The following is a 57,157-nucleotide window of genomic DNA, read 5'->3' on the forward strand; positions in this document are numbered from 1 at the left end:
AACGCGGACGGCTCGTCGCAGCTCGGCAATCTGCCGGCGCTGGACCCGGGCCAGTCGGCGACCCTCACCATCCCCGAGCACGAGGGCGCGGGGCACTGGCGCGGACGGTTCTTCGCCCGTGAGGGCTGCACCGGGCAGAGCGGCAGCACCTTCCACTGCGCGGTGGGGGACTGCGGGCCCTACGCCGACCACTGCAGCACCGGTGAACAGCCGGACAGTCTGGCCGAGTTCAACTTCGACCCCGGCGACGGCGGGGCGCCCTGGTACGACGTCAGCTATGTCGACGCCGCCTCGATGCCCGTCACCATCACCCCCGACGACGCGGCACCGCCGCAGAGCGGCCAGTGCGGGGCCGCGGGCTGTGCCGTGGACCTCCTCTCCTCGTGCCCGGCCCAGAACCTGGTCCGGGACCAGGGCACGGGCCAGCCGCTGGTCTGCGTCAACCCGAACCGGGACGCGCAGACCGCGTACAGCGACGCGATCACCAAGCAGTGCCCCAAGGCGTACGCCTGGTCCAAGCAGGACGCCGTGCCGGGGAACCAGGTGATGGCGGACTGCACCGAGTGCAAGGGCCTGACCGTCTCCTTCGGGACCGGCAGCCCGAGTTCGCCGCAGCCGGCGCCCACCGGCGCCGACTCCCCGTCGCCGTCGCCGACGCCGAGTCCGGCCGCGCCGCCGTCCCCGAGCTCCAGCCCGGCGGCGTCCGGGTCCTCGCCCCAGCGGGGCGTCGCCCTCAACGACGACCCCAACGCCTCCCAGGACCTGGCCGACTCCAAGGCCTCCTGGTACTACAACTGGACGTCCTCGGCCGGCTCGGTGGCCACCCCGCCCGGGGTGGACTACGTCCCCATGATCTGGGGGCCGGGCTCGGTCACCGACGCCGAGTTGGGCGCCGCGGCCAAATCCGGAAAGGAGCTGCTGGGCTTCCAGGAGCCCGATTCGCCGACCCAGGCGAACATGACGCCCGAGCAGGCCCTCGACCTGTGGCCCAGGCTGCAGCAGACGGGCCTGCGGCTGGGCGCCCCCGCGGTCGCCTCGGGCGCGGACCAGCCCGGGGGGTGGCTGGACCGCTTCATGACCGGAGCGGCCCAGCGCGGCCTGCGGGTGGACTTCATCCCGCTGCACTGGTTCGGCGGCGACTTCGGCCCGAACGCCGCCAACGAGCTGCGCGACTACCTCCAGGCCGTCTACAACCGCTACCACAAGCCGATCTGGCTGACCCAGTACGCCCTCATCGACTACTCCCACGGGACGCCCCGCTATCCGACCCCGCAGCAGCAGGCGGACTTCATCAAGTCCTCGACGCAGATGCTCGACGGTCTCGGCTTCGTGGAGCGCTATGCGTGGTTCGCGCTGACCACGCAGACCAGTCCGACCGGTCTCTACGACGGTACGACCGCGAACTCCAGCGGCCTCGCCTACGACGGTCGCTGACGATCCATTCGCACTCCCGGCTTCCCCCGCCTCCGCCCGATCCGGGCGCGGGCGGGGGATTCCCGCGTTCCCGGGCCCCCTCCGACCAGGCCGAAAGGCGATGTCACCGTAGCTGTACGGCGTTGTCACCGGGCTGTCACGAAGCTATCGCATTCCGCTGCGGTGCGTGTATCAGTATGTATGACTCTTGATCGTGAGGTGTGGAAGAGCTCGGTGCAGCGCAGCTGAGGGGATAGGCGATGGATGTACCTCCGCCCGAGCAGGGGCACGGGAGCGGGGAGCAGCCCAAGGCGATGCTCCTGGTGGCCGGCATCGTGGCGGCGTTCGCGCTGGTGGCGGGTGGCGTCGTGGTGTTCGGGGTGGTGCGTACGCAGTTAGGGCCGGACTCGATCGTGCGGGCCTCCGCCACGTCCACGTCGCCGCCCTCCGCGTCCTCCTCCGCCTCGCCGTCCGCCTCGGCCCCCGCCTCCACCGCACCGTCCAAGCGCATTGCGCCCCCCTCCGCGACCCCGGGCGCGGTGCACTCGGCCACCACCGTCGCCGTCGTACCGTCCTCCGCGGCGGCCACCGCGTCCGCGCGCAGGGGCGGCACGGGCGGATCCGGCGGGAACGTCGGCCAGATCACCGGCCCCGGCTTGACCCACCAGTGCCTCGACGTACGGACCAACACCCCGGTCGACGGCAACGCCGTGGAGCTGTGGTCCTGCAACGGGGTGCCCGGGCAGCGCTGGACCATGAGGGCCGACCACACCATCCGCGCCTTCGGGAAGTGCCTGGACGTGGTCGGCGACGGCACCGTCGACTTCACCGAGGTGCAGCTGTGGACCTGTGACGGGGCGCCCGGCGAGCAGTGGGTGTTCGCCACCCACGGCGCTCTGCTCAACCCCCACTCCGGGCGCTGCCTGGACGATCCGATGGGCGACACCAGCAACGGAACGCAGTTGCAGATCTATCAGTGCAACCATCTCTCGACCCAGGCGTGGTCCACGCCCGCCCTGCCCTGAACCAGGACTGCTCCTGCTCCTAGGAGGCGAGGCGCTGCTCGTCCCGGCTCAGCAGGCGGGCCATCCGCTGCTCGATCCGGCGCGGCAGCCGCGCGTCGGCCGCGGCCGGATGCTCCGCCGCCAGCCGGGACCACAGCTCGGTGAGCTCCCGGCCCAGGGCGATGGCCGTCTCCGGATCGTCGATCGACCGCCAGGCGGCCGTCGCCCGGACGAGCTCCTCGCCGGCCCGGGGATCGCCCTGCCGCTGCCGCAGCCGGGCCAGCCGCAGGCTGATCCCGACCGACTGCCGGCAGTCGCCGCCCAGATAGGCCAGGTACGCGACCAGCGCCTGGAGTTCGAGACTGTAGGGGTGCTCGGCGCCATGGCGCCGCATGGTGGTCCCCTGCGCGCGGCAGGCGAGCGCCATGGCGTACTCCAGCCTCCCCGCGGCGACCTCCTGGTGGACCCCGGCCGCGAGCCCGGCCAGCTCCTCCGGGACGGTGGGCGCGGTAGGCGCGGTCGGGACCTCGGCCACCGCCGGCGGCGTCTCTGCGACCTCCGGGCCGTCTTCCGGAATCGGGGCCTGGGGCCGCTGCGGCCGCGGGTCCGGGTGGGGATCAGGCTGGGGGGCCGGCTGGGGGTCCGGCTGGGGTGGTGCGACCGCCTGGCTTGAGCCGTCCGGGAGGACGCGGAGGTGGACGGTGTACTGCTGGCCCAGGTCGGTCACCGTCGCCTCGACGGGACCGCCGGCGGCCTGTGCGTGGGCCTGAAGGGCGTTGAGCGCCGCGTCGCGGATCGACTCCCGGTCGGTCCGGGGGATCGGCCGGCCGTCGAGGGCGGCCGTGCCGTCGGCGGCGATGACCACCTCGTGGCGGGCCCCCGCGCCGGCCGCCACCTCGGGAGCGGGCGCCTGACGTCGGATTCGTCGGGACAGCATGGGATGCTCAGCCTCCGTTCTTCGTCATGAGGCGGTCGGGAGCGCGGACACGGACGGCAGGGTGGTGCCGATCCCCTGGCCCTCGAAGAGGGAGAAGTAGACCCGCACGCCGAGGACGTAGCCCTGACCGTCGTTGGTGTTGGGCACCCCCTTCGCCTGTTTGACCGCGTCCAGCCCCACGCCGTAGGCCGCCAGCGTCATGGAGAGGACGTCCCCCTGGGCCTGTCCGCTGGACACCAGCTGCTGCACGTCGCCGTAGAGGGAGCAGAGGTAGCGGCCCTGAGCCATGATCGAGTCGGTCGCGTCCAGCGGCGTCACGTTGTTGTTCTTGTCGTCGTCCTGGCTGAACTGCTTGAACTTGTCCGGGGGGAGCTGGGAGACGCCCTTCTTGCCGTCCGGGCCGTCCATGGTGGTGTTGAAGCCGGACACGTACTGGATCTGCGCCGCGATGACCACCGGCCCGATGCCGTCGCAGAGCTTGCCGGCCTTCTCGATGGGCGACCGCAGGTCCGCCGGGACGCTGCCCGGTGCCAGGTCGCCCTTGCCGTCCCCCTGGAGTGCGGTGATCGCATCGCTCGGGTTGGTGTCCACCGCCGTCGGCATGGCCGTGCCGCCCGCCCCGCCGCAGCCCCCGTGGTGCGGGGTCGGGGCCACCGGCATGACCTGGGCACTGATCACCTCGGACGACGGGCAGCCGTGACTCCCGCCGCCGCCCCCGCCGTGGAACAGCAGATAGAGGATCACCAGCGGCAGGAGGAGGACCCCGAGCCCGCAGAAGATGATGATCAGGACCGCCCCGCAGCCGATCTCGAGCGGGAAGGCCAGAGCTCCCAGGCCGGCCGCGGCCAGGGCTGCCTTGATCCCCGCGGAGACGCCTCCCCCGCCGGAGGACCCGGGCCCCGTCTGCTCCCCCTCGCCCATCGAGCACCCCACCCCTCTCGTCCCCGTTTTTTCGCCTCGCGGCGCGATTCGCCGAAAACTCCTTGAACCCGTGACGGCCGGAACACCGTTGTGGCTCACTGACGGCCGGCGAACGCGCTCGTAGGTCCAAACGGACCCGCGGGCCATCCGGTTCGACCGGGAGATGTGGATACAGGCGAGTACTAGCCAGGGGAAGGGGAGCCGCCGATGCCTGTCGATTCGGGGATTCCCATGGGAGCGCGGGCGTGGGTCCGGGGGCCGAGCGCAGCGGAGCCGGCCGAGCCGGTCGGCCCGGTCGCCGACCGGATCGCAGCGCCCATCGTGGACGCGCCGCCCGCGCGCCGGCCGGCGCCCGAGGCGCCACCGCCGTCGCCACCGGAACCGCCATCACCACCCGCATCGGTGACGCCGCCACTGCCGCGACCGGCGCCGGCACCGCAACCGCCACTGCCGCAACCGCCGGCGCCGCAGCCGCCGGCCTCGTTCGTGGACTACGGCGTCCCCGGCGGTGCCGCGACCGGCTGGGTCGGCGCCCACGGCGGTGCCGGGACCAGCACCCTCGCCGCGGCGGTCGGTGGCATCGACCTGGGCTGCGGCTGGCCCGACCCGGCCCAGGGCGCCCCCACCGGATCCTGCTGGTCGCCCGCACCCACGCGGCGGGCCTCGGCGCGGCCTCCCGCAGGCTCGACGCACTGCGCAAGGGCGAGGCGCCGGCCGGGCTGGAGCTGCTGGCCGTGGTACTCGTCGCCGACGCTCCGGGGCGGCTGCCGCTCAAGCTGGCCCGGCGCATCCGGGTACTGCGCTCGGCGGTGCGGACGCAGACCTTCCCCTGGGTGCCGTCCTGGCGGCTGGGGGAACAGCCGGCGCGTCCCCCCAGGGAACTGTCGGTCCTCGCGGACCTGGCCGGACAGCCGCACCGATCCGCGAGGGGAATGCGATGAACACCGCGACCGCGCTGGCCCGGACACTGGCCGTGGCCTCCACCCCGCCGCCGTACAACCCGGGCGCCGCCGGCGGCGACGAGTTGCTCGGCTACCTCCTCTGGTGCGCCTCGGCGGCGGGGGTGGCCGGGGTCATCGTGGTGGGCACACTGCTGGCGGTGCAGCTGCACCGGGGCGAACCGGGCGAGGGCGGCGGATATCTGAGGCAGCTCATCATCGTCCTGGGCGCGTGCGTCCTCGCGGCCTCCGCAGCGCCCATCGTGAACTTCCTGGGCCCACTGACCCTCTGACGTCATGACATCACCACAGGAGAAGAAGCCATGAGTATGCGCTCCATCGCCGTCCGCCTTCTCGCGGACGGAGTGCCCGATCCGCAGATGCACGCGCCCGGCCAGCTCGAGAGCAAGGTGAACGTGGTCCTCGGCATAGCCGCCTGGGCCGGGACCGCGGCCGGAGTCGCCGGTGTGCTGGTGACCGGTTCGATGATGGCCATCTCGTTCAAGCGGGGTGAGCACTCGGAGCATATGGGCCGCCTCGGCATGGTGCTGTGCGGGTGCGTCCTGGTGGCCACCGCAGGGCCGCTGATCTCGTTCGTCTTCCAGTAGGCCGGCCCGGGGACAGGAGAACGCCGATGCAGAGCAGGGAGAGCGGCTATGCCGACGAAACGCCCTTCTACCGGCAGCGCAGTTGGGTGGTCTCGGCCGTGTTCCTCGCCGTCGCCCTCGTCTGCGCCGTGCTGTCCTACGCCCTGGGCGGCGGAGCCGGCGCCGGGAGCGGGGACCGGAGCGCCGTCCGGGTCGGCGACGCGGGGCCGCTGGCCGCTGCCGCCGACGACAGCGCCGCCGGCAGCGGCTCCGGCGGCCGGCCGGCCGGCTGCCGCACCGACGACAGCGACCAGTCCCGGCCGGTGACCGCGCCGACGGACGTGACCTGGAAGCGGGTGGGAAGCGCCAAGGTGCCGGTGTCCCGCTCGGCCGGACCGATGTTCAGCACCGGGGCGGCGTGGTGGTGCTTCGCCCACACCCCGATGGGCGCGGCGATGGCCGCACAGGTCATCCCCGCACACCTGGGCACCGCCGACTGGCGGACCGTGGCACAGCTGCAGATCCTGCCCGGGCACAACCGGGACGACTACGAGGTGATCCGGTCCACGATCCCGCAGTCGGACCTGGACAGCGAGGTCTCCGGCAGCTACCAGGGCTTCGCGCTGGCGTCCTACTCGCCGAAGGCGGCGACCGTCCGGGTGCTGATCAGGGGCGCGGACGGCACCGACGGCACCGCGTCGGTCTCCCTCGCCTGGAGCGGCGGGGACTGGAAGCTGGTGGCCGGGTCGGACGGCTCGCTGCACAGCGACCTGACCAGCGTCCTCGGTTCCGGCACCGCCGGCTTCGTCACGTGGGGGGTGTGAGCGATGGAGCTGGCCTCCGCCTGCGACTCCGGGGACAGTCTGATCAGTGCCCTGGCCGGGTTCTTCCAGTTCCTCGGCGACCCGATCGGCACCATCGTGTCGATGATCGCCAAGGTCGTCCTGGCGGCGGCGATGGCCGTCTTCGGCGATCTCGTCACCAGCGTCCCGACCTACGACAAGGACACCGCGCAGGGCGTCAGCGGGCAGACCCAGTGGATCGTGGTCTACCTGGCGATCGGCTCCCTGATCTTCGCCGCCATCCGGATGGCGCTGGACCGGCGCGGCGAGGCCGGCCAGGTCGCCCTCAAGGGGCTCATCCGGGTCATCGTGGTCGCGGGCGCCGCGACCGCGATCGCCGACCCCCTGGCCAGGGTGACCGACCGCTACTCCAGCTACCTCTTCCAGGGGGCGGTGGAGCAGCAGTTGGAGAGCGTGGGCTGCGGGGACATGAGCGGGGTCGAGTCCTTCCTGATGCTGGTGCTGGCCTTCCTGCTGCTGATCGCCGCCATCATCCAGGTGATCCTGATGTACGTCCGGCTCGGCGTGGTCACCCTCATGCTGGGCACCCTTCCGCTGGCCGCCACCGCCTCCATGACCAACTGGGGCGGGACCTGGTGGCGCAAGCACATCGGCTGGCTGATCGCCTGGCTCCTCTACAAACCGGCCGCCGCACTGGTCATGTACGCCGGTGCCAAGATGCTCAACTCCGGTGGTGACGACGTGCAGCAGCACATCGCGGCGATCGGCCTGCTGATCCTCTCCTCCCTCGCGCTGCCGGCGCTGCTGAAGCTCATCGTTCCGGCCACTGCCGCGCTCGGCGGCGGCGGATCGCTGTCCGGCAGCGGTCTGGGCGGCGCGGTCGCCTCCGGGGCGAGGGTGCTCGGCGGCTCGGGCGGCGGGGACTCCGAGAGCGGGGGCGGGGGCGGGGCGAGCGGCGCCCCCGGTCCACGCGGGGCGTCCGGTGCGAACGGGAGCTCGGCGGGTCAGGAGCCCGCCCGATCGGGCGGTTCCGGAGGCGATTCCGGAAGCTCCGGGAGCGCCGGCGGTCGCGGGAGCGGCGGCGGCAGCGGCGGGATCGGCAGCGGGATCGGCGGTGGCGGGATCGGTGGTGGCGGGAGCGGCGGCAGGGCCGCGCCTGGCGGCGGCGGTGCGGCAGCGGCCGGTCCGGCGGCCGCGGGGGCGGCCGCCGAGGCCGTCCACCAGGTCGCCCGGACGGCCGGCCGGATGGTGACCGGAGCGGTGCAGGGCGCCGGCGAGGAACCCGACCACTGACGCCGGCGGCCCGGACGGCCGGGACGGCTCGGACAGCCCGGGCGGTCCTGGCGGCCCGGCCAGTCCTGGCGGCCCGGGCAGCCCTGCCGGCTCGACAGCTTGCGAAGCACGAGAAAGGGAGAGAGACCCCACCATGTCCACCACTACCGCAGCCGTGACCCACCCCACCTACGGCAACTGGCGCCGACCGCGCCGGGCCGGGCTCGGCCGGTTCGGGCTGGTCGGCACCATCGGCGTGTTCGGCGGGCTGGTGCTGACCCTGCTGGCCTCCCTGATCTCGCTGGTGGCGGCGGCCTTCGTACTGGTCCCGTTCGCGGTGCTGCTGCTGCCGCTGCTGATCAGGACCCAGGACGGGCGCAACCTCTACCAGTTGGTGATGCTGCGCGTCGGCTGGCTGCGCCGGAAGTCCCGGGGCTCGCTGAGCTATGTGTCCGGCCCGCTCTCCCAGCGCCCCGGCGGGCGGTTCCGGCCGCCAGGGCTGCTCAGCCGGGTCAGCCTGGCCGAGGGCCGGGACGCCTACGACCGGCCGTTCGGCGTCCTCCACCACCGCGGCCGCAACCTCTACTCCATCGTTCTGGGGTGCGAGCCGGACGGCGGCTCGCTGGTCGACCCCGACCAGGCGGACGTCTGGGTGGCCTCCTGGGGCGAGTGGCTGGCCCGGCTCTCCCACGAGCCGGCGCTGCGCGGGGCGAGCGTGGTCGTCGAGACCGCGCCCGATCCCGGCACCCGGCTGGCCAACGAGGTGCTGCCGCGGATCCGCCCGGACGCCCCGCCGGCCGCCCGCGCGGTGATGGAGGAGGTCGTCGAGCGGTATCCGGACGCCTCCTCCGAGATGCACACCTACATCACCCTCACCTACGGGCTGCCGCAGGGGCGCAAGCGCGATCTGGAGGAGGTCCTCACCGATCTCGCGATCCGCATCCCCGGACTCCTCAGCGGCCTGGTGGGGGCCGGCGGCGGGTCGGCCGTCCCGCTCTCCGCGGAGCGGATCGCCGAGGTCGTCCGGGTGGCGTACGACCCGGCCGTCGCGGGTGAGGTGCTCAACGTCCGGGCGCAGTACGGCTCCAGCGGCCTGGAGTGGGAGGACGCGGGACCCGCCGCCTGCGTCGAGTCGGTCCGCGCGTACCAGCACGACTCCGGGGTCTCCCGGACCTGGCTGCTGAGCCTGGCCCCGCGCGGAACCGTGCGGTCCAACGTGCTGCGCGGGCTGCTGGAGGCCGCGCCCGGCACCCGCCGCAAGCGGGTCGCCCTCCTCTACCGCCCGATCGACCCCGCCACCTCGGCCCGGATCGTGGAGTCCGACCGGCGCGCCGCGCAGTTCATGGCCACCTCCGGAAAGGGCATGGTCCAGGCGCGGGCCGCGTCCGAGACCCGCGCGGCCGAGCAGACCGCGGCGGAGGAGGCGGCGGGCGCAGGCCTGGTGGAGTTCTCGCTGATGGTCACCATGACCGTGGACTCCACCGAGCAGCTGCCGGACGCCGCCGTGATCATGCGCAACCTCCAGGCGGGGGCCAGGATCTCGATGCGCCCGGCGGACCGGATGCAGGCGGCCGCCTTCGCCTGCACCCTGCCGGCCGGGATCCTGCCCTGGGAACACGTACTGATCCCGCACGAACTCCAGGAGGCGCTGTGAGCAGGAGCGCACGGCCGTGGGACGGCCAGGACGAGGACTACCAGGACAGCTTCGGCCCCCCGAACGGACCGGCCGCCTCGAAGAAGCCGAAGAAGTCGAAGTCGAACTCGAAGAGGCCGAAGAACGGCGGGAGACCGGGCACGCAGGGCGTGCCGGCGCGGGCCGGCCGCGCTGACGACGCCCCGGGCGGCGGCGCACCCAGCCGGGAGCCGCTGCCGCCCCCGCGCGGCTGGCCCGGCCCGGCCGGCGGGCAGATCGGCCACCTGGACCCGCCCACGATGTGGCGGGCCACCACCGTGCAGGCCTGCGGCCTCTGGCCGTTCGCCGCCGGCTCCGGCGCGCCGATGACCGGGGTGCCGCTCGGGCAGCACCTCTACACCGGGGCGACGGTCTGCGGCGACCCGCTCTCCTGGTTCACCCGCGCCCGCTACATCTCCAACCCCTCCCTGTTCATGCTCGGGATGCCCGGCCTCGGCAAGTCCACGCTGGTCAACCGGATGCTGATCGGCCTGGCCGCGACCGGGGTGGTGCCGCTGGTCCTCGGCGACCTCAAGCCCGACTACGCGGACACCGTGCGCGCCCTCGGCGGCCAGGTGATCTCCATCGGGCGCGGGGTCGGCGGCATCAACGTCCTCGACCCCGGGGCGATGGCCGAGGCCGCCGCCAAGGTCGGGGGAGACGCGGGCCGGGCACTGGCGGCCGAGGCGCACGGCCGGGTGCTCAACATGGTCGCGGCACTGGTCAGCGTCGTCCGCGGGCGGCCGATGGACGACCACGAGCAGTCCGTCCTCTCCGCCGCCCTCCACCACCTGCGGGAGCGGACGGCGCCGGGGCGGGCGCCGATCCTCCCCGACCTGCTGGCGGTGCTCCAGGAGGGCCCCGAGCGGGTCCGCTCGGTGACCCTCGACCGGGGCGAGGACGCCCGCTACCGCACGGCGGTCGACCCACTGCACCGCTCACTGCTCGGCATCCTGGACGGACCACTGGGGGGTACCTTCGCCGCGGCGACGTCCACCAGGATCGACGCCGCCGCCCCGGCGGTGTGCGTGGACATCTCCCGTATCGGGGAGGCGGACACCCAGCTGACGGCGGCGGCGATGCTGGCCGCCTGGTCCGACGGCCTGGGCTCGGTGGCCGCCGCCCACGCCCTCGCGGACGCCGGGCTCGCGCCCCGGCGCTGGTTCTTCACCGTCCTCGACGAGCTGTGGCGGCCGCTGCGCGCGGCCAGCGGCATCGTCGACCGGATCGACGCGCTCACCCGGCTCAACCGCACCCTCGGCCTGGGCGACGCCAAGATCACCCACACCCTCAAGGACGCCGAGGCACTGGGCAGCGAGTCGGACCGGGCCAAGGCCCGCGGTTTCGTCGAACGCGCCGGCATGGTCGCCTGCGCGGGCCTGCCCCGCAACGAGATGGAGGAGCTCGGCCGGGTGGTGGGCCTGTCCGAACGGGAGATCTCCCTGGTCTCCTCCTGGTCCTCGCCGCCGGGGTGGGGCGCGGGCGGCGGGGAGCACGAGGAGCCGCCGGGGCGCGGCCGCTTCCTGATCAAGGTCGGCGGCCGCCCCGGAATCCCGATCAAGGTCGCGATCACCGACGCCGAACGCGCCCTCCACGACACCAACCAGCGCTGGACCCCCAACGCCCAGGTCCCGGCGACGGCGACGGCCGTCTGAATGCGGTCGTCTGAACCCGGTCGTCTGACGGCGGTCGTCTGAACCGGACGCCGAACGGAGGAGAAGATGAGCTCGACCGAGATGCTGCCGTGGGCGATCGTGGTCGTCGCCCTGGTCTGGCTGCTGCTCTTCAGCGGGGTGTGGCTGGGCGGAACGCTGGGCGCGGGACTGTCCGGAGGGGGCTGGCATCCACCGCCGTTCGCCCTCCACAGCTTCGGGGAACTCCTCGGCCGCGGGCCGTCCGCGCTGTGGCCGGGGGCCTCGCCGACCGCCGTGATCGCCGGGATCGTGGTGGTGTTCTGCCTCCTCACGCTGGCCGTCGTGGCCGTGGTGCGGGCCGTGCGGCGCCTGGTCGGCGGCGGGGCGTCCGCCAAGGGGCTCGCCGGGCGCCGCGAGCTGGCCGGACTCTGCCCGCCGGGCATCGCGCGACGGGCCCGCGAACTGCGGCCCTCCCTGGCGGGGACGGATCCACTGCCCCCCGACGAGACCGGCAACCTCCTCGGCGATCTCGCGCCGCGCGGACCAGAGCTCCGCTCCTCCTTCGAGGACGTGGAGCTGGATCTGATGGCTCCCCGGGCGGGCAAGTCCACCGGGATCGCCATCCCGCGCGTCCTGCGGGCGCGCGGAGCGGTGCTCCTCACCTCCAACAAGTCCGATGTGTACGCCGTCACCCGGGCGGAGCGGGCCCGGGTCGGCAGGGTGTGGACCTTCGATCCGCAGGGCATCGCGCACGCGCCGCGTGAGATGTGCTGGGACATGCTCGCCGAGTGCGTCACCATCGAAGGCGCCCGGCGGCTGGCCGGTCACTTCGTGGCCTCGGTCAACGACGACTCGGCGAAGAAGGACTTCTGGATCTCCGCCGCGCAGAACACCCTGACCGCCCTCTTCCACGCCGCGGCCAGGGGCGGCGCCTCCGTCCTCGACCTGCTGGCCTGGCTCGCCGATCCCGCCGACCGCACCCCGGTCGACCTCCTCCACGACGCCGGACTGCCCGCCTTCGCCGAGCAGTTGCGCGGCACCGTGCTGGGCGCGGTCGAGACCCGGGACGGCATCTACGAGACCGCCCGGCAGTGCGTGGCCTGCCTGCTGGACCCGGAGGTGGCGGCCTGGGTGATGCCCGATCCGGACCTCCCGGAGTTCGACCCGCACCAGCACGTCCTCGGCAACGACACCCTGTACCTCCTCTCCAAGGACGGCGGCGGGTCGGCGGCGGGCGTCATCGCCGGCCTGGCCGACGCCACCATGCGGGCCGGGGTGGTCGCCGCCGAGCGGATGGGCGGCCGGCTCGACCCGCCCATGACGGCAGTGCTCGACGAGGCCGCCAACGTGTGCCGGATCTCCGACCTGCCCGACCTCTACAGCCATCTCGGCTCGCGCGGCATCAACGTGGTGACCCTGCTGCAGAGCTACCGGCAGGGCAGCCGGGTGTGGGGCGAGGCGGGGATGGACGCGCTGTGGAGCGCGGCCACCATCAAACTCCTCGGCGCGGGCCTGGACGACGCCGACTTCGTCGACAAGATCTCCAAACTGGTCGGCCAGCGCGAGGTCCGTACGCCCAGCGTCTCCAAGGGCCGCGAGGGCACCTCCCGCTCCTACTCCTACCGCCTGGACCCGGTCCTCCCGCCGGACCGCATCCGCGCCCTCCCCAAGGGCACCGCGTTGCTGCTGGCCACCGGCGTCCGCCCGGCCCTCATCCGCCTGCGCCCCTGGTACAAGGAGCCGGGCGCGGACCGCATCTCGGCGGCGGCGAAGGCGGAGACGGCGGAGATCACCCGCCGGGCGGCGGAACGCTGGCAGGCGGCGGCCGCCCCGGCGGAACTGGCCGCCCTGGAGGGCCCCGAGCCGGAGGACGCCCGCCCGGTACCGGAGGCGCCGCCGATCGAGGACGCGCGCCCGCCGGGCTACGCCGCCCGTTAGGCGGTCGCCCGCGCGCCGAAGAACCCTGGGTGGGCGATGAACCGGGTGATGCTGAATTCCGTGGTTATGTCATAGAGCATCCCGCTCTGTCGAATACACAGCAGAAGGAATGGGGCCCACATGCCCGAGTACAACCCGCCCAGCCACGACTACACGAGCTACAGCCAGCAGACCGGACCCGGCTCCTCGACCACGGCCAGCGCCGCCGGCCAGACCTCCCAGTACGGTTCGGCTCCCAGCTACCAGGACTCCCGGTACGACCGGCCGGTCACGGAGTACCGGCCCACCTCGAGGCAGTCGGACCCGGGGCAGGCGCCCGCCTACACGAGCTCGACGGCCCGCTCGCGCTCCAAGTAGGCGGCAAAGGGGGGACTGCCGCCCTCGCCGGTCGCCGGACGTGGGCGGCACTCCCCTCAAGGAGTTCCACGCAGAAGAAGGAAGGAAGCAATGTCCCGTAGGAGCAGCAGTTCTGGTAGTTCGGGCGGTTCAAGCGGTTCGAGCCGGTACGTGGACACGGTCGAGATCCAGCCGCGTTCGCACGGCGGAAGCAGCAGGAGCAGCAGGAGCAGCAGCGGGGACACCCGGCGCGACTCGGGTGAGCGGTCGTACGTCGTGAGGGAGCCCGTCAGGAGCAGGGAGTACTCCCCGGCGCCCTCGTCCCGCTCGCGGGAGGCGGAGGCCTCCGAGCGGCGTACGCGCTACGCGAACGCGGCGATGACGGCGGCTCCGCTGGCCGGCCAGGGGGCCGCGATGATCGGTGCGGGTGCCACGGGCAACTCGGACTCCTCCCTCCGCGGCTACGGCGCCTCGGTCGCCGCGACCGGGGTCGTCTCCGGGTACGAGGCGGCTCAGCAGGTGCGGTATGCCTACAACGTCCGCCAGAACCCGCAGACGACGCAGCCCGACTTCACCCCCGCCAGGTTCGTGGGTGCCACCGCCGGAGCCGTCGGGGGCATGGTCTACGGGGCTACGCGGCCACCGGCAACTCGTACGGCCAGGGAGCCGGCGCCTTTGTGCAGGCCGCGGGCGTGGCGCTGAGCACGGCGACGCCCCAGCGCATGCACTACCCGAGCAGCGGCACCGAGCTGCCCAGGTGGAACCAGGACGTCTCCTCGGCGGCTCGGTCCAGCGGGTCGTACTACACGGCGTCGGTCAACCCCGTGCAGAGCCGGCGGGAGTCGACGGCCAGCAGTGGCGTGAGCATCGTCACGCGTGAGCCGCGCAGCCGGGTGAGCGGAACCAGCACCAGCACCAGCAGCACCAGCAGCCGCAACACTCGCCGCACCAGGTGACGCAGGTGGCCGCACGGCGGAGCTCTGCCGCCGTGCGGCCATCCCGGCCGGCGTCGGGGCGGCCATCCCGCCACTCAGGCGGTGAGGGGTGGCGGCTCCGGTGGCGGGCCGAAGGGGTCGAGGGCCTCGACGGCCGGGGGCCGCTTGTCGCGGTGGGTGCCGGGCTTGCAGCCGGCGAAGGGACCGGCCGGGTCGCGGAGTGAGCCCATCACCGGACCGAGGTAGTCCCGATGCCAGTTCGCGGGGCCGAGGGGATCGCTCCCCGCGCCGGTGAGTGCCTGCCACGCCAGCCACAGCGCGTGCAGCTGGGCGACCGCCTCCGGATGCTCCCACCACACCGGGCACCAGGGGGCGGAGGAGGTGACCTCGCGCCCGTAGATCGGCAGCAGGAGCTGGTGGGTCCACAGCGTCAGGGCCCGCAGCTCGTCGAGGTACTCCGGCCCCTGCCGGTAGAGGATGAACGGTGGCGGTGGCGGGGGCTCGGCCGCCTCGTAGTCGTCGGGGAGGACCTCGTCGGCCCGCGTCGGGCCCTCCATGCGGTTCTCCATGCGGTTCTCCTTCCACTGCTTCCACTGCGCCCACTGCGTCGCTGAGAGGCAACAACGCAGGCGATGCGGGCGGCGGTTCACGGTCGGTGAACACGGGCGTTCCCGATCTCCGGCCCGCAGGCTAGAATCGCGAGCCGCCGGTGAAGAGGCCGTCACCGCTCACCCGTGGTCGGCACGCCCGCTTCTCGAATCCGAGGTATTCCGACACACCGTGACCAGAGCCAGCCCCGCCGCGCGGTCCGCCCCGGCCAAGCCCCCCACCCTGCAGCAGGGCGCTCTGGCCCTGGAGTGCCTGGGCTTCGCGGGCGCGGTCGCGGCGGACGTCTCCTGGGTGTTCGGCCGGGCGCCGGCGCACGGTCTGCCCGGCCTGCTGGGGACGCTGGAGCTCGCGGTCGGCCCGGGCGCCGCCTCCGTGGCCATCCTCCGTCGGCTGCTGCCGGACCGGCTGGAGGTGATCGGCTGGCTCACCGTGTTCGTCTCCTTCGCCACCTCCGTGGCGGCCGCGGCGGTACGCGGCGCGGGCCGGTCCGTCCCGCCCCAGCTGTTCCTCTCCGAACTGCTGGCCCTCGCCGTCCTGATGGGCGCCGCCTGCCGGCGGCTGGAGCGGTGGCAGGAGGGGATCTTCCCGGTGTGCGGGGGAGTGGCCATGCTGGGCGTGCCGCTGCTCCGCGACGCCGGGTCGGCCTGGGCGCTGCTGGCGGCGCCGGCCGCCCAGTTGTGGGGGCTGGCGATCGGCGCCGGCCTGCTGCTGCGGGACGTGGACCGCAGGATCGCGGCGCAGCTCGCCGGCGCCCGCGTCGCGGAGCGGTTCGCCCTCGCCCGGGACCTCCACGACACGGTCATCCACTACGTCACCGGCATCGTGGTGCGGACCCAGGCGGCCCGGGTGGTCGGCTCGATGGCCCCGGACGGCATCCCCGAGGACCAGGCCACCTACTACGACGAGATCGAGGAGGCCGGGGCGAACGCGGTGCAGGCGATGCGCCACCTCGTCGGCATGCTCCGGGAGGACGCCGCCGACAACCCGGCGAACCTCCGCGAGGCGGTGCTCCTGGCGGTCGGCGACGACGAGCGGGTCCGGCTGCTCCTGCCGCCGGACGCGGACCGGCTCGCCCGCTCGCCCGAACTGGCCACCACCGTCCACCGGGTGATCCTGGAGTCGCTGACCAACGCCCGGCGACACGCACCGCAGGCGAGCTACGTCGACGTCGCCGTCCGCGTCGAACAGGACGTCGCGGGAAGCGTGTTGCTGCTGGAGATCGTCAACGACGGGGCAGCCGACCTCACCCCCGCCCCCGCTTCCACCACCGCCACCTCCGGCGGCCGGAACAGGCGGGGTTTCGGACTGCTGGGGATGCGCGAGAGGGTGCGGGCGATGGGCGGTACGATCCGGAGCGGGCCGGAGCCCGACGGCCGGTGGAGCGTCGTCGCGCGCCTGCCGCTCTCCGCGGCCGGCACGGTGCCGCCGTTTCTCTCGGAGGTGTGACCGTGGCCGTAAGGGTCCTGCTCGCCGACGACCAGGCGCTGGTGCGCACCGGTTTCCGGCTGATCCTCCAGGCCCAGCCCGGCATCGACGTGGTCGGCGAGGCGGCGAACGGCGAGGAGGCGGTCGCGCTGGGCCGCGAACTGCGGCCCGACGTCACGCTGATGGACATCAGCATGCCGGTGCTCGACGGCCTTGAGGCCACCCGCCTGCTGGCCGGCCCCGGGGTCGCCGACCCGCTGCGGGTGGTCGTGGTCACCACCTACGACCTGGACCAGAACGTGTACGCGGCCCTCCAGGCCGGCGCCTGCGGCTTCCTCCTCAAGGACTCCGGCCCGCAGCTCCTGATCGAGGCGGTGTCCGCGGCGGCGCAGGGCGACTCACTGCTGTCCCCGTCGGTCACCACCCGCCTGCTGAAGCACTTCGCCGAGCGCGCCCCGCAGCGTCCCGCCGCCGCCGAGGCGTCGGCCCTCACGGCGCGCGAGCTAGACGTGGTGCGGGAGGTCGCGCGGGGGCTGACCAACGCCGAGATAGCCGGGCGCCTGGCCATCTCGGCCACCACCGTCAAGGCTCATCTCACCAGCGCCCAGCGGAAGATCGGGCTGCGCAACCGCACCGAGGCGGCGGTGTGGGCCTGGGAGTCCCGGATCGTCGGGTGAGCGCCAGTCCGCCCGCACCACGTAGGTGCCGGCGACGAGGTCGCCGAACCGCTGGTGGAAGCGGCTGGACAGCATGACCAGCAACCCGACCGCGCCCAGGAACATCGCGTCCACCACCGAGAGGACCCAGCGGATCAGCCAAGCGCCCGGCGGCGGCCGGTGGCCGGTCCGGGACACCACCCGCAGCCCCAGCAGCCGCATGCCCAGCGTCGCCGCGTCGTTGCGGACCGGCAGCCACACCTCGTTGAGCCAGGAGCCCAGCACCGCGCACCCGACGAGCCCGCACAGCGGCAGGACCGACCCCAGCGCCGGGAACGGCCGCAGCGCGCCCACCACCTCCGGCGCGCGGGCCGCGGCGAAGAACAGCAGGGAGAGGGCGAGCACGGAGAGCCGGTCGACGGCGCACTGCACACAGCGGCGGAGGACGACAGCGGTGGGATCCACGCGACTCGGCACGCCGAGATGCTACCGCCGAGCCGGGGCGGAACCGGGCCGACCCGGCCTTTGGGCCGGTTCCGGACCCTGGCCGAAAGGACGGGTTCCGCCCGGCCCCGATCGTTCTCGGGACCGACGAGGCCGGTGAGCCCCCTGTGGCACCGTCGTTCCCGATCACGACATGCGTGCCCACCGTGCGAATCGGAGTGCGGAAGACACACCACAGGGTGGTCCGCTCCCGGGGGAGTGCCGGAGTGCGCGCAGGAAGAGGTACGACGTGAACTGGACCGTACTGGGCTCCGCCGGACCGGGAGACGCCCGCGAGGGGGCGGTGCGCGCGCTCTACGAGGACCACGGCGGGAGCCTCCACACCTACGTCCAGCGGCTGGTGGGCGGGGACCGATACCGGGCCGAGGACATCGTGCAGGAGACGCTGCTGCGCTGCTGGCGGAAGCGGGCACTGGACGACGGGTCGTCCGTCCGGCCGTGGGCGTTCCGGGTGGCGCGCAACATCGTCATCGACGAGTACCGGCAGCGCCAGGCACGACCGCAGGAGGTCGGCGGCAACGTCTGGCTGGACGAGCGGGCCTCCGAGTTCGACGACATCGAGCAGGCGATCAGCTCCGTCATGATCGGCGAGGCGCTCAGCCGGCTCAGCGCCACCCATCGGACGGTGCTCTACCAGATGTACTTCGTGGGCCGGACGACCCAGGAGGTGGCCGAGGAGCTGGGCGTGCCGGTGGGCACCGTCAAGTCCCGACTGCACTACGCCCTCCGGCAGTTGCGGCAGTCGATGCGGGACGCGGAGGGCCTCGCCCCGGCAGGGGACGCTCGCGGCAAGCCGGTAGGCGCGAGCCGGTAACGGCAAGCGGGTAGCCGCGAGCCGGTTGCGGCAAGCCGTAGCGGCTGGGCGGCATCGAACCGTTTTCCGCGGGGGGCCGTTGAGGGCAGTGACGGAGGAAGGGACGGGCACGGGCATGGGTCTGAACGCAGCGGCGGACGGGACGGACCGGGAGCGGGCGCGCCCGGACGACCAGTCCGATCGGCCGGATGGGCCGGACGGGGCGGATCTGTCGGAGCGGTCGGCTGAGCCGGAGCAGTCGGGCGGGTCGGATGAGCTGAACCTGTCGGACCTGTCGGACCGGTCGGATCGGTTCGATCGGCTCGACCCACTGGATCGGGGCGGTTTCGCGGACGCGGCGGCGGAGAGCGTTCCCATGCGGGTGATCGTCTCCGGCGACGGAACGGCGACGATCGACGGCGTGCCGGTCCCGGTGATCGCCGGGGAGACGGTCGAGGAAGCGGTCCTGGACACTCTCCACGGATACGCGGTCAGCCGGAACGAGCCGGTCCGCGCGGTGATCTCGGACCCGTCGTCGAGTCACCAGGCAGTCGTCGACGTGGCCCCGGACGGCTCCAGCAGCCTGGTCGAGCACCAGCCGCAGGACGCCGCCCCCACCGAGCCGATCCCGCCGACGCCGGCCGCGTCCGGGCGTGACGCCGAAGCCGAAGCCGACGCTGCCACCGCCGCCGTGCCTCTCGCCGATCCCGGCATCGGCACTGGCACTGTCCCGGCACCGGGCCCGACACCCGCGCAGGCGCCGACACCGGAACCGGGGCCGGGCGCAGGACCGGATCCGGAGCCGGGCTTTGCGCCGGGCGCCGGTCTCGCGTCTGCGCCGGGGCTGGCGTCGGCGTCCGAGCCGGGCTCGGGAACAGGACCGGATCCGGAGCCGGGCTTTGCGCCGGGCGCCGGTCTCGCGTCTGCGCCGGGGCTGGCGTCGGCGTCCGAGCCGGGCTCGGGCGCAGGACCGGATCCGGAGCCGGGCTTCGCGCCGGGCGCCGGTCTCGCGTCTGCGCCGGGGCTGGCGTCGGCATCCGGGCCGGGCTTGGGCGCAGGACCGGATCCGGAGCCGTCCTCGGCGCCGGGCGCCGGTCTCGCGCTGGGGCTGGCGTCGGCATCCGGGCCGGGCTTGGGCGCAGGACCTGATCCGGAGCTGGGTTCTGTGCCGGTGGCGGGACTCGTATCGGCGTCGGGGCCGGGAGCGGGAGCGGGGCCGACACCGGAACCGCAGTCGCCGTCGGCGTCGGGACAGGCGCCGGCAGCAGCACCGGGAGCCGGACCGGCGTCAGGTCCGGGCCTGGCGACGGCGCCGGGCGCGGGGCTTCGGCCGGGTCCGGGGCGGGGACCGGGCTCGGGCCCGGCGTCGGCGCCGGGGCCGGTCTCGGGGCCCGGGGCGGCGTTCGTATCGGCGTCGGCCCTCGGCGCGGGTCGGGCCGGTGGCGGTGCCGCCGCCTTCCACCAGGAGGGCGTCTCGCAAACGCGTCAGCGTGGGCGGGGGTCGGACCAGGAGTACGAGCGGCCGGGTCTGCTCCGACGCCTGCCGCTGCCCGGCCTGGTGGGGGTTGGGGTGGCATTCGCCGTCGTCGTTCCGCTGATGCTGCTCGGCGGCCATCCGGGGCACGGGGGCGACTCCCGGGCCGGCGGCACGGCCGAGACCTCGTCCACGCCGACTGCCGCGCCCACCACCGAGGAGGCCCTGCCGGCCCTGACCGGCTCCCCCTCCGCCCGTACGACGCCGACCTCGCCCCGCCCCTCGCCCCCGCGTTCCACGGCCACGGCCAAGGCCAGGGCCACGGCCGACGCGAACACCGCGCCGACGGCCGGTGGAGGGGCCGGGGGCACACTGCTCTACGCCTCCGAGTTCGGGGCGGGCGCCCACGGCTGGAAGGACTACGGGGGCCACTGGTCCGTGGCCGGCGGCGCCTACACCGAGTCGATGGCCGGCACCGGCGGCAACAAGGCGGTCATCGGAGACACCGGCTGGCGCGACTACGTCCTCCAGGGCGACGTGCGCGTCGGGCACTTCAGCCCCAACGGCAACGCGGGCCTCCTGGTGCGCGCCTCCGACCCGGCGACCGGGACCGACAGCCTCGACGGGTACTACGTGGGCGTCAGCGGTTCCTCCCTGATCATCGGGCGGGAGAAGTACGGCTGGAAGGAGCTGGCCGGCACGGCGATCCCCGGCGGCCTGTCCGCCGACACCTGGTACCACCTGACCGTCCGGGTGGTCGGCTGCTCGATAGCCGTCGACGGGACCCCGGCCGCGGACCCCTCCGCTGCCCCGGTGTCGGCGGCGGTCCAGGACTGCACCTTCCTCCGCGGCGCCATCGGGGTCCGCGACTTCGCCGCCGCGGCCTCCTGGCGGGACCTCACCGTCCGCACCGCCGACACCGTCTGACGCCGTTCGGTAGGCCGTTCGGATCACGCTCGGACGCCGTTCGGGCCAGATTCGGATCACGCTCGGACGCCGCTCCGACCACGTTCGGACGAAGTCCGACGCCGATCGGACGCCGTCCGAGCAAGCGGGGAATCGGCCTCGCCGTGGATCGATGTGCCCGGCCTGCCCGCCCGCCGGGGCCGCCGTGTGGTGACCCATGTCACTTCTGCCCTCGCTGGGCGAGCCGGTAGGTTCATGCGTTCAAAGGGGAGAAGGACTGTACAAACCCCCCGCGCACAGATCCCCCGTCAACCCCGTCTGGCGAGAGATACAGGAAATGTCTGCTCAAGATCCCGCGCACCACCCTCCGCAGCGCGTAGGCGTGGTCGCCGAGTCCGTTTCCGGGGAGACACGCGTCGCCGCGACCCCCGCAACGGTGCGTCAACTGCTCAAGCTCGGTTACGAGGTGGTGGTCGAGCCCGAGGCCGGGGCGGCGTCCGGCTTCGCCGACGACGCGTACCTCGACGCCGGCGCCGAGATCGGCGACGCCTGGGCGACGGACGTCGTCCTGAAGGTGAACGCCCCCTCCGATGCGGAGATCGGCCGACTGCGAACGGGAGCCACGGTGGCGGGTCTGCTCGCCCCGGCACAGCACCCCGAGCTGCTGGAGGCGCTGGCCGCTGCGGGGGTGACCGCGCTCGCACTGGACGCGGTGCCGCGCATCTCGCGGGCGCAGTCGATGGACGTGCTGTCCTCGATGGCGAACATCGCCGGGTACCGGGCGGTGATCGAGGCCGCCCATGTCTTCGGACGGTTCTTCACCGGTCAGGTGACCGCCGCCGGCAAGGTGCCGCCGGCGAAGGTGCTGGTGGCCGGGGCCGGCGTGGCCGGGCTCGCCGCCATCGGCGCCGCGTCCAGCCTGGGCGCGATCGTCCGGGCGACCGACCCGCGGCCGGAGGTCGCGGACCAGGTGAAGTCGCTGGGCGGGGAGTACCTGCCGGTCGACGTCGCCCAGGAGGCCGGCACCGACGGCTACGCCAAGGCCACCTCGGAGGACTACGACCGGGCCGCCGCCGAGCTGTACCACGCGCAGGCCCAGGACGTGGACATCGTCATCACCACCGCGCTGATCCCCGGGCGCCCGGCGCCGCGGCTGCTGACCGCGGCGGACGTGGCGGCGATGAAGCCGGGGAGCGTCGTCGTCGACATGGCCGCGGCGATGGGCGGCAACGTCGAGGGGACGGTCGCGGGCCGGTCGGTGGTCACCGACAACAACGTGACCATCATCGGCTACACCGACCTCGCGTCCAGGCTGCCCGCCCAGGCCTCCCAGCTGTTCGGCACCAACCTGCTGAACCTCCTCAAGCTGCTGACGCCGGAGAAGGACGGGCGGCTGGCGCTCGACTTCGACGACGTCGTGCAGCGGGCCGTGACCGTGGTCCGGGCCGGCGACGTCACCTGGCCGCCGCCGCCCGTCGCGGTCTCGGCGGCGCCCGCGGCCGCGGCCAAGCCGGCGGCCGCGACCGCCGAGCCCGCCGAGCCGGCGAAGCCGAAGCTCACCCCGGCCCGCCGCTTCGGCCTGATCGGCCTCGGCATGCTGGCCATGTTCCTGATCGTGGCCTTCGCCCCGGCCCAACTCGCCGAGAACTTCACGGTGTTCGCGCTGGCCGTGGTGATCGGTTACTACGTCATCGGCAAGGTGCACCACGCCCTCCACACGCCGCTGATGTCGGTGACCAACGCGATCTCAGGGATCGTCGTGACCGGCGCCCTGCTGCAGATCGGTCACGAGAGCTGGGTCGTCACCACGCTGTCCGCGGTGGCGATCCTGCTGACGAGCGTCAACGTCTTCGGAGGTTTCGCCGTCACCCGCCGCATGCTGTCGATGTTCTCGAAGGGCTGAGCCGAGATGACTTCCCTGACGGCCTCTCACGCGGCCTACCTGGTCGCCGCCCTGCTGTTCATCCTCAGCCTGGCCGGACTGTCCCAGCACCGCACCTCCCGCGCCGGCGTGGCCTACGGCATCGCCGGCATGGCCCTCGCGCTGATCGCCACGATCGTGGTGGCGGCGCAGAGCATCAACGCGGGGGCGGTCGCGCTGATCCTGGTCGCCATGGCGGTGGGCGCGGCGGCCGGCCTGTGGCGGGCCCGGCGGGTCGAGATGACCCAGATGCCGGAACTCATCGCCGTACTGCACAGCTTCGTCGGCCTGGCCGCCGTGCTGGTCGGCTGGAACAGCTACCTGGAGGTGGAGTCGCACGGCACGGCGCAGACCGAGATCGCCGGCGACCTGCTGGGCATCCACCACGCCGAGGTGTTCATCGGCATCTTCATCGGCGCGGTCACCTTCACCGGCTCGATCGTCGCCTTCCTGAAGCTGTCGGCGCGGATCAAGTCCCGCCCGCTGACGCTGCCCGGCAAGAACGCGCTGAACCTGGGCGCGCTCGCCGCCTTCGTGGTGCTGACCATCTGCTTCGTGATCAGTCCCGACCTGCCGCTGATGATCGTGGTGACGGTGCTGGCGCTGGCGCTCGGCTGGCACCTGGTGGCCTCGATCGGCGGCGGTGACATGCCGGTCGTGGTGTCCATGCTGAACAGCTACTCGGGGTGGGCGGCGGCCGCGGCCGGCTTCCTCCTCGACAACAACCTGCTGATCGTCACGGGTGCGCTGGTCGGCTCCTCGGGTGCCTACCTCTCCTACATCATGTGCAAGGCGATGAACCGGTCCTTCATCTCGGTCATCGCGGGCGGCTTCGGCATCGAGGCGCCGTCCGGCGGCGACGAGGAGCAGGGCGAGCACCGCGAGCTGCGGGCGGCCGAGGTGGCCGAGCTGCTCGCCCAGGCCGGCTCGGTGATCATCACCCCCGGCTACGGGATGGCCGTGGCCCAGGCGCAGCACCCGGTCGCGGAGCTGACCCGGCAGCTGCGGGAGCGCGGCGTCGAGGTCCGCTTCGGCGTCCACCCGGTCGCCGGGCGGCTGCCGGGACACATGAACGTGCTGCTGGCCGAGGCGAAGGTGCCGTACGACATCGTCCTGGAGATGGACGAGATCAACGACGACTTCGCGCGGACCTCGGTGGTCCTGGTGATCGGCGCAAACGACACGGTCAACCCGGCCGCGGCCGAGGACCCGAGCAGCCCGATCGCCGGCATGCCGGTGCTGCGGGTCTGGGAGGCGGAGCAGGTCGTCGTCTTCAAGCGGTCCATGGCCTCCGGCTACGCGGGCGTGCAGAACCCGCTGTTCTTCCGCGAGAACACCGGCATGCTCTTCGGCGACGCCAAGCAGAGCGTGGAGGAGATCCTCCGCGAACTCCCCGCCGCGGGAGACGGCGACAGCCGTCCCCCGACCACCCACCGCGAGACGGCGACGAGGTAGCCGGCGGTCGGTAGCCCATAGCGGCGCGCTGGAGCAGGGCGGGCGGTCTGGCGCCCCGGTCGCAACGAACCGGGGCCCGGGCCGCCCGCTGCTCGGGAGCGCGGTCCCACCATGGCCCGAGAATGCCGCAAGGCCTGGGGGCGGGGCCTGCGCGGTTCTTCCACCCGTGGACGGCCGCGTTTGGCGGGCTCATCAGCGCGGCCGACGACGACCTGCCGGCCGGCGGGCACGGAGTCGTCTGGCACCGCAGAGCCCTGCGTAGCCCTCACCGGCAAGCCGTGCAGGAGGACCACCAGTTGCGCCATGGGGATCGCCTACTGGAATGCGCCTGATGGCGCTTCCGGCGACCACCCGCCCCCGAGGGCCTGTCGGCACAGGTGGTCGGCGGCCCGGGTGGTCTCGGGCAGGCGATAGCGGGGGGTGAGGCGGAGGGTGTGGGCGCAGGCGTGGTCGAGGTCGATGAGGTGTCCTGCGGAGACGAAGACGGGCTTGACGCCGGGGCGGGTCCGCAGCGCTCGGCCGACCACCTCGGCGCCGTCCAGCAGCGGACTCGAGTCCCCGCGCTCGGGTCCCGGCGACTGAAAGCCGTACAGGAACGGGGTCTTGGCCACCCCGAAGGTCGGGATCCCGGTGAGTACCCCGAGGTGGCCGGCCAGTCCGAGGCGGCGGGGGTGGGCAAGGCCGTAGCCGTCGCAGACGATCAGGTCGGGGCTGCGCCTGAGCGCGCCCAACGCGTCCAGCACGGCGGGGAGCTCGCGGAAGGCGAGCAGGCCGGGGACGTACGGGAAGGAGACCCTTCCGGCGGCGGTCGCCTCCTCCACCACGCTGAGATCTGTGCTGTCCAGCGTGACGGCGGCCGCCACCACCCGGTCCCGCGCGTCGTCGTAGGCGACGTCCACTCCGGTGATGAGCCCGCCGGAGGAGAGGTCGGGACCGGGAACCGAGACATCGACGAGCGGGCGCAACCTCTCCTGCTCGTTGATCGCCTCGGCTTCCCCACGGGGTGGAGTGAAGGGTGGGTGATTGGTCACCAGGAGGCCTCGAAGGTTTCGTCGGTCAGTGGGGTGCCGCTCTCGGCGACGAGGAGATCCCCGCCCGTGCACGCCCATGATCGCAGCCCTGCCGTTCCCGCGAGTCCCGCGAGTCCCGCGAGTCCTGTGCGCTAGTGGCGGTCCATCGGCTCTTGGGGGCGGGTCACCGCCGGTCCAGAAGCGTCGAGCGCGAAGCGGTTCTTCGTCTGGGCGTCGTCAAGGTTCTTGTCTCGGTGGCGATCCATGCAGCACCGTGGCGGCACTCGATCAGGCACCATGCCAGGTGTGTCAGCAGGGGAGCCGCCGGCGGAGCGGTCGTCACGGACACGGATGTCCCGGCGGGGGTTCATCGCCGCCGCCGCGGTGTGCTCACCAACCCGACCGGGGTACTCGACGACCTCACCCACTCCGGCGTGCGCGGGGTAGGCCGTCGCACCGGGGCATCGGCGATCTCGATCCGCAGGTGGGGGTCCGCAAGCAGCAGAACCCGCTGCCCGAAGCCGCGGCCGGGGACCCGGCCGCGCAGAACGGCATTGGTGGATGGCTCCGAGGTGAGCAACTCTGCCGTCCGGTACAGGTCATGGTCGGCGGGATGCAGACCCTGGACGACGGCGAACTCGCCCCGGTTGCACGTACCTGCGCCTCTGGGCGACGGAAGCCGGTCGAGCGGTGGCTCGTCTCACCCCACCCGGCTTCGCGGCCGCGACCCTGCTGGGAGCAGTCCGTGCTGAGCGATACGCGTCCTGGGCCGCCGCTGTGCCGGCCGCGCGCTGCGCATTCGCCCCCCGGGCCGCCCCGCCGCCCTGGCCGTCCTCCGCCTCCTCGCCGAATGCCCCTGCGACCTCCTGTGAGCCACACCGTGCCTCACTCGCCGACGTAGAGGCGTTCGAGGTCGATGAGTTGGATGGTCTCGTCCTGATCTGCTTGGCGTCGCAGGTCGTCGGTGAAGCCGGCGCCGCTGAAGCAGAGCAGGCGGGTGTGCTGGGCGTGTACGTCGCCGCGGGCGCGGAGGAGTTCGCGGATGTGCTGGAGGCGGTGCAGGTGGCCCGGGCCCATGGTGTCGTTCCATTTGGCCTCGCCGATGGCGAGGAGTTGTTCGCGGTCGTCGCGGCCGTGGACGGCGACGTCGACCTCGTGGCCGGTGCGGGCGGCGGGGTCGTTGACCGTGCCGGCGGTGACGCGGCTGGGGTGGCCGCCGAAGGTGTCGGGCGCGGCGTGCCAGCGGGCCCACTGCCGGCACATGGCTTCGAAGTGCGGCCCCAGCACCTTGCTGCGGAAGGCGGGCTGGGAGCGTTGCCAGACCGGTGCGGCGCGTCCGGGGCGTTCCAGGTCGCCCCAGGCCGGGCGCATGACGGCGTGGTAGAAGGTGATCAGGGGTTCGGTGATGCGGTAGGCGGAGCGGTTGCGCCGGAAGGCGTCCTCTTCGTGGCTGATCATGCCGACGTCCTCGAGGACGCCCAGGGGGTGGGCGAGGTCGGTGGATTTGCGGCCGAGGTAGTCGGCGATGCCGCCGCGCCGGGAGTTGCCGTTGGCGATCGCGGCGAGGACGGAGTGGTAGAGGGCGGTGTCGTGCAGTTCGGGTTCCTCGGCCAGCAGGTAGCGGGCCTCGCGGAAGAGCGGGCGTCCGGGGTTGAGGACGGAGCGGGTCACCCAGGGGTCGAAGTCCTCGGGGCCGGTGGGGGCGTCGCCCTGGGCGAACTCGCGGCGGTAGGCGGGGGTGCCGCCGACGATGGCGTTGGTGAGGGCTGCGGTGCGGTGGTCGGGGCTGTCCCAGAACTGGGCGGCGAGGCGGTAGTCCAGGGTGGGCACGATCAGGTCCAGACCGGCGCGGCCGCGCAACGGCGCGTTGCCGGCCAGCAGACGTCCCATGAAGGAGAGTGCGGAGCCGCACAGCAGGAGGCGCACGGGGGTGTTGGTGCGCTGGGCGGTGGGGTCCAGGGCGCGCTGGATGATGGACGGGAGGGACGGGGAGGCCTTGGCCAGGAAGGGGAACTCGTCGATGACGGCGACGGTGGGCCCGGCGGTGGCGATGCGCATCAGGCGGGCGATGGCCTCGTCCCAGTTGGCGAACCGGAAGGGGGCGGGTTCGTCCAGGTGGGCCGCGAGGGCCTCGCCGAACTGGCGCAGGGCGTCGGTCTCGGTGGTCTCGGTGGCGGTGAACATGAACCCGCCGGTGGCCTGGACGATCGCGTCCAGCAGGTAGGTCTTGCCCTGCCGGCGCCGCCCGGAGACCACGCCCAGGGTCGCGGCCGGCCCCTGGTAGCCGGCGTAGCGGACGAGCTCGGCCCACTCGAAGTCGCGATCGAACATCTCGGCAGGCTTGTCCACGACACCTCCGTTTCTATAGGTCCATCTATTATAGGCAGACCTATTCATGCATCGGAGCGCGCCGCACGGCGTGGTCCTGGAAAGCGCACGGCGCCCCCGGGCTCGCTGCCGCCCATCGCCGCCTCGCGCGCCGGCGACCGGTCGGGCCGGCATCGACGTGTGGTGCCGCCCAGCGCGTCGACGGCCGCCTTGTGCGGGCGGAAGATCACCGGCGAGTGGATTCGTCAGGAGGCGTACTCCCGCTGCCGGTGCGGCATGGAGTAGGCGCAACTCACCGCGGGCGCGCACGGCAGGAACATCGGGTGCGCGAATCCAGCGTGATCAGCCCGATGGAGCAGTGGCTGGCTCTGTCCTTCGCACCCGGTCGGCGGGCGTCGACCATCGAGCGGCTCTCCGCCCAGCAAGGCGCCGCCGCCGTGGACACGACAACCACCGAGGCGGCTGCCGCCCCCGCCGCGCTCGCAGCTGCGGCCAGGCCGGCCGCAGCAGTAGCACCCCAGTCCCGCCTCTCGGCGGCGTATGAGGGCAACTTGTCCGCGGTGCCCTCAGGTGTCGAGCAGTGCGGGAGCGATGATGTCCTCGCTGGTCAGGAGCCGCTTCGAGAGGCCCTGCTCGTGGTGGTAGCGCAGGAACGTGTCGAGGACCCTGCGGTTCGCGCCGAGACCGTAGGGCCACCAGTCCTCACCCAACAGCGCCCGGTTCTCCTCGAAGAGCTTGCTGAACCAGGGAGTGACCGCTCCCATGTGCTGCTTCAGCGCGCCGTCGCGGTACTTCTGCTGGGCGATCTCCTTGGCCTCGCAGAAGGCGCGGTAGACGGACGTCATGAGGTCGGCCTTTGCGGCCAGTTCCCGGGGCACGGCGACGATGTGCATGGCGGGGAAGATCCCGGTGCGCCGGTAGTAGTCGCGCTCAACGGTCTCGTAGTCGGGGAAGAGCCGGGCGATCTTCTTCGAGCCGTTGAGCAGGGCCTGGGGGACATCGACCGAGATGAGTGCGTCGATCTCGCCGGACTCGAGCATCGCGCCCAAGGTCTCGCCCTCGGCCGCGTGCCGCACGTCCACCCCGTCCGGAATCGGCTGCGGGACCCAGTCGAAGGCGGGGATGGGATGGTCGGTGCCCCCGATGACCCATCGGGACTGATCAGGCGTCAGGCCGTACTCGTCGTGGAAGACGCCCTTCATCCACACGCCGGGGTCGTGCCCGAACAACGCGAACTCGCCAATGGTCTTGCCCGCGAGGTCCTGCGGCTTCTTGATGCCCGCCGCGGTGTTCACAAAGACGGCCGAGTGCCGGAAGTTGCGGTTCGGGAAGATCGGCAACGCCAGGAACGGCGAATCCTCAAGGTCGAACGTGCGCAGGAAGTAGGTCAGACCGTACTCGGCGACGTCGTAGTGGCCTTCGACGGTGCGCCGGAAGATGTCCGACACCAGCGGGGCCGTCTCGAATGTGGCGTCCACGCCGGCAATCGGGACGCGGCCGTCCAGAAGCGCCTCGGTGTGCTCGTAGGCGTAGGCGCCGACACACAGCGGTGTGCTCATGAGAAGGATCCTCGCTTCCGTGAATGATCTTTCATCTATAGGGTGGGACCGGGCAGGGCCCGAGTGTCAAGATGAATGTTCATTTACGTTGGAGGTATCGCATGCCACGCATCACTCCGGAGCGCCGCGAGGCCAGGCGTGCACAGATCGTGGGGGCAGCGCGTCGGTGCTTCTCGCGGGACGGCTTCCATCAGACCTCCATGCCCGACATCGCGGCGGAGGCCGATGTCTCGGCCGGGGCGGCCTACCGGTACTTCGCAAGCAAGGACGAGATCATCCTCGCCATCGCGGAAGACGCCTTCCGGCTCGTCTTCGCTCCCATCCAGCAACTCGCGGCGACAACCGACCACGCATCTCCCGCCGACCTGGTGGCCGCCTCCCTCAAGGCACTGAACGCCGACGACATCGTCGATGCCGCCGGAGGCCGGGTACCGGTCGAGGAGCTGTTGCGCTGCGGAGTGCAGAGCTGGTCAGAGCTACTCCGCAGTGAAACGGTGCACGCCCGCGCCCTCGAGGGCTTCCAGGGAATGCTGCGCAGCATCGCCGACGCCCTTCGCCGCGGCCAGGCCGCCGGAGCCGTGCCCCCCGAGGTGGAGCCCGAGCGCGGTGCGCGGGCAGTGATGGCCCTGCTGCACGGATGCATCCTCCAACGCGTGGGATTCGGCCTGACCGATACGACGGGCGTCGCCGACGATATCCAGATGCTCCTTGGCCGCACCCAGGCACGGCCGCGAGAGGAAGAGCCCGAAGCGGGACACGTAGAGTCCTGAGCTCGTGCATCGCTCGCGAGTAGCAGGGGTCGACGTCCTCGGTCCCTCGGGGCGGCAACCGCACCCGGCCGGTTGCACGAGCCGAGAGTGGCAGTAGGCCCGATGAGGGATCAGAAGGGCAGCCGCTGGGCGCGTGGCAAACCAGGCCGGGACGGCGGACTTTCTGCAGTGGTCGGCCCCTGAGCGACTGAACTCGTCCTGGCCGCATCGCAGTCCGGGCGGACCGTCCAAGTCCGTCGCACCGATCCGCGGATGGTCGCTGCTTACTGACGTCCGCCTCGACCGAGTCGGTCCGGTCGGCGACTGCCGAGAAGGGTCTGACCCTCCATGAGGGATGCCGGCGCGTCATGCAGGGGACCTGGAACCATGACCGGGCCAGCCCAGGCTGAGTCTCAGCGGGACGGAGATCCACGATCCCGTCGACGCCCTGGGTGACCTCTCGACTGCGATCCAACACGCCGATGCGGAACGGAAGGCCGAGGTCTATCGACATCTCGGACTCAGGCTCACCTTTGACGACGCAAAACGGACGGTCGCGGCTGTCATTCAGCCGAGACCGCCCGTGGGCGTACTGGTGGTGTCCGAGGGGGGACTTGAACCCCCACGCCCGATAAAGGGCACTAGCACCTCAAGCTAGCGCGTCTGCCATTCCGCCACCCGGACAAGGCGTCGTTCGCGCCGCCGGGGCGGGCTGTCGCCCATGTCGGCCGCGCTGACGGGGATAAACATAGCAGAGGACCGCGGAAGATCGAAAACCGCTTCGGGACCCCCTCGGAGCTGCGGTGATGGCGGGGCGCTGTTGGGTACCGGGGTGGGGAGGGGGGAGGATGGCGGAGCCGCGCCCGTACGGGCGATGAGGGGCGATGAGGAGGGAACGCGTGAGCGAGTCGACGCAGTCGACGACGGCGGTGACCGGCGAGAGCGAGGTCGCCGATCTCTGCCGGGACCTGATCCGGATCGACACCAGCAACTACGGCAACAACGAGGGCCCCGGGGAGAGGGCGGCGGCGGAGTACGTGGCCGAGAAGCTCGCCGAGGTCGGCGTCGAGGCCAAGATCATCGAGTCGGCCAAGGGCCGGGCCAGCGCGGTCGCCCGGATCGAGGGCGAGGACCGCTCGCGTCCCGGGCTGCTGATCCACGGGCACACGGACGTGGTCCCGGCCAACGCCGAGGACTGGACCCACCACCCCTTCTCGGGCGAGGTCGCGGACGGCTGCGTCTGGGGTCGCGGGGCCGTCGACATGAAGGACATGGACGCGATGACGCTCGCCGTCATCCGCGAGCGGCTGCGCACCGGGCGCAAGCCCCCGCGCGACATCGTCCTGGCCTTCCTCGCCGACGAGGAGGCCGGCGGGACCTACGGGGCCCGGTACCTGGTGGACCGCCACCCCGATCTCTTCGAGGGCGTCACCGAGGCGATCGGCGAGGTCGGCGGCTTCTCCTTCACCGTCAACGACGACCTGCGGCTCTACCTCATCGAGACCGCCGAGAAGGGGATGCACTGGATGCGGCTGACCGTCGAGGGGACGGCCGGCCACGGATCCATGACCAACGACGACAACGCGATCACCGAGCTGTGCGAGGCGGTCGCCCGGCTCGGCCGGCACAAGTTCCCGGTGCGGGTGACCAAGACCGTCCGCGCCTTCCTGGACGAGCTGTCGGACGCCCTCGGCGTCGAGCTGGACCCGGAGGACATGGACGCCACCCTGGCCAAGCTCGGCGGAATCGCCAAGCTGATCGGGGCCACCCTGCGGAACACCGCGCAGCCCACCATGCTCGGCTCCGGCTACAAGGTGAACGTCATCCCCGGCGAGGCCACCGCGCATGTGGACGGGCGCTTCCTGCCCGGCCTTGAGGACGAGTTCCTGGCCGAGCTGGACTCGGTGCTCGGCCCCCGCGTCCGCCGCGAGGACGTCCACGCCGACAAGGCGTACGAGACCTCCTTCGACGGGGCGCTGGTGGACGCCATGCAGTCCGCGCTGCGCGCCGAGGACCCGATCGCCCGGGCGGTGCCCTACTGCCTCTCCGGCGGGACGGACGCGAAGTCCTTCTCCGATCTGGGCATCCGCTGCTTCGGCTTCGCCCCGCTGCGGCTGCCGCCTGAGCTGGACTTCGCAGGGATGTTCCACGGCGTGGACGAGCGCGTCCCGGTGGACGGACTTCAGTTCGGCGTGCGGGTGCTGGATCGTTTCCTCGATGGGTGCTGAGCGGCCGGAGGGGCTGCTGCGGCCGGGCTGAGCCGCGCTGAGCTCCGGTTTCGTCGACAGGTCGTCAATTCATATGAATTGGCGGCCTGTTGTCGTTTCGGGCCGGAAAATCGGTTGAATGTATTTTCGGTCCGTCACTGGACCGGGTGATTGCCCGATCGAGGGCCGTACCCCATTTGCCACAGCTTCGTTCACCCCGATGCGGCCCCCGGCGAACGCGGGGCCGCAGTGTCTAGAGGGAGGAACTGAGATGAAGGTCAAGAAGATCGCCGCTGTCACCGTGGTCACCGGTGGTCTCATGCTCGGCGGGGCGGGTGCGGCCTTCGCCAACGGCGCCGCTGCCCAGGGTGCGGCCGTCGGTTCCCCGGGGGTGCTCTCCGGCAATCTGATCCAGGTCCCGGTGCACGTTCCGGTCAACGTCTGCGGCAACACCGTCAGCGTGATCGGGCTGCTCAACCCGGCCTTCGGCAACGCCTGCGTGAACAAGTGACCCACGCGTGAGCCGGCTTTGACCACGCGCTAGCGACGCCGTCCCGACGGGCCCGCCAGGCCCGTCGGGACGGCGGTATTCCCATTCCCGGTACGGAAGTTCGCCCCCGGAATGGAGTGCGGGAGCGCCGCTCGACCGGCTTCATCGCCGGTCTGATTTTCGGATGGCCAGTCAGTGGGACTGGTCCTATGGGTAGTTGAGCAGAGGCAGGGTAAAACCATGCGACAAGCTGCCAAGCGAGGAATCCTCACCGTGATGGCCACGGGGACGGTCCTCGCCTCGACCGCGGGGTACGCCGCCGCGGCGTCGAGCGCACAGGGCGGGACCGCCGGGTCCCCCGGAGTGGGCTCGGGGAACACCATTCAGGCGCCGGTGCACGTACCGGTCAACGTATGCGGCAACACCGTCAACGTGGTCGGGCTTCTCAATCCGGCCTTCGGGAACCGCTGCGCCAACGAGTCCGGCGCCGCCGGCGGCTCGTCCGGCAAGGGCTCGGGGTCCGGTTCCGGTTCCGGCTCGAGCTCCGGCTCCGGCAAGGGGACGGGCTCGGGCCGGGGGACCGGTGGCTCGGGCGCCTCGGCCAAGGGCGGCTCGACCGGCTCGCCCGGCGTGCTGTCCGGCAACACGGTGCAGGCGCCGGTGGACGTCCCGGTCAACGCCTGCGGCAACTCGGTGACCGTGATCGGCGGGCTCAACCCGGCGATGGGCGAGCGCTGTGCCAACGGCGGTTCGGGCAGCGGAGCGACCGGCTCCGGCGGCTCGGGCGGTCCCGGCGGCGGAGGATCGACCCCGGTCGGGTCGAAGCCGACGCCCCCTCCGGGCGGCCACGGCGGCGGAAGCCCGCTGCCGCCGCCCTCGCGGGCCCACCACAACCCGCCGCCGTCGAGCACCGGCGGGTCGGGCCGGACGCGGACCCTGGGGAATGCCAGGACGGTCGCGGACAGCGGAAGGACGGCCGGCGCCACGCTGGCCACCACCGGTGGCGGCGAGGCCGCCGAGGTGCTGGTCCCGGCGGGAGCCGCGCTGCTGCTGGGCGGCACGCTGCTGTACCGCAGGGGCAGGGCCCGCAGCCGGGCGCGGGCCTGAGCGGCCCGAAGCGCGTGATCTGACGCGCGCGGGAGGCAGAGCGAGGGGCGCGAATCGCGAGAGACGCGCGGGGGCGCGGGAGACGCCCGGGGCGCGAAAGACGCCCCGGCACGCGCGGGGCGGGCGATGGGCCCGCCCCGCGCTGCCTGTCCGGGGACAGGCGCCCTACGGCAGGGTCACCAGGTACGCACCTGGCGGATGATCTTTCGGCGGAGGGTCACCCGGCGGGTGCCGTCCGGAAAGAGCCGCAGCCGGTCGAGTTCCCAGTGGCCGTACTCGGCGTGGTCGGTGAGCAGGCGCGTCGCGGCCTTGCGGGACACGCTGCGGGGCAGCACGACGGACCGGAACTCGTACTCCGGCTGACGGACGGTGGTGGGTGGGGGCAAGGCTTCTCCTCCCGCGGACGGAACGGTCCCAGCCTACGGCGGTTCCCGGCCGCACCCGCGGATGACGCTGCTCACACCCCGAGGCGCACCTCGAGCGACGAGCAGCGCATCGGCGACCGGGGACCGGCGACCGCGGACGCGGCCCTGACGAACACTCAGCTCGGTGGTGGCTCAGTGGGTCGGCCGGCTGCCGAACCGCTTCGCGCCAGGATGGCACGAACCGGAGGCCGCGCACAGGGGTCCGGAGGATGAAGCTCCAGCCAGCGGCGGGTGGCCGAACGGCCGGCCGCTCGGCCCTGGCCGGGTCGAAAGGGGGCTCGAATCGGCCGCAGAGGTGCCGAAAGGGGCGCCCGTGCGCCGTTTTCCTGGCCCGCCCGGCCTCCCTGCGCAACAGCCCTGCACAGCGGGGCCCGCGCCGGATAGCGTCTGAGCCATGTCTGATGTCGAGCAGCCCCGTCCCGACGAGATGAGCAGCCGGGTCCGCGCCGCCGCGGAGGCGCTGAAGCGGGCGATCGACGCCCATCTGCAGGTGGTCGAGACCCGCACGGGCCCCGCCGACGAGCGGGTGGCCGACGCCTACGAGGCGCTGGCCGCCGCGGCGGACGCCTACGACGAGGTCCTCTACGAGGCCTACGACGAGGTGACCCCGTTCGAACTCCCGACCGTGGACGAGGAGGGGAGCGGCTACCCGGACACCGAGGATCCGGAGGCGGTGAGCGTCCTCATCCGCCGCGACTACCTGGTGGTGGACCCGGCGCGGCTGCGCCGGCAGGCCGCGCGGGTGGAGTCCGGGGTCGGGCCGGCGCCGGAGCCCGCGACGGGGGCGGCGGGGGCGCTGGCCGTTACGGACACCGGCGCGGACGCGGAGGCCGATGCCGATGCCGACGCCGCCGATACGGTCACCCCGATCCTGGCCCGGCCCCGCTCCGGGCCCCGCACCGGCATCGAGCTGCCCGGCACCAACAGCGCCCTCGGCCTCCTCTTCGGCGAGTACGAGCCGGACGAGATCGCCTCCCGCTGCGAGGAGTTCGGCCTGGAGGAGGGCGACTCCACGCTCTGGGTCTGCGCCACCGAGCCCGCCGAGCCCGGCGAGTGGCTGGCCGAGCCGTTCGAGGACGTCGACGCGCAGACGATGATCTGCCGCTTCGACGTCTCCGAGATCTACGGCGACGAGCTGGAGGCGCTCGACCCGGATCGCTGACGCCGACTGGCCCGGCGCCCGGCGGATCCGGGCACGGCCCCGGGCGACCCCGGCGCCCCTGGGCATCCCTAGGCCTCCCCGGGCTCCTCCGTGAGCTGGGCCAGCAGGCCGGTCAGCAGGGTGTCCAGCCTGGTGGTCCGGGGCGCGGCCGGGCGGTTGGCCACCGCCTCGGCGAGTACCGGGCCGGCCCCCTGCACCACGGAGAGATGGCGCTCGGCGCGGCCGAAGGCGGTGTACACCAGCTGCCGGGTGAGGGTGCTCCCGGCGTCCCCGGGCAGCACCGCCACCACCCCCGGCCAGCGCCGGGCGGCCGCCTGATGGACCGTCAGCGCCCAGCCGTGGCGCACCTTTCCGGCCTCTACCTGCTCGCGCGGGACGGTGTACTCCGTCCCGTCCGCCCCCGCCACGAGCAGCCCCTCCGGGGTCGCCGTGCGGACCAGGGCGGGGCGGGCGTCGCCGGGGACGGGGGAGTGGACCACGGCGTCGCCCGGGTCGAAACCGCCGAAGCGGCCAGGGCCCGGGTTCAGCCGCTCCTTGAGGGCGGCGTTGAGCGCGCGGGTGCCGACCGGGCCGCCGTGGCCCAGGGTGAGCACCCGGACCTGCCCGGCGGGGATGCCCAGGGCCCGCGGGATCGAGTCCTGGACCAGCTGCACGGTGCGGTGGACCGCCTCGCCGGGGTCGCCGACGGAGACGATCACCACCTCCTTCCCCGGTGCCTCCACGGGGAGGAGCTCGCCGACGCCGATCCCGGAGACCAACTCGCCGATCGGCCCGAAGTCAGGCGTGCGGGACGCCACCACCGGGCAGGGGCGGGCGGCCAGCAGGTCGGCGAAGACCCGGCCGGGACCCGCCGACCACAGCTCGCCCGGGTCCCCGCTGAGGACCAGCCGGGCGCCGTCCGGGACGGCCTCGACGAGGGTGGCGGCGGACTCCACGTCCAGCGTGGGGGCGTCGCAGACGGCCAGCAGGTCGAGGTCGAGCGAGCCGTCCTCGGCCCGGCCGGGACCGGCCGAGCCGTCCATCAGGGCGCGGACGGTGACCGCCACGGCACCGGCGCCCGCCTCGGCCGAGGCCCCGTCCGAAGCCTCGGCCCCGGCGGCCGGATCCACCCGGCGGAGTCCGTCCTCGTTGGCGACCGCGAGCCAGGCGCGCAGGCCGAGCGCGCGAGCCGCGCGGACCAGCGCGAGCGGCTCGGCCCGCGCGGCCTCGCCGCCGGTGTGGAGCACCAGGCCGTTCCCCGCCGCCGCCCGGATCAGGTCGCCGGCGGACGGCGACGGCGCCTCCCCGGCGGCCTTCGCCCAGCTCTCGGCCTCCTCGGCGGCGGGCGGCTCGAAGGTGGAGCGGAGCCGGATCAGCCCGTCCGCGAGGCTCTCCTCGGCGAGGGCGTAGCGGTCCAGGGCGATGTAGACCGGGGCGTCCGATCCGCCTCCGCTGCCGCCGGGAGCGGCCGCGCCGGGCTCAGGACCCCGCTCGGCGCCCTCCTCCTCGAAGTCCTCCTCGTCCTCCTCCTCGCGGAAGGCCATCACCCGGCCGTCCGCGAGCACCTCGGCCAGCGCCTCCTCCGGGGAGGGGACGCCGAGTTTCGCCAACCCGGCGCGCAGCTCGGTCAGTTCGGCCGCGGTGTGGCCGAAGAGCGCGGCCCGTTCGAGGAGATGGACGGTCAGGGCCTGGGCCCGGCGCGGGTCGCCGGGGGAGGTCTCCTCGCCGGCGGCGGAGAGCAGCCCGCGGGCGAAGCCGTCCGCCTGGTCCGGGCGGACGCCGGGGAGGGCCAGCACGGCCCACGGGTCCTCGCGCAGGACCGCCGCGGCCCGCTCGCCGAGGGCGGCCACCGCGGGCGCGGCCAGCTCGGCGGGGCGCCGCCGCGCTGGAGGACCTCGCTCGCGGCCCGCTCGGCCTCCTCCCGCACGGAGTCCGGCAGGGCAGGGGCGGCGGCGGACGCGGGGGCCCTGCGCGGGGAGTCGTTCGCCGGGGCGTCGACGGGCGTCGCCCCGGCCGGCCCCGCCTCGGCGGTGGGCCCCGCGGACTCCGGGATCTCCGCGGTCTCCGCCGTTCCTGCGCTCGCCGCCGCCTCCGCCCTCTCCGGCGTCTCCGCGGCCTCGGACTCCCCGGCCGCTTCCGCCCCCGCCTCGCCGGCCGCACCGCCGTCCGCCGCCTCCGCCTCGCCCTCTGCGTTCGCGGCACCCTCGGCGTCGGCCTCGCCCTCTGCGTCCCGCTCTCCGTCCCCCTCGTCCGTCGCCCGGGGCTTCGGCGGCGGGGTCGGAAGGTGGCCGGTGCCGAGGGCGATGTTGCCTCCGAGGGCGCGGATCGCGGCGGCGATGTCCTTCGGGTCGCCGCCCGCGGCGTCGAGGTCGGTCACTTCCGGCTCCAGTCCTGTGGTCGTGCGTGTCGAGCATCCCGAGGCTATCCGGAGCCACTGACAACGCCCGCGAGGCCCGCCCCACCCGGTCCGCGACTCCCGCGCTACAGCTGCTGCCAGTCCTGGTCCGGGTAGTAGTGGACGGGCGCCGACACGTCGTCCAGCGCCTCGCCGATCTCCTCCGGCAGGTTCAGCGACTCCGCGCTCAACGCGGCCCGCAGCTGCTCGGCGGTCCGGGCGCCGAGGATCGGCGCGGACACTCCCGGCTGGTCCCGCACCCAGGCCAGCGCGACCTGGAGCGGGGTGCAGCCCAGGCCGTCCGCCGCGGTGGCCACCGCGTCCACGATCGCCCGCCCCCGCTCGTCCAGGTACGGCTGGACGAAGCCGGAGAGGTACGGCGAGGCCCCGCGCGAGTCCTGCGGGGTGCCGTGCCGGTACTTGCCGGTGAGCACCCCGCGGCCGAGCGGCGAGGAGGCCAGCAGTCCGACGCCGCTGTCCATCGCCGCGGGCAGCACCTCGCGCTCTATACCTCGCTGCAGCAGGGAGTACTCCATCTGCGTGGAGGCCAGCGGGGTGCGGCCGGGGACCGCGCGCTGCCAGGTGGCGGCCTTGGTGAGCTGCCAGCCGCAGTAGTTGGAGACCCCGACGTAGCGGGCCCGGCCGGAGGACACCGCCAGGTCGAGGGTGGCCAGGGTTTCCTCGGTCGGCGTCGCCGGGTCGTACGCGTGCACCTGCCAGAGGTCGACGTAGTCCGTCCCGAGCCGCTCAAGTGAGGAGTCCAGCGCGCCGAGGAGGTGTCCGCGGGAGGTGTCGAAGCGGCGGTCGGGGTCGGGGACGCTGCCCGCCTTGGTGGCGATCACCAGCTCGTCGCGCGGCACCAGATCGCCGACGAACTGCGACAGGATGTACTCGGCGCCCCCGTCCGCGTAGACGTCCGCGGTGTCCACCAGGGTGCCGCCGGCCTCCACGAAGGCCTTCAACTGGTCCGCCGCGTCCTGCTCGTCGGTGTCCCGGCCCCAGGTCATCGTGCCGAGTCCGAGGCGGGACACCCGCAGTCCGGTACGGCCGAGGTGTCGCTGTTCCACCCTTGCGTTCTCCCTCATCTCCCGTGCGCCGCACGGGCGCCGGGGCGAGCCTACGCGGATCGCGCCGTCCGGGCTGCCCTGCGGGCGCGGCGGTCTCGGCGTGTCGTGCCCCGCCGGGGCGGCCACGGAACTCTCCCCTCCGCGGGAACAAGGTGGCGAAGATCTCTACTGGCGGGTAGCCCCGTCCTGCCGGGCCCGGATAGGGTCGCCGCGAAGGGCCGTCCGCGCGGGACGGGGGCCCGGGCAGCCGCGCGAGAGCGCATCAGGCGGGAGAGGCGGGAACCGAAGTGAGCTTGCGTCTGGGAATCAACCTCGGCTACTGGGGTGCCGGAAACGACGCGGACAATCTGGCCGTGGCCCAGGAGGCGGACCGGCTGGGCTACTCGGTCTGCTGGGCCGCCGAGGCCTACGGTTCGGACGCGGCCACCGTGCTGGCCTACGTCGCCGCCAAGACCGAGCGGATCGACGTCGGTTCGGCGATCTTCCAGATCCCGGCCCGCACCCCGACCATGACCGCGATGACCGCGGCCACTCTGGACACCCTCTCCGGCGGCCGCTTCCGGCTCGGCCTGGGCGTCTCCGGCCCCCAGGTCTCGGAGGGCTGGTACGGGGTCAAGTTCGACAAGCCGCTGGCCAGGACCCGCGAGTACGTGGAGATCATCCGCAAGGCGCTGTCCCGGGAGCGGGTCGTCCACGAGGGCGCCAACTGGACGCTGCCGCTGCCGGACGGGCCCGGCAAGCCGCTGAAGCTGATCGTCCACCCGGTGCGGGAGGAGATCCCCACCTACATCGCCGCCATCGGCCCCAAGAACCTTGAGCTGACCGGCGAGATCGCGGACGGCTGGCTGGGCATCTTCTTCGCCCCCGAGCAGTCCGCCATCTCCGTGGACCCGCTGCGGGCCGGCCGCGAGAAGGCCGGCAAGACGCTGGACGGCTTCGACCTGGCGCCGAACGTCCCGATCGCGGTCACCGCCACGGACGAGGCCGCGGACATCGAGGCCGCGGCCAACTTCTTCCGTCCCTACACCGCCCTCTACGTCGGCGGGATGGGCAGCCGCAAGCAGAACTTCTACAACCGCATCGCCCAGCGGCTCGGGTACGAGAAGGAGGCGGCGGAGATCCAGGACAAGTACCTGGCCAAGGAGTACGACGACGCCGCCGCGGCCGTCCCGCAGGAGATGATCGACCGGACCACGCTGATCGGCACCAGGGACCGGATCGCCGAGCGGCTTCAGGCCTACGCGGCCGTCGGCGTCACCACCGTCAACCTGACCCCGGCCGGGTTCACCCTGGACGAGCGGATCGAGGCGCTCCGCACCGCCGCAGAGGCCGTGGAGCAGGCCGGACTGGCGTAGCCGGAAGACCACGGCAGCCGCGGCGGGAGCTCGGGGGTTTGTCCCCGCCGCGGCCGACGGGTACCCGGTAGAACGAGCGGAGCGCACGGGGGTTACGGCTCCGCACCGGGAAATGCCGAGAATTTCTCCGCAGGGACCTCAGAGCCAGCCGCTGCGCTTGAACACCCGGTACAGCACCCAGCAGACCACCACCATCAGCCCGATCGCCGCCGGGTATCCCCAGGGCAGGTCGAGCTCGGGCATCCAGCGGAAGTTCATCCCGTAGACCCCGGCGATCAGGGTGGGCACGGCGACCAGCGCGGCCCAGGCGGAGATCTTCCGCATGTCGTCGTTCTGCCGCAGGCCGATCTGCGCCAGGTCGGCGTCCAGCACGTCCGCGAGCTGGCGTTCCATCGCCTCCACCCGCTCGGTCACCTCGGTGAGGTGGTCCGCCACGTCCCGGAAGAACGGCCTGGCCTCGTCCGGGAGGTGCGGCACGCCGCCGCCGGCCAGCCGAACCACGGCCGGCAGCAGCGGGGCGGTGGCCCGGCGGAAGGCGACCAGCCGGCGCTTGCCCCCGTAGATCCGCTCGGCCAGCCGGGGCGGGCGCGGCTCGGCGAACACATCCGCGTCCAACTCGCCCGTCTCGTCGTCGAGTTCGACCTCGACGGCGAGGTAGTCGTCGACCACCGCGTCGCAGGCGGCATGCAGCAGGGCGGCGGGGCCGCCGGTGAGCGCCGGGGGCGCGTCGGCCAGCCGCTGCCGGAGCTCGGGCAGCGGATCGGGTGCGCCACCGTCTTCGTCGTGCCGGACCGTGACCACGAAGTCGGCGCCCACGAAGAGCATCAGCTCGCCGACGGCCAGGCCGTCGTCGGCCCGCTCGTCCAGGCGGACCCTCTTGAGGACGGTGAAGAGGACGTCCCCGTAGAGCTCGATCTTGGGCCGCTGGTGGGCCTTGACGGCGTCCTCGACGGCCAGCGGGTGCAGTCCCAGCTCGTGCTGGAGCGTCTCGAAGGCCTCCGGGCCGGGGCGGTGGAGGTCGACCCAGAGGAAGAGCTCGCCGCCCGGCCCCGCGCCGCGGACCCGGTCCAGGCCCTCGTGGAGGCCGACCCGCTCCGGCAGCAGCCGGCGGCCCTCGACGAACCGGCAGCGCGGTGCCCCCGGCCCGGCGCCGACCGGGCCCGGCCGCCGCACCCGCGAGGACGAGGACAGGGCGGGGTCGTCCGCTCCCCCGTCGGGACCGGCGGCATCCGCGCGGGCGGCATCGGGGCGGGGGCGGCGGCCGGCAGGGTCCTGGCGCGGTACGGGAGGCGTCACAGGGCCATTGTGGCGACCGCCGGCCCGTGACGGCACCGCCCGGGCGCGGCGCGCCAGTGTGGCGCGAGGCCGGCCCGGGGTCGCCCCGGGCCGCGCCGGGGGCGGGGGATCGTTTCGCGCCCCGACGACCTACGCTGGGGCGCATGCCCACGCTGCTGCTCGTACGCCACGGACGCTCCACCGCCAACACCTCGGGTGTGCTCGCCGGCTGGAGCCCCGGGGTCGACCTGGACGAGAGCGGGCGCCGGCAGGCCGACGGCCTGGTCGACCGCCTCGCCGAGCTGCCGATCTCACTGGTCGTCAGCAGTCCGCTGGACCGCTGCCGGCAGACCGTCGCCCCGCTGCTCTCCGCCCGCGCCGCGGCCGGCACCCCCGTGCCGGACCACCGGGACGAGCGGATCGGCGAGTGCCGCTACGGCGACTGGACCGGTCGGAAGCTGGCCGAGCTGGCCGACGAGCCGCTCTGGCGCACGGTCCAGGCGCATCCCTCGGCGGCCGTCTTCCCCGGTCCCGAGGGCGAGTCGCTGCGGGAGATGAGCCACCGCGCGGTGGAGGCGGTCCGCGAGTGGGACGCCAGGGTCGCCGAGGAGCACGGCCCGGACGCGGTCTGGCTGGCCTGCTCCCACGGCGACGTGATCAAGGCGGTGGCGGCCGACGCCCTCGGCATGCACCTGGACGACTTCCAGCGGATCTCCGTGGAGCCCTGCTCGGTGACCGCCATCCGCTACACCCCGATGCGCCCCTTCCTGCTCCGGCTCGGCGACACCGGCGGGCTGGCCTCGCTCGCCCCCAGGCCCTCCGACCAGGGGTCCAAGGACGCGGCGGGAGCGGGCAGTTCGTCGGGCCGCGAGGAGGGTCCCTCCTCGGACGCGGTGATCGGCGGTGACCCCGGCGTGCGATGATCCACCGTGTCTCAGGGATAGGGTGAAGTCGTCCGAACTGTCGACCCGAGCATCGGAGCAGGAGCTGTGCCCCGTCAGGTGTTCCTCTACGATCCGCCCGAGCGCTTCGTCGCCGGAACGGTGGGTGAGCCAGGCCACCGCGCCTTCTATCTCCAGGCGAGCGGTGAGGGGCGCACCACCAGTGTTCTGCTGGAGAAGGCGCAGGTGGAGGCGCTGGCCGAGCGCGTCGACGAGCTGCTCGACGAGGTGCTGCGGCGCACCGGCGGCAGCGCTCCGGTCCCGGCGGTCGCCCCGACCGACATGGTCGACACGGCCCCGCTCGACGTGCCGCTGGACGAGGAGTTCCGGGTCGGCACCATGGCGCTGGCCTGGGACGGCAACCAGGAGCGGGTGATCGTCGAGGCGCAGGCCATGGTCGAGTCCGATCCGGACGACCCGGAGTCGGCCGACGAGGAGGAGCTCTTCGAGGACGACGAGAACGGCCCGCCGCTGCTCCGGGTGACGATGTCCGGCGCGATGGCGCGGTCCTTCGCCAAGCGGGCGCTGGAGCTGGTCGCCGCCGGGCGGCCGTCCTGCCCGTTCTGCAGCCTCCCGCTGGACCCGGAGGGGCACGTCTGCCCCCGTCAGAACGGGTACCGGCGCTGAGCGCCGAGGCCGCGATCCCGGTCGCGGACCCGGTGGCCTGCGCCGAGCTCGCCGCGGACCCGATACGCGCCCTGGAGCTGCTGCGCGAGGGCGGGTTGACCGTCCACGGCCGCCTCACCACGGCCTCCAACGCGGCCTTCTACTGCTCGGTGGACGCCGATGGGGTGGAGGCCTTCTGCGTCTACAAGCCGGTGGCCGGTGAGCGCCCGCTGTGGGACTTCCCGGACGGCACCCTGGCGGCCCGGGAGACGGCCGCCTACGAGGTGGCCGCCGCCGCCGGCTGGCCGCTGATCCCGCCGACGGTGCTCCGCGAGGGACCGTTCGGTGAGGGGATGGTGCAGCTCTGGATCGAGCCGGTGGAGACGCCCGAGCTGGACACGCCCGATCCCGGTGCGGCGGACGCGGCGGACGCGGAGGGAGCGCCGGGCGCCGAGGCCGCGGACGGCGCGGGCACCGGCCGGGCGGACGAGGAGGACGGCGGGCCGCACGCGCTGCTGGCGCTGCAGGACGCCCAGGAGCCGGAGCCCGGCTGGCGGGCGATCGGCCGCGCCGAGGTCGGCGGCGGCCGGACGGCCCTGCTGGTGCACGCCGACGACCAGCGGCTCCGCAGGCTCTCCGTGCTCGACGCGGTGATAAACAACGGCGACCGCAAGGGCGGCCATCTCCTCACGGCGGCCGACGGCCGGCTGTACGGGATCGACCACGGGGTGACCTTCGCCGTCCCGCCCAAGCTCCGCACCCTGCTGTGGGGCTGGGCGGGGGAGCCGCTGACCGGGGAGGCGGTCGAGGTACTCGGCCGACTGGACGGCGAGCTGGCGGAGGGCGCCGCGCTGGACCGGCGGCTGGCCGCGCTGCTCACCGCCGAGGAGCTGACCGCGCTGCGCGGCCGGGTCACCGGTCTCCTCGAATCCGGCGTCCACCCGCTCCCCTCCGGGGACTGGCCCGCCGTGCCCTGGCCGCCGATCTGAGCCGGGCGGGGGCGACGGGGCGGGGCGGCAGATACTTGTACGCGTCGATTATCGGCTGAGGACAGGGCCCAATAGCGGATGATCGGACCGCGCGGTTAGAGTCGTGCGTATGCATGCCTGGCCTGCCTCCGAGGTACCCGCACTCCCCGGTAAGGGGCTCCCGCTGCGTGTCTACGACACGTCCTCCGGAGCCCCGCGGACCGTCGAACCCGGTCCTACCGCCCGCCTCTACGTCTGCGGGATCACCCCATACGACGCGACCCACATGGGGCACGCGGCCACCTACAACGCCTTCGACCTGATCCAGCGGGTGTGGCGGGACGCCGGCCACGACGTCGTCTACGTCCAGAACGTCACCGACGTGGACGATCCGCTGCTGGAGCGGGCCGTCGACACCGGGCAGGACTGGACCGAGCTGGCCGAGCGGGAGACCGCGCTCTTCCGCGAGGACATGACGGCCCTGCGGATGCTGCCGCCCGCGCACTACATCGGCGCGGTCGAGGCCATCCCGACCATCGTCCCGCTGGTCCAGCGGCTGCTGGAGGCCGGCGCGGCCTACGAGGTCGACGGCGACATCTACTTCTCCGTGGAGTCCGACCCGCACTTCGGCCAGGTGTCCCGGCTCAGCGAGGAGGAGATGCTGCCGCTCTTCGCCGAGCGCGGCGGGGACCCCGACCGCCCGGGCAAGAAGCACCGCCTCGACCCGCTGCTCTGGATGGCCGCGCGGCCCGGCGAGCCCGCCTGGGAGACCGAGCTGGGACGCGGGCGCCCGGGCTGGCACATCGAGTGCGTGGCGATCGCCCTCGAACACCTGGGCATGGACTTCGACATCCAGGGCGGAGGCTCCGACCTCTCCTTCCCCCACCACGAGATGGGCGCCTCGCACGGTCAGATGGCGACCGGGGAGTACCCCTTCGCCAAGGCGTACGTCCACGCCGGGATGGTCGCGCTGGACGGCGAGAAGATGTCCAAGTCGCGGGGCAACCTGGTGTTCGTGTCGCGGCTGCGGCGGGACGGAGTCGACCCGGGCGCCATTCGGCTGGCGCTGCTGGCGCACCACTACCGGTCGGACTGGGAGTGGACGGACGCGGGGCTGGCCGAGGCGGAGGCGCGGCTGGCGTCCTGGCGGGCCGCGGTGTCGCGGCCGGACGGGCCGTCGGCGGAGTCGCTGCTGCGGGAGATCCGCGAGGCGCTGGCGAACGACCTCGACGCGCCGGCGGCGCTGGCGGCGGTCGACCGCTGGGTCGCGCGGCAGTCCGCGGAGGGCGGCGCGGACCCGTCCGCTCCCGGCCTGGTCTCCCGGGCGGTGGACGCGCTGCTGGGCGTCGCGCTGTAGCTTTTTCGCCCCCGGGCGAGTCGCGGAGCGACCGAAGGGGCGCGGGGAACTGCGCGGCCGGCGCCGCACCCTGCCGCACTCGGCAACGGCCCCCGGGTTGCAACTCGGACTCCGCAGCCGACTGCGGGCGGTTCGATGGTCGGCCGCGCAGTTCCCCGCGCCCCTTCGGTCGCTCCGCGACTCGGGGCGGCGGCGCTCAGCCGTAGGTGCGGCCCTTCCACGCGGCGCCGCGGCCGCGCCAGTGCTGGACGGCCGAGTCGACCGTCATCAGCAGATAGAGCGACGCGGTGAACGGCAGCAGAAGCGCGCCCGCCGGCGTCAGCCGGTAGTAGCGCAGCATCGGGACGAAGGTCGCGGTCATCAGCAGCCAGGCCGCCCCGCCCAGCGCCAGCGCCGGCCAGTCCGCGGTGGCCGCCCCGATGACGGTCGCCACCGGCGGGACCAGATACACGAGCGCCAGCCCCAGCACCGTCCCGGCCAGCAGCAGCACGGAGTGCTGGAGCTGGGCGTACGCGCTGCGCGAGACCATCCGCCAGAGCTGGCCCAGCTCCGGATACGGCCGGATCGAGTCGACGGCCTCGGCGAGGCCCAGCCAGGTCCGCCCGCCGTCGCGCTTGATCAGCCTCGCCAGCGAGACGTCGTCGATGACCGCGCCCCGGATCGCCGCCACGCCCCCCGCGCGCTCCAGCGCGTCCGCGCGGACCAGCGAGCAGCCGCCCGCCGCGGCGGCCGTCCGCGTCCCCGGCCGGTTGCTCCAGCGGAAGGGGTATAGCTGGGCGAAGAAGTAGACGAAGGCCGGGACGATGAGCTTCTCCCAGCGGGTGCTGGTCCGCAGCCGGGCCATCTGGGAGACCATGGCCAGGCCGCTGGTCTCGGCCGCGGAGACCAGGTCGGCGAGGGAGTCCGGGCCGTGGGCGATGTCCGCGTCGGTGAGCAGCAGGTAGACCGGGGTGCCCTGGCGCTCCGCCAGTTCGACGCCGTGCCGCAGCGCCCAGAGCTTCCCGGTCCAGCCGGCCGGCGGCTCACCTGGGGTGGTGACGGTGAGCGGCAGGGAGCCCTCGGCCTCGGCGAGGCGGCGGGCGATGTCGCCGGTGCCGTCGGTGGAGTTGTCGTCGACCAGCACCACCCGCGCCCGCCCCGGGTACTTCTGCGCCAGCAGCGAGCCCAGCGAGGACTCCAGGACCTCGGCCTCGTCCCTGGCCGGGACCACCACCGCCACCTCGGGCCAGCTGCGCGGCGGCCGCCGTTCCGGTAGCCGCTGGTCGGTCCGCCAGAAGAAGCCCTGGCCGAGCAGCAGCCAGAGCCAGGCGAGCAGCGAGACGAGTGAGATCCAGGTCAGTGCGGTCACGGCACAAGAGTCTGACGCATCGTCGGCGGACCGATCGGTTAGGGTCTGGCGTTGTGAAGATCGCACTCATGGACTCGGGCATCGGGCTGCTCGCCGCCGCGGCGGCGCTGCGTGAGCTGCGGCCGGACGCCGACCTGGTGCTGTCCAGCGACCCGGACGGCATGCCCTGGGGGCCGCGTACCCCGGAGGACGTCACGGCCCACGCGCTGGCCGTGGCCCGCGCCGCGGCGGCCGAGGGGCCGGACGCGCTGATCGTCGCCTGCAACACGGCCTCGGTGCACGCGCTGGAGGCGATTCGGGCGGAGCTGGAGCCGGAGATCCCGGTGGTCGGCACGGTGCCGGCGATCAAGCCGGCGGCGGCGGGCGGCGGCTCGGTGGCCATCTGGGCCACCCCGGCGACCACCGGAAGCCCCTACCAGAGCGGTCTGATCGACGAGTTCGGCGGTGCCGCCGAGATCGTCGAGGTGGCCTGCCCGGGGCTGGCCGACGCGGTGGACCGGGCGGACCAGCCGGCCGTCTCCCGGGCAGTGGCCGACGCGGCCTCGCGCACCCCGGAGCGGGTGCGGGCGCTGGTGCTGGGCTGCACCCACTACGAGTTGGTGGCGGACCAGATCCGGGCGGCGGTCGGCGCCGGGCCGGTGTTCTTCGGCTCGGCCGGCGCGGTGGCCGCGCAGGCGGTGCGCCGGGTGGCGGCCGGGGCACGGGAGCGGCAGGGCGGCGGGCGACTGCTGGTGCTGCGCAGCGGGCGGGTGGAGCCGCTGCCGCCCGAGGCCCTCAGGTACCCCGCCGGGCGGGCGATCGCGGCCGAGGACTCGGTGGTGGCCGCCCGGGTCCGGCACTGACCCGGCGGCTCCGGCTGACAGGGCCGGCCGGCAGGCCGGCCGGGGTCACCGCCGCTTGCCGGTGATCGCGGCCAGGAGTTCGGCCGGGGGGCCGACCAGGCGGCGGCCGCCGGGCCAGACCGCGCGCAGCGAGCGGGAGAGGTCGAGCCCCTCCACCTGCACGGTGGTCAGCCGGCCGTCCGCGACGTCGGAGATCACCGCGAGCTCGCTCATCACGGCGGGCCCGGTGCCGTCCGCCACGGCGCTGCGGATCGCCGCCGAGGAGCCCACCTCGAGCAGCGGCGGGGCCATCGCCGCGCCGGCCCGGCTCAGGGCGAGCTCCAGGGTGTCCCGGGTGCCCGAGCCGGGTTCCCTGGCGACCAGCGGGGTGGCGGCGAGTTCGGCGGCGGAGAGCGGGGCGCGGCGGCGGGCCCAGGGGTGGTTCGGCGCGACCACCACGACCAGGCGGTCCCTGGCCACCCGGCGGGTGGAGAGGTCGCGGGGCGGGCGCGGCGACTCGATGAACCCCAGGTCCACCGCACCGGACCGGACCAGCCCTGGCACATGCTCGCTGTTGGTCACCTGAAGCCCGACGTAGAGGCCCGGATGGCGGCGGCGCAGCTCGCCGACCCAGGCCGGGACCAGGTGCTCGGCCAGCGTCATGCTGGCGGCCACCCGCAGCTCCGCGTTGCGCTGCGAGCGCAGCGACTCGGCGCCGGAGAGGAGGTTGTCCAGCTGGGTGAGGACCCGCTGGGCCCAGCCGGCTACCACCCGGCCTGCGGGGGTGAGCCGGGTGCCCTGCCGGGTGCGGTCGGCGAGGGTGAGGCCGAGGCCGCGCTCCAGGGTGGAGAGCCGCTTGCTGGCGGCCGGCTGGGAGAGGCCGAGCGCCGCGGCGGCACCGCTGAGGCTGCCGGACTCGTCGATGAGGACCAGCAGGCGCAGCGACTCCGGGTCCGGGGTGTAGGCCATGACCACGTAATTTAGCCGCTCGGCGGGCGGTGTCATAACCCGGCGTTATAACGTCAGCGAATATCCGGGGCTACCGGGACGACCGGTCCGCCCGCAGAGTGTCGATCATGAGCAGCGAAGTGGGTTCCTCCTCCAGCCGGGTGCACAGGGAAGCGCGGTCGCGGTCGCGGTCGCAGTCGCAGCCGCGGTCCCGGCCGGCCTGGCCGGTGCGCCGCTGGGAGGGGGTCCGGCGGCGGGCTCCGGGGCTGGCGCTGGCGGTCGCGGTGGCGGTGGCGGCCACCCTCGTGGGGCGGCTGGCGCCGACGGTCGGGGCTCCGGTGACGGCGATCGTGATCGGCGCGGTGATCGCCGCGCTGGCCAAGCCGGGGGAGCGGCTGAAGCCGGGGATCGCCACCGCTGCCAAGCCCGTCCTCCAGGTCGCCGTGGTGGCGCTGGGGGCGCAGCTCTCACTGCTGCAGGTGGTCCGGGTGGGCGCCGGTTCGCTGCCGGTGATGCTCGGCACCCTGGCCGTCTGCCTGGGTGCGGCGGCGCTGGTCGGGCGGCGGATGGGGGTCCCCTCGGACCTCCGCACCCTGGTCGGTGTGGGCACCGGGATCTGCGGGGCCTCGGCGATCGCCGCGGCGGCGCCGGTGATCGCCGCCGCGGAGGTCGACATCGCCTACGCGGTCTCCACCATCTTCGTCTTCAATGTGGCCGCGGTACTGATCTTCCCGACGCTGGGGCATCTGCTCGGGATGAGCCAGCAGGCGTTCGGGCTGTTCGCCGGGACCGCCGTCAACGACATGTCCTCGGTGGTGGCCGCGGCCAGTGTGTACGGGCACGCGGCGGCGAACCACGCGGTGGTCGTCAAGCTCACCCGGACGCTGCTGATCATCCCGATCTGCCTGGGCCTGGCGGCGCTGACGGCCCGCCGGGCGCGCGGGGCGGAAGCGCGGGAGGGAGCAGGGGCCGGAGCACGGGAGGGGCGCGGACCGGAGCGCGGGCGCAGAACGGGCCGGGCGCGGGCCGGGTGCGGCCGCTCAGGCTGGTCCCCTGGTTCCTGGTCGGCTTCCTGCTGCTGGCCGGGCTCAACACCGCGGGCGGCATCCCGTCGGCCGCCCATGGGCCGCTGAGCACCCTGGCGGTCTTCCTGATCACGGTGGCGCTGGCCGGCATCGGGCTCTCCACCGACCTCGCCGGGCTGCGCCGGGCGGGCGTCCGGCCGATCCTCCTCGGCGGCGTCCTGTGGGTGGTCGTCACCGCGACCAGCATCGGACTCCCCTACGTCTTCGGCTCCGCCTGAGCGCTGACACGCCGCCCCCAAGCGCGCGGAGTCCCGGCTGAACTGGTGTACTGGCCCGGTCAGATGATCGCCGGTCAGCATCCGGAGGAGACTGTGGCGGACTCCAGCGTCGCGGAGCAGATGATCACCGTACTGCGCCAGGCCGGCGTGAAACGGATCTACGGGGTGGTGGGGGACAGTCTCAACCCCGTCGTCGACGCGATCCGGCGCAGCGACGGGGCCATCGAGTGGGTGCACGTCCGCAACGAGGAGGCCGGCGCCTTCGCCGCGGCCGCCGAGGCGGAGACCACCGGCCGGCTCGCGGTCTGCGCGGGGTCCTGCGGCCCCGGCAACACCCACCTCATCCAGGGGCTGTACGACGCCCACCGGAACAACGTGCCGGTGCTCGCGCTGGCCTCGCACATCCCGTCCGCGCAGATCGGCACCGGCTACTTCCAGGAGACCCACCCCACCCGGGTCTTCGAGGACTGCTCCGGCTACTGCGAGATGGCCGGCACCCCGGCCCAGCTGCCCCGGGTGCTGCGCACCGCGATCCAGCACACCCTCGGCGGCGGCGGGGTGTCGGTGATCGCCTTCCCCGGCGACGTCGCCGCGCTGGCCCCGGCCAACCCGACCGGGGAGAGCTCCTTCCTCACCGAGTTCGCCACCCCCGTCCCGCGGGACTCGCAGGTGGAGGCGCTCGCGGAGCTGCTCAACCGGGCGCGGAAGCCGGTGCTCTTCGCCGGCGCCGGGGTGCGCAACGCCCACGGCGAGGTGATGCAGCTGGCCGGCACGGTGCAGGCACCGGTCGGCCACTCGCTGCGGGGCAAGGAGTGGATCCAGTTCGACAACCCGTACGACGTCGGGATGAGCGGACTGCTCGGCTACGGCGCCTGCGACGAGGCGCTGCGCGAGGCGGACCTGCTGGTGCTGCTCGGCACCGACTTCCCGTACGACACCTTCCTGCCCGGGCGGAACACCGTGCAGATCGACCACGACGCGACCAGGCTCGGCCGGCGCACGCCGCTGGACCTGGCCGTCCACGGGGACGTCGGGGCGGTGCTGCGGGCCGTGCAGCCGCTGCTGAAGCAGCGTCAGGACCGGTCGTTCCTGGACTCGATGCTGCGCAAGCACGCCCGCGCGCTGGAGAACGTGGTCGGCGCGTACACCAGGAACATCGAGCGGCACACCCCGATCCACCCCGAGTACGTGGCCTATGTGCTGGACGAGGTCGCCGCAGACGACGCGGTCTTCACCGTGGACACCGGGATGAACAACGTGTGGGCCGCCCGCTACCTGACCCCGAACGGCCGGCGCCGGGTGATCGGCTCGTTCCTCCACGGCTCGATGGCCAACGCGCTGCCGCACGCGATGGGTGCCCAACTCGCCCACCCGGGGCGGCAGGTGGTCTCGATGTCCGGGGACGGCGGACTAGGCATGCTGATGGGCGAGCTGCTGACGGTCGCCAAGTACCGGGAGCGGATGCCGGTGAAGATCGTGGTCTTCAACAACGGCGCGCTCGGCATGATCAAGCTGGAGATGATGGTCTCCGGGTACCCGGAGTACGAGATCGACAACGGCGCGGTGGACTACGCCTCGATCGCCAGGGTCTGCGGCTTCCACGGGGTGCGGGTCACCCAGCCCGGCGAGGTGCGGGACGCCCTCACCGAGGCCTTCGCCGCTCCGGGGCCGGCCCTGGTGGACGTGGTCACCGATCCCAACGCCCTCTCCCTGCCGCCGCACATCACGGCCGCCCAGGTGAAGGGCTTCGCGCTGGCCGCCGGCCGGACGGTGCTGGACGGCGGGGTGGGGAAGATGATCGACATGGCCCGGAGCAACCTCCGGAACATCCCGCGCCCCTGAGCCCGGCCCTCGGGAGCGTCCGAGAGCCGGGACCGCCGGCGCGCGCCGACCGCGGGCGCGCACCGGCGGACGCCGGGCCGAAGTACCCGTCGACCCTGATCGGAGGGTACTTCGGCCCGGCGCGGTGGCCCGACCTGCCGCGGGGAGGCGGGAAGGTCAGGAGTTCGGCTTCAGGTGCAGCACCAGGTACTCGTAGTTCTGGTCGTTCGGTGCCGGGTTGACGTACGGGTTGGACTCGTTGGCCCAGCCGGTGAAGTTGGCCGTGGAGTACTCGTACCAGCCGGCGCCGTACAGGATCGGGGTGCTGGGCGCGTCCGCCGCGATCTGCTCCTGCAGCTTGTTGAGGGCGGCCTGCGCCTGGTCGGTGGTGGTGGCGCTCTCATAGGTCTTCACCGCGGCGTCCGCGGCCGCGGACTGGTAGCGCTCCAGGTCGCCCGCCGCCGGCTGGCCGACGGGCGCGCTCTGCGCCGAGTCGGCGATGAACTGCAGCCGCTGGAACGGCGTGCCGCCCTGGCCCCAGTGGATGCTGGCGTCGTACTTGCCGTTGGTGACCGCGTCGCTCCAGGTGTTCGGGTCGTACGCGCCGTTCGCGGTGACGTCGAAGCCCTCGGCGTTCAGCTGCTTGGCGATCTGCTGGGCGCCGCACCAGTAGTCGCTGAAGGAGTTGGGGTCGATGATGGTGAACTTGACGGTCTGGCCGCCCTTGGTCCACTTGCCGCCGGTCTTGGTGTAGCCGGCGCCCTGCATCAGCGAGGTGACCTTGGCCGAGTCGGTGGTCGGCTTGAGGTCGTCGGAGACCTTCGAGTCCAGGAAGGCCTTGTCCATCGGCAGGGTCAGTCCGCCGGAGGAGGACGCGGGCAGCTCGTAGTTGGTCTCGCACTGGGTGGCGAGGGCCTGCCGGTCGACGCCGGCGCTGATCGCCTTGCGGACGCCGGCGTCGGCGAGCGCCGGGGCGCTGGTCGACTTGTTGTTGAGCAGCAGGACCACCGTGTTGGTGCCGGGGAAGTACGGCGGCTTCTCCATGAACAGGTGGTTGGTGCTCGGGTTCTTGGCGACGAAGGTGTTCTCGACGTTGTTGATGTTGTTGCCGGCCAGGTCGATCTGCCCGGAGGAGAGCGCCAGGGTGGCCGCGTCGTTGTTGGCGTAGGCGGGCAGCGAGACCGCCTTCACCTTCGGCGCGCCGCCCCAGTAGCCGTTGTTGGCCTTGTAGGTGATGTTCTGCGGGGTGAACTTGTCCACCAGGAACGGGCCGGTGCCGATCGCCTTGCTGGTGGCTATCACCGCGGTGGCCGGGTTGGTGACGCTGGACCAGATGTGCTGCGGAACGATCAGCGTGTTGCCGATGTTGGCCAGCGCGGCCGACTGCGGGGTGGAGTAGTTCAGCACCACGGTGTTGGCGTCAGGGGTGCTGACCGAGGAGACGTTGGGCACGCCCCAGCGGTTCGCGCCGGGGTTCTTCGCCAGCAGCTGCATCGTGAACTTGACGTCGGCCGAGCTGAACGCCTGGCCGTCGGACCACTTCACGCCCTGCTTCAGGCTCAGCGTGAGGGTCTTGTTGCCGTTGCTCCAGGCCCACTTGGTGGCCAGCCACGGGATGGGCGGCTGGGCCGAGTTGAGGGTGTTGTACTGCAGCAGGGGCTCGTAGACCAGCGCGTTGGTGTTCTCGTCGCTGCTGGACGACTTGGTGTCGAACGGGTTGAAGTCGTTGGTGAAGGACGAGATCGGGTTGTCCTCGATGACCAGCGGCTTCGCCGAGCCCCCGGAGGCGCCCGACGACGAGTTCGAGCTCGGGCTGGAGCTGGAACAGGCCGCGGCCCCCAGGGCCAGGGCGGCGACGATCGCCATCCCCGTGACGGTGGATCTGCGACTCATGTGAAACGTCTCCTCGGTGACTACGCCTCAGCGGCTGTGTCGGACTCAGGACCTGACGGAAATTCAGGTGCCGTGGGTGGTTGGGGTGTTGCTGGTGCACCTGCGGAAAGCCAGCAGGCCGCCACCTGCCGTCCGCCGTCCGGCGCGGTTCCGATCGGGAACGGCGGCGGGGTCTGCTCCCGGCAGACGTCCATGGCGAACGGGCAGCGCGGATGGAACCGGCAGCCGCTGGGCGGCGCGACCAGGCTGGGTGGAGCTCCCCGGCCGCGCAGTTCGACGGGCTCCTGCCGCTCCGGGTCCGGGGCGGCGCTCAGCAGGAGCTGGGTGTAGGGGTGCTTGGGGTCGTCGGTGATCCGGGCCGCCGGGCCCGACTCGACGACCTGGCCCGCGTACATCACCACCACGCAGTCCGCGAGGTAGCGGGCGGAGGCGATGTCGTGGGTCACGTACAGGACCGCGAGCCGCTCGCGCTCCCGCAGTTCGTCCAGCAGGTTGAGGACGCCCAGCCGGATCGAGACGTCCAGCATGGAGACCGGCTCGTCGGCCAGCAGCACCCGCGGGTTGACCGCCAGCGCGCGGGCGATCGCCACCCGCTGCCGCTGGCCGCCGGAGAGCTCGTGCGGGTACTTGTCCAGATAGGTGGAGGCGGGATGCAGCGCCACCCGCTCCAGCAGCTCCAGCGAGCGCTGCTCCACCTGCGAGCGCGGGGTGCCGTGCAGCCGCAGCGGGCGGGAGAGGTGGTAGCGGACGCTGTGCGCGGCGTTCAGCGAGGAGAACGGGTCCTGGAGGACCATCTGCACCTGGCCGGTGTAGTCCCGCCGGGAGCGGCCGTCCGCGCCCACCGGGGCGCCGTCCAGCAGGAGTTCGCCCGAGGTGGGCTTGATCAGCCGGGTCAGCATCCGGGTCAGCGTCGACTTGCCGCTGCCGCTCTCGCCGACCACGGCGGTGACCGTGCCGTACGGCAGCGCCAGCGAGACGTCCTCGACGGCGTGGACGACCTGCCGGGGGCCGCGGCCCAGCGAGTGCACCGGGAAGTGCTTGGTGAGATGGCGGGCCTCCAGCGCCGGGACGCCGGAGGCGGGCGGGCCGTGGACCACCTCGGGGGACACGGTGGTGGTCATGCGCGGTCTCCCTTCCGGGCCTGGGGGGCGGGGGTGCCGGTCGTGGTGCCGGACGGCGGCCTGGCGGAGAGCTCGACCGGGACCGGTCCGCTGCCGTCCTGGAGCCAGCAGGAGACCCTGCGGTGGGGGACGTCCCCGACGGCCGGCCGCAGCGGCGGCTCCTGCTCGCGGCAGACGTCCATGGCGAACGGGCAGCGGGGGTGGAAGGTGCAGCCCTTCGGCAGGTCGCTCAGCGAGGGCGGCGAGCCGGGGATGCCCTCCATCCGCACCCGCTCGCCGTGCAGCGCCGGGAAGGAGTTGAGCAGCCCGAGGGTGTACGGATGGCGGGGGGCGCGGAAGAGTTCGGCCGCGCCGGCGCGCTCCACGATCCGCCCCGCGTACATGATGGCGATCGAGTCGGCCATCTCCAGCAGCAGCGACAGGTCGTGGGTGATGAAGACCACCGCGAAGCCGAGGCGCTCGCGGAGCTGCATCAGCTCCTCGAGGATCTCCCGCTGGGTGACCACGTCGAGCGCGGTGGTCGGCTCGTCCATGATGACCACCTGCGGCTCCAGGGCCAGCGCCATGGCGATCATCGCCCGCTGGCGCATCCCGCCGGAGAGCTCGTGGGGGTAGGCACGCAGCCGGTCGGCGCTGATACCGACCATCCGCAGCAGCTCGACCGCGCGCTCGTGGCGGGCCTCGGCGCTCAGGTCCGGGCGGTGGGCCCGCAGCACGTCGGTGAGCTGGCGCTCGACCCGGGCCACCGGGTTGAGCGCGTGCATCGCGCTCTGGAACACCACCGACAGCTCGGACCAGCGGATCCGGCGCAGGGTGGCGGCGTCGGCGGAGAGGAGGTCGATGCTCTCCTCGGGCCCGGCCGGCGCGTCGCCGTGCGAGGCCGGGCGGGAGTGGAAGAGCACCTCCCCGCCGGTGATCACGCCGGGGGCGCGGAGCAGCCGGGTGACCGCGTACGCCAGGGTGGACTTGCCCGAGCCGGACTCGCCGGCCAGGCCGAGCACCTCGCCCCGGTGGAGGGTCAGGTCGGCGTCGAAGACGGCCTGCACGCCGCCCGGGCCGAGCCCGTAGTCCACGCAGAGGCCCCGCACTTCGAGCACCGGCTCGCCCTGCGGCCGTGGGACCGGCACCGCGGACTTCGCCGGGTCGGCGGTGGCGCCGGCCTGCGCGGCGCTGGCCGCCGCGGCGGCCAGCCGGGCCGGCTCGGTCGATTCGGTCGAGGTCATCAGCGGACTCCTCCGTCCTGCGCCTCCGCCGGACCCTCGGCGCGGATCTCGCCGGGGGCTCCAGAGACGGGGGCCTGGGTTGTGCGGGCGGCCTCCGCCGCTGCGGCCCGGTGCCGGCCGGGCCTGGCGCCCGCGCCGGTGGTGCCGGAGCCCGGGGCCGTGCCGGTCGCCGCGCCGGCGGCGCCGCGGGTACGGACCACGGGGGTGAGGCCCAGCTCGAAGCGGGGGCCGCCGCGCCGGCGACGGGCGGAGCGCAGCCGGGGGTTGATCACCTCGTCGATGCCGAAGTTGAGGAGGGCGAGCGCGATGCCGACCAGCGCCACGCAGATCGACGGCATCAGGTACCACCACCAGTAGCCGCTGATCAGCGCCGAGTCGGCCTGCGCCGAGTTGAGCATGGTGCCCCAGGTGACCTTCGCCGGTTGATCACGCCGAGCCAGGCCAGCGCCACATAGGTGCCGATGCCGTAGATCACCGTGAAGATGAAGGACGAGGCCAGGATCGGCAGCAGGTTGGGCAGGATCTCGAAGACCATGATCCGCCGGCGGGACTCGCCGATCACCCGCGCCGACTCCACGTAGTCCTGCCCGCGCAGGGAGAGCGTCTGGGCGCGCATCACCCGCGCGCCCCAGGCCCAGGCGGTGACCGCGATCACCGCGCCGATCAGCAGCGGGTTCGAGGTCGAGGTGGGCGGAAGCGGCCGCATCAGCACCATCAGGATCAGCAGGCCGGGCAGCGCCAGGAAGATGTTGGTGAGCGCGGAGAGCACCTCGTCCACCCAGCCGCCCATGTATCCGGCGGTGACCCCGATGGCGACCGAGAGGAAGCTCGCCACCACGCCCGCGACCAGCGCGATCAGCAGGGTGTCCCGGCCTCCGGAGAGCACCTGGGAGAAGATGTCGTGCTGCTGCTGGTCGGTGCCGAACCAGAACTTGCCGCTCGGCGGAAGCGGGGTGGAGCTGGTGGTGTTCGCCTGCCAGTCGGCGGCGTGCGGGGCCACCATCGGGCCGAAGATCGCCAGCAGCACGAAGAAGAGGAGGATCGCCCCGCCCACGTACACCTTGCCGGAGGAGGGCAGCGGTATCCGCCGGCGTCGCCTGCCGGAGGCCGGCGGGGCGCCGGAAGGCGCCTCCGCGGTCGCTGCGGTCTGGATGACCATGGGTCAGGCCTCCCTGCGGGCACGGGGGTCGAGGAGCACGTACACGATGTCCGCGAGCAGGTTGGCGCCCAGCACGGTGAAGGTGACCACCAGCAGGATGCCCTGCATCAGCGGGTAGTCGGTGGATGTCACCGCTTGGTAGATCTGGTAGCCGACGCCCGGGTAGCTGAAGACGATCTCGGTGATGATGGAGCCGGTCACCACCAGCGAGATGGAGAGCGCGAAGTTGGAGATGCTGGGCAGGATCGCGTTCCGCGCGGCCACCCAGACCACCTGCCGCCGCGGCAGCCCCTTGGCCGCCGCGACCAGGACGTAGTCCTCGTCCATGGTGGTGATCATCATGTTCCGCATGCCGATGATCCAGCCGGCGATCGAGGCCAGCGCGACCGTCAGGGCGGGCAGCACGC

49 protein-coding genes, 1 tRNA gene and 2 pseudogenes (2 of these 52 only partly in view) are annotated in these 57,157 nt (G+C 73.2%); 31 read left to right on the top strand and 21 right to left on the bottom strand.

Annotated features, from left to right (window positions below; translation table 11 throughout):
* Positions 1-1,434, top strand: the 3' portion of a protein-coding gene (locus BS73_RS33375) for a glycosyl hydrolase (RefSeq protein ID WP_152617818.1). It extends 201 nt beyond the left edge of the window; the window shows 1,434 of its 1,635 coding nt (coding positions 202-1,635); its start codon lies beyond the left edge, outside the window; its stop codon occupies positions 1,432-1,434.
* Between the two features lie 239 nt (positions 1,435-1,673).
* The gene (locus BS73_RS40565; protein ID WP_152617819.1) at positions 1,674-2,438 is read left to right on the top strand and encodes a ricin-type beta-trefoil lectin domain protein; all 765 of its coding nucleotides are present in this window, start codon (positions 1,674-1,676) and stop codon (positions 2,436-2,438) included.
* A 19-nt stretch (positions 2,439-2,457) separates the two neighbouring features.
* Here BS73_RS40565 and BS73_RS37975 read toward each other — a convergent pair whose 3' ends face one another.
* Together BS73_RS37975 and BS73_RS35370 are read right to left on the bottom strand one after the other, a co-directional pair.
* Positions 2,458-3,354 carry a hypothetical protein gene (locus BS73_RS37975; protein WP_152617820.1) on the bottom strand — a complete coding sequence of 299 codons (897 nt, stop codon included), beginning with the start codon at positions 3,352-3,354 and terminating at the stop codon, positions 2,458-2,460.
* A gap of 24 nt (positions 3,355-3,378) precedes the next feature.
* Positions 3,379-4,275, bottom strand: a complete 897-nt coding sequence (locus BS73_RS35370) for a lysozyme family protein (protein WP_051941292.1) — start codon at positions 4,273-4,275, stop codon at positions 3,379-3,381.
* A 937-nt stretch (positions 4,276-5,212) separates the two neighbouring features.
* Here BS73_RS35370 and BS73_RS33400 point away from each other — a divergent pair.
* The 9 genes from BS73_RS33400 to BS73_RS33440 all read left to right on the top strand — a co-directional run bounded on the left by BS73_RS33400 (position 5,213) and on the right by BS73_RS33440 (position 14,157).
* Positions 5,213-5,506 carry a hypothetical protein gene (locus tag BS73_RS33400; RefSeq protein ID WP_037578075.1) on the top strand — a complete coding sequence of 98 codons (294 nt, stop codon included), beginning with the start codon at positions 5,213-5,215 and terminating at the stop codon, positions 5,504-5,506.
* Between the two features lie 30 nt (positions 5,507-5,536).
* Positions 5,537-5,821: a hypothetical protein gene (locus BS73_RS33405; protein WP_037578076.1), complete on the top strand. Its 285-nt coding sequence runs from the start codon at positions 5,537-5,539 to the stop codon at positions 5,819-5,821.
* A 26-nt stretch (positions 5,822-5,847) separates the two neighbouring features.
* The gene (locus BS73_RS33410) at positions 5,848-6,624 is read left to right on the top strand and encodes a hypothetical protein (RefSeq protein WP_037578077.1); all 777 of its coding nucleotides are present in this window, start codon (positions 5,848-5,850) and stop codon (positions 6,622-6,624) included.
* A 3-nt stretch (positions 6,625-6,627) separates the two neighbouring features.
* Positions 6,628-7,896, top strand: a complete 1,269-nt coding sequence (locus BS73_RS38535; protein ID WP_037578078.1) for a hypothetical protein — start codon at positions 6,628-6,630, stop codon at positions 7,894-7,896.
* 133 nt (positions 7,897-8,029) lie between these two features.
* Entirely contained in the window at positions 8,030-9,529 is a 1,500-nt protein-coding gene (locus BS73_RS33420) for an SCO6880 family protein (protein ID WP_037578079.1), read from the top strand.
* Positions 9,530-9,741: 212 nt separating this feature from the next.
* Complete coding sequence (locus BS73_RS33425; RefSeq protein ID WP_235215764.1) at positions 9,742-11,202, top strand: ATP/GTP-binding protein; 1,461 nt, start codon at positions 9,742-9,744, stop codon at positions 11,200-11,202.
* A gap of 66 nt (positions 11,203-11,268) precedes the next feature.
* Entirely contained in the window at positions 11,269-13,119 is a 1,851-nt protein-coding gene (locus BS73_RS33430; protein ID WP_084704550.1) for a type IV secretory system conjugative DNA transfer family protein, read from the top strand.
* Positions 13,120-13,239: 120 nt separating this feature from the next.
* On the top strand, positions 13,240-13,476 hold the full coding sequence (locus BS73_RS33435; protein WP_037578080.1) for a hypothetical protein: 237 nt from the start codon (positions 13,240-13,242) through the stop codon (positions 13,474-13,476).
* A gap of 255 nt (positions 13,477-13,731) precedes the next feature.
* Complete coding sequence (locus BS73_RS33440; protein ID WP_152617821.1) at positions 13,732-14,157, top strand: hypothetical protein; 426 nt, start codon at positions 13,732-13,734, stop codon at positions 14,155-14,157.
* 100 nt (positions 14,158-14,257) lie between these two features.
* Here the strand turns inward: BS73_RS33440 and BS73_RS38540 are convergent, their stop codons facing one another.
* Together BS73_RS38540 and BS73_RS33450 are read right to left on the bottom strand one after the other, a co-directional pair.
* On the bottom strand, positions 14,258-14,404 hold the full coding sequence (locus tag BS73_RS38540) for a hypothetical protein (protein ID WP_161789731.1): 147 nt from the start codon (positions 14,402-14,404) through the stop codon (positions 14,258-14,260).
* 81 nt (positions 14,405-14,485) lie between these two features.
* On the bottom strand, positions 14,486-14,959 hold the full coding sequence (locus BS73_RS33450; RefSeq protein ID WP_235215613.1) for a DUF4913 domain-containing protein: 474 nt from the start codon (positions 14,957-14,959) through the stop codon (positions 14,486-14,488).
* 211 nt (positions 14,960-15,170) lie between these two features.
* Here BS73_RS33450 and BS73_RS33455 point away from each other — a divergent pair, with 211 nt between their 5' ends.
* Together BS73_RS33455 and BS73_RS33460 are read left to right on the top strand one after the other, a co-directional pair.
* Positions 15,171-16,445, top strand: coding sequence for a sensor histidine kinase (locus BS73_RS33455; protein ID WP_051941294.1), 1,275 nt, complete (start codon positions 15,171-15,173; stop codon positions 16,443-16,445).
* A gap of 2 nt (positions 16,446-16,447) precedes the next feature.
* On the top strand, positions 16,448-17,101 hold the full coding sequence (locus BS73_RS33460; protein WP_037582397.1) for a response regulator: 654 nt from the start codon (positions 16,448-16,450) through the stop codon (positions 17,099-17,101).
* Between the two features lie 39 nt (positions 17,102-17,140).
* Here BS73_RS33460 and BS73_RS40200 read toward each other — a convergent pair.
* Positions 17,141-17,557, bottom strand: a pseudogene (locus BS73_RS40200) (RDD family protein); the annotation flags it as partial.
* Positions 17,558-17,813: 256 nt separating this feature from the next.
* Here BS73_RS40200 and BS73_RS33465 point away from each other — a divergent pair.
* The 4 genes from BS73_RS33465 to pntB all read left to right on the top strand — a co-directional run bounded on the left by BS73_RS33465 (position 17,814) and on the right by pntB (position 24,133).
* Entirely contained in the window at positions 17,814-18,398 is a 585-nt protein-coding gene (locus BS73_RS33465) for a sigma-70 family RNA polymerase sigma factor (RefSeq protein WP_051941295.1), read from the top strand.
* Positions 18,399-19,947: 1,549 nt separating this feature from the next.
* A complete protein-coding gene (locus BS73_RS37985; protein ID WP_037578083.1) occupies positions 19,948-20,778 on the top strand; it encodes a family 16 glycoside hydrolase in 831 nt (276 codons plus the stop codon).
* Positions 20,779-21,094: 316 nt separating this feature from the next.
* Positions 21,095-22,660: a Re/Si-specific NAD(P)(+) transhydrogenase subunit alpha gene (locus BS73_RS33475; RefSeq protein WP_037578084.1), complete on the top strand. Its 1,566-nt coding sequence runs from the start codon at positions 21,095-21,097 to the stop codon at positions 22,658-22,660.
* A 6-nt stretch (positions 22,661-22,666) separates the two neighbouring features.
* Positions 22,667-24,133 carry a Re/Si-specific NAD(P)(+) transhydrogenase subunit beta gene (gene pntB / locus BS73_RS33480; protein WP_037578085.1) on the top strand — a complete coding sequence of 489 codons (1,467 nt, stop codon included), beginning with the start codon at positions 22,667-22,669 and terminating at the stop codon, positions 24,131-24,133.
* Positions 24,134-24,447: 314 nt separating this feature from the next.
* On the opposite strand, the gene BS73_RS33485 is transcribed toward pntB, so the two are convergent.
* From BS73_RS33485 to BS73_RS33495, 3 genes are all read right to left on the bottom strand, one after another.
* Complete coding sequence (locus BS73_RS33485; protein WP_051941645.1) at positions 24,448-25,167, bottom strand: endonuclease V; 720 nt, start codon at positions 25,165-25,167, stop codon at positions 24,448-24,450.
* 861 nt (positions 25,168-26,028) lie between these two features.
* Positions 26,029-27,474, bottom strand: a complete 1,446-nt coding sequence (locus BS73_RS33490) for an AAA family ATPase (RefSeq protein WP_200886757.1) — start codon at positions 27,472-27,474, stop codon at positions 26,029-26,031.
* 563 nt (positions 27,475-28,037) lie between these two features.
* Complete coding sequence (locus tag BS73_RS33495; protein WP_037578087.1) at positions 28,038-29,030, bottom strand: substrate-binding domain-containing protein; 993 nt, start codon at positions 29,028-29,030, stop codon at positions 28,038-28,040.
* Positions 29,031-29,131: 101 nt separating this feature from the next.
* Here BS73_RS33495 and BS73_RS33500 point away from each other — a divergent pair, with 101 nt between their 5' ends.
* On the top strand, positions 29,132-29,800 hold the full coding sequence (locus tag BS73_RS33500) for a TetR/AcrR family transcriptional regulator (RefSeq protein ID WP_051941296.1): 669 nt from the start codon (positions 29,132-29,134) through the stop codon (positions 29,798-29,800).
* 575 nt (positions 29,801-30,375) lie between these two features.
* Here the strand turns inward: BS73_RS33500 and BS73_RS33505 are convergent.
* Positions 30,376-30,463: transfer RNA gene (locus BS73_RS33505), tRNA-Leu, on the bottom strand.
* Positions 30,464-30,678: 215 nt separating this feature from the next.
* On the opposite strand from BS73_RS33505, the gene BS73_RS33510 reads away from it, so the two are divergent.
* The 3 genes from BS73_RS33510 to BS73_RS40810 all read left to right on the top strand — a co-directional run bounded on the left by BS73_RS33510 (position 30,679) and on the right by BS73_RS40810 (position 33,583).
* On the top strand, positions 30,679-32,007 hold the full coding sequence (locus tag BS73_RS33510) for a M20/M25/M40 family metallo-hydrolase (protein ID WP_037578089.1): 1,329 nt from the start codon (positions 30,679-30,681) through the stop codon (positions 32,005-32,007).
* A 250-nt stretch (positions 32,008-32,257) separates the two neighbouring features.
* Complete coding sequence (locus BS73_RS33515; protein ID WP_037578090.1) at positions 32,258-32,497, top strand: chaplin; 240 nt, start codon at positions 32,258-32,260, stop codon at positions 32,495-32,497.
* Between the two features lie 255 nt (positions 32,498-32,752).
* Positions 32,753-33,583, top strand: a complete 831-nt coding sequence (locus BS73_RS40810) for a chaplin (RefSeq protein WP_322987304.1) — start codon at positions 32,753-32,755, stop codon at positions 33,581-33,583.
* Positions 33,584-33,759: 176 nt separating this feature from the next.
* On the opposite strand, the gene BS73_RS33525 is transcribed toward BS73_RS40810, so the two are convergent.
* Positions 33,760-33,969, bottom strand: a complete 210-nt coding sequence (locus tag BS73_RS33525; protein ID WP_037578092.1) for a DUF5703 family protein — start codon at positions 33,967-33,969, stop codon at positions 33,760-33,762.
* A 433-nt stretch (positions 33,970-34,402) separates the two neighbouring features.
* Between BS73_RS33525 and BS73_RS33530 the strand changes: the two genes are divergently transcribed.
* On the top strand, positions 34,403-35,170 hold the full coding sequence (locus BS73_RS33530) for a hypothetical protein (protein WP_037578094.1): 768 nt from the start codon (positions 34,403-34,405) through the stop codon (positions 35,168-35,170).
* A 68-nt stretch (positions 35,171-35,238) separates the two neighbouring features.
* Here the strand turns inward: BS73_RS33530 and BS73_RS33535 are convergent.
* A pseudogene (locus BS73_RS33535) lies at positions 35,239-37,487 on the bottom strand (helix-hairpin-helix domain-containing protein).
* Between the two features lie 143 nt (positions 37,488-37,630).
* Positions 37,631-38,611, bottom strand: a complete 981-nt coding sequence (locus tag BS73_RS33540; protein ID WP_037578095.1) for an aldo/keto reductase — start codon at positions 38,609-38,611, stop codon at positions 37,631-37,633.
* A 293-nt stretch (positions 38,612-38,904) separates the two neighbouring features.
* Between BS73_RS33540 and BS73_RS33545 the strand changes: the two genes are divergently transcribed.
* On the top strand, positions 38,905-39,966 hold the full coding sequence (locus BS73_RS33545) for an LLM class F420-dependent oxidoreductase (protein ID WP_037582406.1): 1,062 nt from the start codon (positions 38,905-38,907) through the stop codon (positions 39,964-39,966).
* 138 nt (positions 39,967-40,104) lie between these two features.
* On the opposite strand, the gene BS73_RS33550 is transcribed toward BS73_RS33545, so the two are convergent.
* Positions 40,105-41,262, bottom strand: a complete 1,158-nt coding sequence (locus BS73_RS33550; protein WP_161789732.1) for a magnesium and cobalt transport protein CorA — start codon at positions 41,260-41,262, stop codon at positions 40,105-40,107.
* A 143-nt stretch (positions 41,263-41,405) separates the two neighbouring features.
* Between BS73_RS33550 and BS73_RS33555 the strand changes: the two genes are divergently transcribed.
* The 4 genes from BS73_RS33555 to mshC all read left to right on the top strand — a co-directional run bounded on the left by BS73_RS33555 (position 41,406) and on the right by mshC (position 45,113).
* Positions 41,406-42,164 carry a histidine phosphatase family protein gene (locus tag BS73_RS33555; RefSeq protein WP_037578096.1) on the top strand — a complete coding sequence of 253 codons (759 nt, stop codon included), beginning with the start codon at positions 41,406-41,408 and terminating at the stop codon, positions 42,162-42,164.
* A 66-nt stretch (positions 42,165-42,230) separates the two neighbouring features.
* On the top strand, positions 42,231-42,809 hold the full coding sequence (locus BS73_RS33560) for a DUF3090 domain-containing protein (RefSeq protein ID WP_084704555.1): 579 nt from the start codon (positions 42,231-42,233) through the stop codon (positions 42,807-42,809).
* A gap of 32 nt (positions 42,810-42,841) precedes the next feature.
* Positions 42,842-43,777, top strand: a complete 936-nt coding sequence (locus tag BS73_RS33565; RefSeq protein ID WP_235215616.1) for an SCO1664 family protein — start codon at positions 42,842-42,844, stop codon at positions 43,775-43,777.
* Between the two features lie 109 nt (positions 43,778-43,886).
* On the top strand, positions 43,887-45,113 hold the full coding sequence (gene mshC / locus BS73_RS33570; RefSeq protein ID WP_037578098.1) for a cysteine--1-D-myo-inosityl 2-amino-2-deoxy-alpha-D-glucopyranoside ligase: 1,227 nt from the start codon (positions 43,887-43,889) through the stop codon (positions 45,111-45,113).
* Positions 45,114-45,309: 196 nt separating this feature from the next.
* Here mshC and BS73_RS33575 read toward each other — a convergent pair whose 3' ends face one another.
* Positions 45,310-46,461: a glycosyltransferase gene (locus tag BS73_RS33575; RefSeq protein ID WP_037578099.1), complete on the bottom strand. Its 1,152-nt coding sequence runs from the start codon at positions 46,459-46,461 to the stop codon at positions 45,310-45,312.
* A gap of 53 nt (positions 46,462-46,514) precedes the next feature.
* Here BS73_RS33575 and BS73_RS33580 point away from each other — a divergent pair, with 53 nt between their 5' ends.
* Positions 46,515-47,303, top strand: coding sequence for a glutamate racemase (locus BS73_RS33580; RefSeq protein ID WP_037578100.1), 789 nt, complete (start codon positions 46,515-46,517; stop codon positions 47,301-47,303).
* Between the two features lie 45 nt (positions 47,304-47,348).
* Here the strand turns inward: BS73_RS33580 and BS73_RS33585 are convergent, their stop codons facing one another.
* Positions 47,349-48,287: a LysR family transcriptional regulator gene (locus tag BS73_RS33585; protein WP_235215617.1), complete on the bottom strand. Its 939-nt coding sequence runs from the start codon at positions 48,285-48,287 to the stop codon at positions 47,349-47,351.
* Between the two features lie 71 nt (positions 48,288-48,358).
* Between BS73_RS33585 and BS73_RS33595 the strand changes: the two genes are divergently transcribed.
* From BS73_RS33595 to BS73_RS33600, 3 genes are all read left to right on the top strand, one after another.
* A complete protein-coding gene (locus BS73_RS33595) occupies positions 48,359-49,363 on the top strand; it encodes a YeiH family protein (protein WP_265736880.1) in 1,005 nt (334 codons plus the stop codon).
* Positions 49,261-49,533, top strand: coding sequence for a putative sulfate exporter family transporter (locus BS73_RS40580; protein WP_265736881.1), 273 nt, complete (start codon positions 49,261-49,263; stop codon positions 49,531-49,533). Before BS73_RS33595 ends, BS73_RS40580 begins: the two co-directional genes overlap by 103 nt.
* Positions 49,534-49,626: 93 nt before the next feature.
* A complete protein-coding gene (locus tag BS73_RS33600; protein ID WP_037582416.1) occupies positions 49,627-51,375 on the top strand; it encodes a pyruvate dehydrogenase in 1,749 nt (582 codons plus the stop codon).
* A gap of 156 nt (positions 51,376-51,531) precedes the next feature.
* Here BS73_RS33600 and BS73_RS33605 read toward each other — a convergent pair whose 3' ends face one another.
* The 6 genes in view from BS73_RS33605 to BS73_RS33625 are tightly spaced (at most 20 nt apart) and all read right to left on the bottom strand, a layout consistent with a single transcriptional unit that may run on beyond the window.
* Positions 51,532-53,247 (bottom strand): ABC transporter substrate-binding protein, encoded by a 1,716-nt coding sequence (locus BS73_RS33605; protein WP_084704557.1) that lies wholly within the window; start codon positions 53,245-53,247, stop codon positions 51,532-51,534.
* A gap of 20 nt (positions 53,248-53,267) precedes the next feature.
* On the bottom strand, positions 53,268-54,368 hold the full coding sequence (locus tag BS73_RS33610; RefSeq protein WP_063837119.1) for an ABC transporter ATP-binding protein: 1,101 nt from the start codon (positions 54,366-54,368) through the stop codon (positions 53,268-53,270).
* Positions 54,365-55,591 carry an ABC transporter ATP-binding protein gene (locus BS73_RS33615; protein ID WP_063837120.1) on the bottom strand — a complete coding sequence of 409 codons (1,227 nt, stop codon included), beginning with the start codon at positions 55,589-55,591 and terminating at the stop codon, positions 54,365-54,367. Before BS73_RS33615 ends, BS73_RS33610 begins: the two co-directional genes overlap by 4 nt.
* Positions 55,591-55,989 (bottom strand): hypothetical protein, encoded by a 399-nt coding sequence (locus BS73_RS35380; RefSeq protein ID WP_051941300.1) that lies wholly within the window; start codon positions 55,987-55,989, stop codon positions 55,591-55,593. Before BS73_RS35380 ends, BS73_RS33615 begins: the two co-directional genes overlap by 1 nt.
* Positions 55,956-56,750, bottom strand: coding sequence for an ABC transporter permease (locus BS73_RS33620; RefSeq protein WP_051941301.1), 795 nt, complete (start codon positions 56,748-56,750; stop codon positions 55,956-55,958). Before BS73_RS33620 ends, BS73_RS35380 begins: the two co-directional genes overlap by 34 nt.
* Before the next feature lie 3 nt (positions 56,751-56,753).
* Positions 56,754-57,157 carry the 3' portion of an ABC transporter permease gene (locus BS73_RS33625; protein ID WP_037578103.1) on the bottom strand. The gene runs 586 nt beyond the window's last position, so only the last 404 of its 990 coding nucleotides appear in the window; the start codon falls outside the window, past its right edge; its stop codon occupies positions 56,754-56,756.

The organism is Phaeacidiphilus oryzae TH49 (assembly GCF_000744815.1).
Lineage (GTDB): Bacteria > Actinomycetota > Actinomycetes > Streptomycetales > Streptomycetaceae > Phaeacidiphilus > Phaeacidiphilus oryzae.

Coding starts and splice junctions, on each gene's coding strand:
- BS73_RS40565 (WP_152617819.1), top strand. CDS start 1,674: ATGGATGTACCTCCGCCCGAGCAGGGGCACGGGAGCGGGGAGCAGCCC.
- BS73_RS37975 (WP_152617820.1), bottom strand. CDS start 3,354: ATGCTGTCCCGACGAATCCGACGTCAGGCGCCCGCTCCCGAGGTGGCG.
- BS73_RS35370 (WP_051941292.1), bottom strand. CDS start 4,275: ATGGGCGAGGGGGAGCAGACGGGGCCCGGGTCCTCCGGCGGGGGAGGC.
- BS73_RS33400 (WP_037578075.1), top strand. CDS start 5,213: ATGAACACCGCGACCGCGCTGGCCCGGACACTGGCCGTGGCCTCCACC.
- BS73_RS33405 (WP_037578076.1), top strand. CDS start 5,537: ATGAGTATGCGCTCCATCGCCGTCCGCCTTCTCGCGGACGGAGTGCCC.
- BS73_RS33410 (WP_037578077.1), top strand. CDS start 5,848: ATGCAGAGCAGGGAGAGCGGCTATGCCGACGAAACGCCCTTCTACCGG.
- BS73_RS38535 (WP_037578078.1), top strand. CDS start 6,628: ATGGAGCTGGCCTCCGCCTGCGACTCCGGGGACAGTCTGATCAGTGCC.
- BS73_RS33420 (WP_037578079.1), top strand. CDS start 8,030: ATGTCCACCACTACCGCAGCCGTGACCCACCCCACCTACGGCAACTGG.
- BS73_RS33430 (WP_084704550.1), top strand. CDS start 11,269: ATGAGCTCGACCGAGATGCTGCCGTGGGCGATCGTGGTCGTCGCCCTG.
- BS73_RS33435 (WP_037578080.1), top strand. CDS start 13,240: ATGCCCGAGTACAACCCGCCCAGCCACGACTACACGAGCTACAGCCAG.
- BS73_RS33450 (WP_235215613.1), bottom strand. CDS start 14,959: ATGGAGAACCGCATGGAGGGCCCGACGCGGGCCGACGAGGTCCTCCCC.
- BS73_RS33475 (WP_037578084.1), top strand. CDS start 21,095: ATGTCTGCTCAAGATCCCGCGCACCACCCTCCGCAGCGCGTAGGCGTG.
- pntB (WP_037578085.1), top strand. CDS start 22,667: ATGACTTCCCTGACGGCCTCTCACGCGGCCTACCTGGTCGCCGCCCTG.
- BS73_RS33490 (WP_200886757.1), bottom strand. CDS start 27,474: ATGTTCGATCGCGACTTCGAGTGGGCCGAGCTCGTCCGCTACGCCGGC.
- BS73_RS33495 (WP_037578087.1), bottom strand. CDS start 29,030: ATGAGCACACCGCTGTGTGTCGGCGCCTACGCCTACGAGCACACCGAG.
- BS73_RS33500 (WP_051941296.1), top strand. CDS start 29,132: ATGCCACGCATCACTCCGGAGCGCCGCGAGGCCAGGCGTGCACAGATC.
- BS73_RS33515 (WP_037578090.1), top strand. CDS start 32,258: ATGAAGGTCAAGAAGATCGCCGCTGTCACCGTGGTCACCGGTGGTCTC.
- BS73_RS40810 (WP_322987304.1), top strand. CDS start 32,753: ATGGCCACGGGGACGGTCCTCGCCTCGACCGCGGGGTACGCCGCCGCG.
- BS73_RS33530 (WP_037578094.1), top strand. CDS start 34,403: ATGTCTGATGTCGAGCAGCCCCGTCCCGACGAGATGAGCAGCCGGGTC.
- BS73_RS33555 (WP_037578096.1), top strand. CDS start 41,406: ATGCCCACGCTGCTGCTCGTACGCCACGGACGCTCCACCGCCAACACC.
- mshC (WP_037578098.1), top strand. CDS start 43,887: ATGCATGCCTGGCCTGCCTCCGAGGTACCCGCACTCCCCGGTAAGGGG.
- BS73_RS33585 (WP_235215617.1), bottom strand. CDS start 48,287: ATGACACCGCCCGCCGAGCGGCTAAATTACGTGGTCATGGCCTACACC.
- BS73_RS33595 (WP_265736880.1), top strand. CDS start 48,359: ATGAGCAGCGAAGTGGGTTCCTCCTCCAGCCGGGTGCACAGGGAAGCG.
- BS73_RS33605 (WP_084704557.1), bottom strand. CDS start 53,247: ATGAGTCGCAGATCCACCGTCACGGGGATGGCGATCGTCGCCGCCCTG.
- BS73_RS33610 (WP_063837119.1), bottom strand. CDS start 54,368: ATGACCACCACCGTGTCCCCCGAGGTGGTCCACGGCCCGCCCGCCTCC.
- BS73_RS33615 (WP_063837120.1), bottom strand. CDS start 55,591: ATGACCTCGACCGAATCGACCGAGCCGGCCCGGCTGGCCGCCGCGGCG.
- BS73_RS35380 (WP_051941300.1), bottom strand. CDS start 55,989: ATGCTCAACTCGGCGCAGGCCGACTCGGCGCTGATCAGCGGCTACTGG.
- BS73_RS33620 (WP_051941301.1), bottom strand. CDS start 56,750: ATGGTCATCCAGACCGCAGCGACCGCGGAGGCGCCTTCCGGCGCCCCG.